Source organism: Frankia sp. CeD (assembly GCF_000732115.1).
GTDB classification, from domain to species: Bacteria; Actinomycetota; Actinomycetes; order Frankiales; family Frankiaceae; genus Frankia; species Frankia casuarinae.
This window is the reverse complement of the sequence record NZ_JPGU01000001.1, coordinates 217,254-274,924: the sequence shown is the minus strand read 5'-3', so window position 1 is coordinate 274,924 and position 57,671 is coordinate 217,254. Positions and strand designations below refer to the sequence as shown.

48 protein-coding genes, 1 other RNA gene and 2 pseudogenes (1 of these 51 only partly in view) are annotated in these 57,671 nt (G+C 69.7%); 32 read left to right on the top strand and 19 right to left on the bottom strand.

All coding sequences use genetic code 11. The features are described from left to right. The 3 genes in view from CED_RS01065 to CED_RS01055 are tightly spaced (each overlapping or abutting the next) and all read right to left on the bottom strand, a layout consistent with a single transcriptional unit that may run on beyond the window. Positions 1 to 1,402, bottom strand: the 5' portion of a protein-coding gene (locus CED_RS01065) for a DUF4350 domain-containing protein (protein ID WP_235186839.1). 161 nt of this gene lie to the left of the window's left edge; the window shows 1,402 of its 1,563 coding nt (coding positions 1–1,402); the start codon lies at positions 1,400 to 1,402; the stop codon falls past the left edge of the window. After that, positions 1,399 to 2,190 (bottom strand): DUF4129 domain-containing protein, encoded by a 792-nt coding sequence (locus CED_RS01060; protein WP_035908198.1) that lies wholly within the window; start codon positions 2,188 to 2,190, stop codon positions 1,399 to 1,401. Before CED_RS01060 ends, CED_RS01065 begins: the two co-directional genes overlap by 4 nt. Beyond that, complete coding sequence (locus CED_RS01055) at positions 2,187 to 3,104, bottom strand: hypothetical protein (RefSeq protein WP_235186838.1); 918 nt, start codon at positions 3,102 to 3,104, stop codon at positions 2,187 to 2,189. Before CED_RS01055 ends, CED_RS01060 begins: the two co-directional genes overlap by 4 nt. Before the next feature lie 356 nt (positions 3,105 to 3,460). Here CED_RS01055 and CED_RS01050 point away from each other — a divergent pair, with 356 nt between their 5' ends. The 3 genes from CED_RS01050 (at position 3,461) to CED_RS01040 (ending at position 6,274) form a co-directional block, all read left to right on the top strand. Beyond that, complete coding sequence (locus CED_RS01050) at positions 3,461 to 4,297, top strand: ComF family protein (RefSeq protein ID WP_011435216.1); 837 nt, start codon at positions 3,461 to 3,463, stop codon at positions 4,295 to 4,297. Positions 4,298 to 4,628: 331 nt separating this feature from the next. After that, on the top strand, positions 4,629 to 5,432 hold the full coding sequence (gene hpf, locus CED_RS01045) for a ribosome hibernation-promoting factor, HPF/YfiA family (RefSeq protein WP_035908195.1): 804 nt from the start codon (positions 4,629 to 4,631) through the stop codon (positions 5,430 to 5,432). A gap of 128 nt (positions 5,433 to 5,560) precedes the next feature. Next, positions 5,561 to 6,274 (top strand): response regulator transcription factor, encoded by a 714-nt coding sequence (locus tag CED_RS01040; protein WP_011435218.1) that lies wholly within the window; start codon positions 5,561 to 5,563, stop codon positions 6,272 to 6,274. 18 nt (positions 6,275 to 6,292) lie between these two features. Here the strand turns inward: CED_RS01040 and CED_RS01035 are convergent, their stop codons facing one another. Further along, entirely contained in the window at positions 6,293 to 6,850 is a 558-nt protein-coding gene (locus tag CED_RS01035) for a GNAT family N-acetyltransferase (RefSeq protein WP_035908194.1), read from the bottom strand. A gap of 301 nt (positions 6,851 to 7,151) precedes the next feature. Here CED_RS01035 and secA point away from each other — a divergent pair, with 301 nt between their 5' ends. After that, positions 7,152 to 10,136, top strand: coding sequence for a preprotein translocase subunit SecA (secA, locus tag CED_RS01030; RefSeq protein WP_035908193.1), 2,985 nt, complete (start codon positions 7,152 to 7,154; stop codon positions 10,134 to 10,136). Positions 10,137 to 10,161: 25 nt separating this feature from the next. Here the strand turns inward: secA and CED_RS25955 are convergent, their stop codons facing one another. Together CED_RS25955 and CED_RS01020 are read right to left on the bottom strand one after the other, a co-directional pair. Next, on the bottom strand, positions 10,162 to 10,554 hold the full coding sequence (locus tag CED_RS25955) for an Rv3235 family protein (RefSeq protein WP_369807761.1): 393 nt from the start codon (positions 10,552 to 10,554) through the stop codon (positions 10,162 to 10,164). A gap of 402 nt (positions 10,555 to 10,956) precedes the next feature. Further along, positions 10,957 to 12,291 carry a LysM peptidoglycan-binding domain-containing protein gene (locus tag CED_RS01020; protein ID WP_035908191.1) on the bottom strand — a complete coding sequence of 445 codons (1,335 nt, stop codon included), beginning with the start codon at positions 12,289 to 12,291 and terminating at the stop codon, positions 10,957 to 10,959. A gap of 158 nt (positions 12,292 to 12,449) precedes the next feature. Here CED_RS01020 and CED_RS01015 point away from each other — a divergent pair, with 158 nt between their 5' ends. Further along, the gene (locus tag CED_RS01015) at positions 12,450 to 13,019 is read left to right on the top strand and encodes a hypothetical protein (protein ID WP_035908190.1); all 570 of its coding nucleotides are present in this window, start codon (positions 12,450 to 12,452) and stop codon (positions 13,017 to 13,019) included. A gap of 20 nt (positions 13,020 to 13,039) precedes the next feature. Here the strand turns inward: CED_RS01015 and CED_RS01010 are convergent, their stop codons facing one another. Beyond that, positions 13,040 to 13,276 (bottom strand): helix-turn-helix domain-containing protein, encoded by a 237-nt coding sequence (locus tag CED_RS01010; RefSeq protein WP_011435224.1) that lies wholly within the window; start codon positions 13,274 to 13,276, stop codon positions 13,040 to 13,042. A 308-nt stretch (positions 13,277 to 13,584) separates the two neighbouring features. Between CED_RS01010 and CED_RS01005 the strand changes: the two genes are divergently transcribed. The 6 genes from CED_RS01005 (at position 13,585) to CED_RS00980 (ending at position 20,624) form a co-directional block, all read left to right on the top strand. Further along, the gene (locus CED_RS01005) at positions 13,585 to 14,358 is read left to right on the top strand and encodes an SAF domain-containing protein (protein WP_035908188.1); all 774 of its coding nucleotides are present in this window, start codon (positions 13,585 to 13,587) and stop codon (positions 14,356 to 14,358) included. Further along, positions 14,355 to 15,692 (top strand): chromosome partitioning protein, encoded by a 1,338-nt coding sequence (locus tag CED_RS01000; protein WP_011435226.1) that lies wholly within the window; start codon positions 14,355 to 14,357, stop codon positions 15,690 to 15,692. Before CED_RS01005 ends, CED_RS01000 begins: the two co-directional genes overlap by 4 nt. A gap of 501 nt (positions 15,693 to 16,193) precedes the next feature. Further along, positions 16,194 to 16,697: a transcriptional regulator gene (locus CED_RS00995; protein WP_011435227.1), complete on the top strand. Its 504-nt coding sequence runs from the start codon at positions 16,194 to 16,196 to the stop codon at positions 16,695 to 16,697. 231 nt (positions 16,698 to 16,928) lie between these two features. Further along, positions 16,929 to 17,984, top strand: coding sequence for a patatin-like phospholipase family protein (locus CED_RS00990; protein ID WP_035908187.1), 1,056 nt, complete (start codon positions 16,929 to 16,931; stop codon positions 17,982 to 17,984). A 155-nt stretch (positions 17,985 to 18,139) separates the two neighbouring features. Next, positions 18,140 to 18,634 carry a hypothetical protein gene (locus tag CED_RS00985; RefSeq protein WP_035908323.1) on the top strand — a complete coding sequence of 165 codons (495 nt, stop codon included), beginning with the start codon at positions 18,140 to 18,142 and terminating at the stop codon, positions 18,632 to 18,634. Positions 18,635 to 19,079: 445 nt separating this feature from the next. After that, positions 19,080 to 20,624 (top strand): hypothetical protein, encoded by a 1,545-nt coding sequence (locus CED_RS00980; protein ID WP_035908186.1) that lies wholly within the window; start codon positions 19,080 to 19,082, stop codon positions 20,622 to 20,624. A gap of 25 nt (positions 20,625 to 20,649) precedes the next feature. On the opposite strand, the gene CED_RS00975 is transcribed toward CED_RS00980, so the two are convergent. Beyond that, positions 20,650 to 22,191 (bottom strand): PAS domain-containing protein, encoded by a 1,542-nt coding sequence (locus CED_RS00975; protein WP_035908185.1) that lies wholly within the window; start codon positions 22,189 to 22,191, stop codon positions 20,650 to 20,652. Between the two features lie 593 nt (positions 22,192 to 22,784). On the opposite strand from CED_RS00975, the gene CED_RS00970 reads away from it, so the two are divergent. From CED_RS00970 to CED_RS00945, 6 genes are all read left to right on the top strand, one after another. Beyond that, entirely contained in the window at positions 22,785 to 24,092 is a 1,308-nt protein-coding gene (locus CED_RS00970) for a CpaF family protein (RefSeq protein WP_035908184.1), read from the top strand. Next, positions 24,092 to 24,982 (top strand): type II secretion system F family protein, encoded by an 891-nt coding sequence (locus CED_RS00965; protein WP_035908183.1) that lies wholly within the window; start codon positions 24,092 to 24,094, stop codon positions 24,980 to 24,982. Before CED_RS00970 ends, CED_RS00965 begins: the two co-directional genes overlap by 1 nt. Further along, positions 24,979 to 25,929, top strand: a complete 951-nt coding sequence (locus CED_RS00960) for a type II secretion system F family protein (RefSeq protein WP_011435234.1) — start codon at positions 24,979 to 24,981, stop codon at positions 25,927 to 25,929. The genes CED_RS00965 and CED_RS00960 overlap by 4 nt, the downstream gene beginning before the upstream one ends. An 84-nt stretch (positions 25,930 to 26,013) precedes the next feature. Beyond that, positions 26,014 to 26,241: a hypothetical protein gene (locus tag CED_RS00955; RefSeq protein WP_023839919.1), complete on the top strand. Its 228-nt coding sequence runs from the start codon at positions 26,014 to 26,016 to the stop codon at positions 26,239 to 26,241. After that, positions 26,231 to 26,746 carry a TadE/TadG family type IV pilus assembly protein gene (locus CED_RS00950; RefSeq protein WP_035908182.1) on the top strand — a complete coding sequence of 172 codons (516 nt, stop codon included), beginning with the start codon at positions 26,231 to 26,233 and terminating at the stop codon, positions 26,744 to 26,746. Before CED_RS00955 ends, CED_RS00950 begins: the two co-directional genes overlap by 11 nt. 176 nt (positions 26,747 to 26,922) lie before the next feature. After that, the gene (locus CED_RS00945) at positions 26,923 to 27,366 is read left to right on the top strand and encodes a hypothetical protein (protein WP_035730816.1); all 444 of its coding nucleotides are present in this window, start codon (positions 26,923 to 26,925) and stop codon (positions 27,364 to 27,366) included. Between the two features lie 267 nt (positions 27,367 to 27,633). On the opposite strand, the gene CED_RS00940 is transcribed toward CED_RS00945, so the two are convergent. From CED_RS00940 to CED_RS25950, 3 genes and pseudogenes are all read right to left on the bottom strand, one after another. Then, positions 27,634 to 31,116, bottom strand: a complete 3,483-nt coding sequence (locus CED_RS00940) for an aminoglycoside phosphotransferase family protein (RefSeq protein ID WP_035908181.1) — start codon at positions 31,114 to 31,116, stop codon at positions 27,634 to 27,636. Between the two features lie 200 nt (positions 31,117 to 31,316). After that, complete coding sequence (locus tag CED_RS00935) at positions 31,317 to 33,005, bottom strand: CocE/NonD family hydrolase (RefSeq protein WP_035908180.1); 1,689 nt, start codon at positions 33,003 to 33,005, stop codon at positions 31,317 to 31,319. Positions 33,006 to 33,256: 251 nt separating this feature from the next. Continuing rightward, a pseudogene (locus CED_RS25950) lies at positions 33,257 to 33,465 on the bottom strand (ABC transporter permease); the annotation flags it as partial. Between the two features lie 368 nt (positions 33,466 to 33,833). On the opposite strand from CED_RS25950, the gene CED_RS00930 reads away from it, so the two are divergent. Beyond that, positions 33,834 to 34,241, top strand: a complete 408-nt coding sequence (locus CED_RS00930; RefSeq protein ID WP_049761044.1) for a pilus assembly protein TadG-related protein — start codon at positions 33,834 to 33,836, stop codon at positions 34,239 to 34,241. Here the strand turns inward: CED_RS00930 and CED_RS00925 are convergent. Beyond that, entirely contained in the window at positions 34,183 to 35,301 is a 1,119-nt protein-coding gene (locus CED_RS00925) for a hypothetical protein (protein ID WP_035908178.1), read from the bottom strand. The two genes, CED_RS00930 and CED_RS00925, sit on opposite strands and share 59 nt — an antisense overlap. A gap of 765 nt (positions 35,302 to 36,066) precedes the next feature. Here CED_RS00925 and prfB point away from each other — a divergent pair. Together prfB and CED_RS00915 are read left to right on the top strand one after the other, a co-directional pair. Then, the gene (gene prfB / locus CED_RS00920; protein ID WP_035908318.1) at positions 36,067 to 37,167 is read left to right on the top strand and encodes a peptide chain release factor 2; all 1,101 of its coding nucleotides are present in this window, start codon (positions 36,067 to 36,069) and stop codon (positions 37,165 to 37,167) included. Positions 37,168 to 37,789: 622 nt separating this feature from the next. Then, positions 37,790 to 38,626: a polysaccharide deacetylase family protein gene (locus tag CED_RS00915; protein WP_035908177.1), complete on the top strand. Its 837-nt coding sequence runs from the start codon at positions 37,790 to 37,792 to the stop codon at positions 38,624 to 38,626. A 54-nt stretch (positions 38,627 to 38,680) separates the two neighbouring features. On the opposite strand, the gene CED_RS00910 is transcribed toward CED_RS00915, so the two are convergent. After that, entirely contained in the window at positions 38,681 to 39,832 is a 1,152-nt protein-coding gene (locus tag CED_RS00910) for a uroporphyrinogen-III synthase (protein WP_035908176.1), read from the bottom strand. 434 nt (positions 39,833 to 40,266) lie between these two features. On the opposite strand from CED_RS00910, the gene nirB reads away from it, so the two are divergent. The 3 genes from nirB to cobA all read left to right on the top strand — a co-directional run bounded on the left by nirB (position 40,267) and on the right by cobA (position 44,233). Then, positions 40,267 to 42,915: a nitrite reductase large subunit NirB gene (gene nirB / locus CED_RS00905; protein WP_035908317.1), complete on the top strand. Its 2,649-nt coding sequence runs from the start codon at positions 40,267 to 40,269 to the stop codon at positions 42,913 to 42,915. Positions 42,916 to 42,951: 36 nt separating this feature from the next. Further along, on the top strand, positions 42,952 to 43,296 hold the full coding sequence (nirD, locus tag CED_RS00900) for a nitrite reductase small subunit NirD (RefSeq protein ID WP_011435248.1): 345 nt from the start codon (positions 42,952 to 42,954) through the stop codon (positions 43,294 to 43,296). A 106-nt stretch (positions 43,297 to 43,402) separates the two neighbouring features. Continuing rightward, on the top strand, positions 43,403 to 44,233 hold the full coding sequence (cobA, locus tag CED_RS00895; RefSeq protein WP_035908175.1) for a uroporphyrinogen-III C-methyltransferase: 831 nt from the start codon (positions 43,403 to 43,405) through the stop codon (positions 44,231 to 44,233). Here the strand turns inward: cobA and CED_RS00890 are convergent. After that, positions 44,198 to 44,383, bottom strand: a complete 186-nt coding sequence (locus tag CED_RS00890) for a hypothetical protein (RefSeq protein WP_035908174.1) — start codon at positions 44,381 to 44,383, stop codon at positions 44,198 to 44,200. The two genes, cobA and CED_RS00890, sit on opposite strands and share 36 nt — an antisense overlap. A gap of 296 nt (positions 44,384 to 44,679) precedes the next feature. Here CED_RS00890 and ftsE point away from each other — a divergent pair, with 296 nt between their 5' ends. Both ftsE and ftsX read left to right on the top strand, forming a co-directional pair. After that, positions 44,680 to 45,426: a cell division ATP-binding protein FtsE gene (gene ftsE / locus CED_RS00885; RefSeq protein ID WP_035908172.1), complete on the top strand. Its 747-nt coding sequence runs from the start codon at positions 44,680 to 44,682 to the stop codon at positions 45,424 to 45,426. Next, a pseudogene (gene ftsX / locus CED_RS00880) lies at positions 45,426 to 46,297 on the top strand (permease-like cell division protein FtsX). Before ftsE ends, ftsX begins: the two are co-directional and overlap by 1 nt. Here ftsX and CED_RS21995 read toward each other — a convergent pair. After that, complete coding sequence (locus CED_RS21995; RefSeq protein WP_235186837.1) at positions 46,282 to 47,631, bottom strand: HNH endonuclease signature motif containing protein; 1,350 nt, start codon at positions 47,629 to 47,631, stop codon at positions 46,282 to 46,284. The pseudogene ftsX and the gene CED_RS21995 sit on opposite strands and share 16 nt — an antisense overlap. 603 nt (positions 47,632 to 48,234) lie before the next feature. On the opposite strand from CED_RS21995, the gene smpB reads away from it, so the two are divergent. The 3 genes from smpB to CED_RS00855 all read left to right on the top strand — a co-directional run bounded on the left by smpB (position 48,235) and on the right by CED_RS00855 (position 51,252). Further along, on the top strand, positions 48,235 to 48,714 hold the full coding sequence (gene smpB / locus CED_RS00870) for an SsrA-binding protein SmpB (RefSeq protein ID WP_035908169.1): 480 nt from the start codon (positions 48,235 to 48,237) through the stop codon (positions 48,712 to 48,714). A gap of 129 nt (positions 48,715 to 48,843) precedes the next feature. Next, complete coding sequence (locus CED_RS00860) at positions 48,844 to 50,277, top strand: hypothetical protein (protein ID WP_035908164.1); 1,434 nt, start codon at positions 48,844 to 48,846, stop codon at positions 50,275 to 50,277. 66 nt (positions 50,278 to 50,343) lie between these two features. After that, complete coding sequence (locus CED_RS00855) at positions 50,344 to 51,252, top strand: NAD(P)-dependent oxidoreductase (protein ID WP_011435256.1); 909 nt, start codon at positions 50,344 to 50,346, stop codon at positions 51,250 to 51,252. On the opposite strand, the gene CED_RS00850 is transcribed toward CED_RS00855, so the two are convergent. Further along, the gene (locus tag CED_RS00850; RefSeq protein WP_011435257.1) at positions 51,253 to 51,972 is read right to left on the bottom strand and encodes a YoaK family protein; all 720 of its coding nucleotides are present in this window, start codon (positions 51,970 to 51,972) and stop codon (positions 51,253 to 51,255) included. 95 nt (positions 51,973 to 52,067) lie between these two features. After that, positions 52,068 to 52,541: a VOC family protein gene (locus CED_RS00845; protein WP_035908163.1), complete on the bottom strand. Its 474-nt coding sequence runs from the start codon at positions 52,539 to 52,541 to the stop codon at positions 52,068 to 52,070. Positions 52,542 to 52,846: 305 nt separating this feature from the next. Between CED_RS00845 and ssrA the strand changes: the two genes are divergently transcribed. From ssrA to CED_RS00830, 4 genes are all read left to right on the top strand, one after another. After that, positions 52,847 to 53,220, top strand: a transfer-messenger RNA (tmRNA) gene (ssrA, locus tag CED_RS21805). Positions 53,221 to 53,423: 203 nt separating this feature from the next. Continuing rightward, the gene (locus CED_RS00840) at positions 53,424 to 54,398 is read left to right on the top strand and encodes a DUF4037 domain-containing protein (RefSeq protein WP_235186836.1); all 975 of its coding nucleotides are present in this window, start codon (positions 53,424 to 53,426) and stop codon (positions 54,396 to 54,398) included. 99 nt (positions 54,399 to 54,497) lie between these two features. Further along, a complete protein-coding gene (locus tag CED_RS00835) occupies positions 54,498 to 55,007 on the top strand; it encodes a helix-turn-helix transcriptional regulator (RefSeq protein WP_023841182.1) in 510 nt (169 codons plus the stop codon). Further along, positions 55,004 to 55,633, top strand: coding sequence for a nucleotidyl transferase AbiEii/AbiGii toxin family protein (locus CED_RS00830; protein WP_051868610.1), 630 nt, complete (start codon positions 55,004 to 55,006; stop codon positions 55,631 to 55,633). The genes CED_RS00835 and CED_RS00830 overlap by 4 nt, the downstream gene beginning before the upstream one ends. Here the strand turns inward: CED_RS00830 and CED_RS25945 are convergent. Continuing rightward, on the bottom strand, positions 55,612 to 56,082 hold the full coding sequence (locus tag CED_RS25945; protein ID WP_051868609.1) for an antirestriction protein ArdA: 471 nt from the start codon (positions 56,080 to 56,082) through the stop codon (positions 55,612 to 55,614). The two genes, CED_RS00830 and CED_RS25945, sit on opposite strands and share 22 nt — an antisense overlap. A 21-nt stretch (positions 56,083 to 56,103) precedes the next feature. Continuing rightward, on the bottom strand, positions 56,104 to 57,045 hold the full coding sequence (locus CED_RS00820; RefSeq protein WP_035908161.1) for a hypothetical protein: 942 nt from the start codon (positions 57,043 to 57,045) through the stop codon (positions 56,104 to 56,106). Positions 57,046 to 57,671: the final 626 nt, after the last annotated feature.

Below are 57,671 nucleotides of genomic sequence, written 5' to 3'. Positions count from 1 at the left end.
ACCGTCCGGCCCCGCCGGATGCCGCCCGCTGTCCGTTCTCGGCCGGGTAGCGGCCTGACTGGTACCAGTCCCTGGCCCGCCCGAGGTGACCGGGCGGTCCGGCGGTCTGCGGCGGCATGCCCGAACCGTACAGGAGCGATCCGATCTCCGAGGGTGACCGTCCCGTCTGCTCGCTGGCAGTGGTCACCAGAGCGACGGGATCGGGGCTCAGGGAACCGGCGGGGGTCCAGATCAGGGGCAGGCCCATCCGTTCGGCCAGCCGGACGCGCGTCCCGGCCCGCAGCGCGTCGGCGGTCCTGTCCCGGGCGTGTGCCGCCGCGTACAGTCGCCCGCGTCCCTCGACCGTCTCGGCCGCCCGGACGACCACCGGAAGGGGCTCCGGCACCGGCGGCCCGAGCCGCCGGCCACGCCACAGCGCCAGCAGCGCCAGGACGACGACGATGTGCAGAAAGGTCCACCAGAAGGCGGACGGCAGCAGATCCATCATGCTTTTCGTGCCGACCCCGCCGGCCCCACCCGCGTCGGGTGTGATCCAGGACAGTACGGGTTGCCGGGCGAGCAGGCCGAGGGCCAGCGCCGCGTTCCCCGTGCGGCCGAGGTGTTCGTTGGTGAGGANCCCCGCCGAGCCGAGCAGTACCAGCCGCCCGCCACCGGCGCGTGGTGAGCCCGATCGGGTGGGGGTCAGCACGGCGAGGCGTGCCTCGCCGTGCGGGTCGCCGTAGCACAACGAGACCGCCATGTCGCCGAGACCGGCTCCGTCGCCCTGGCGGGTGAAGGTCTCGTCGGCGCCGATCGAGGTTGTTCCGGCCGTGGTCGCCTCGGGCAGGAGGCACCGTGGATCACTCTGCTCGCCGCTGGGCGCGGAGCCTGCTGTGACCACCCCGACATTTAGGGCACCGAGCACCGTGGCGTCCGGCGCCACGAGGACGACGTCGGCGCCCTGCCAGACCCGTCCGAGCAGGGCGATCAGCTCGTCATGGGTGAGCCGTCCCGGATGGACGACGACCAGCGTCGCCCTACCGCCCGCCCCGGCTGGACCGACCCCGCCGCCCAGACCACCGGGGTTCGGCCCCTGCTGCCGGCCGCCGGAAGGGTTGTCCGTGGCGGAGACGATGATCCCGCGTGCCCGCAGGATCTCGGCTAGGGCCCGGGTTCCTCCGGGCTCGGCGGAGGCCACGTCCAGGTAGGCCTGGCCGTCGGGCCGCCCGGCCAGCGCCGAGACGACCACGTAACAGAGGACCAGGACGCCGAGGACGGCCACCACGAGGATCCCGCGGCGCACCGCTGGGGGCCTGGGACCGCTGCGCAACGCGCTCGGCGACCCCCGCCCGGACCGGCCGCCGGCCGTCCCGCCGCCACCGAGATGGTCGCCGGTGATCGCCGGGGCGCCGGGGATGGTCATGCCGGGACCGCGAGGGTGCCGGTGCCGCCGGTGCCGCCGGTGCCGTCTGTGCCGTCTGTGCCGTCTGTGCCGTCTGTGCCGCGACGCAGCTGGATCAGGGCGCGGTCGGCCTCGACCAGGACCCGGTAGCCGGCCGCGGACCCCGGGCGCCCGCCGTACCAGATCTCGCTGAAGACCTCGACCGCCGCGGCGAGCGCCGCGGCCGGCTCGAACGCCGTGCCGGGTCCATCGCCCGCCGCGCCCGTCGTCGCGCCCGGCCGGTCCGTTCCGCCCCGGGGTTGCCCGCCGTCGGGGGACGGCGCGATTCTCGCCACCTCCTCGACGAGTTCACCGGCCGTACGGCCGGGGCGCGGATCGAGCACGCCCTTCTCCTCCAGCATCCGCACGATGGCCCGTAGCCGGGACCGAACCGCCTCCGCATAGGCTCCGCCGGCGGCGTGGCCGTCAGCCTCGGCACGCAGCTGCGCCGCGGTTGACGAACTGGACAGGTCGTTATCCTCCCGCCTGGTACGCGCGCTGCGGCGCACCGGGCCGAGCCACCACCGCAGCGCCACCGCCACGACGACGAGTACGAGGACGAGCGCGAGGACCCCGAGACCACCCGACCCTCCGCCGAGGCCGTCTCCGCCGGGGAGCAGCCAGTGGACCAGATCCCCGATCCTGTCGTCGATCCACCGGACCGCCCGGCTCCACCAGCTGGGTTCGGAACTTCTGTAGAGGTGCCTGGAAAGTTCCCGCCGAGCCTCCTCCCGAGCTCCGTCCCGAGTGACAGGACCGCCGAGCGTCATCCGGAGGGCCGCAGGCCGGCGGTGCGGGCGCGGGCCGCCTCGGCGAGGGTCACGTCCAGACCCTCGCGTCTGATCCTGAGGTCGACGTAGAGCAGGACGACGGCTCCGGAGACGATCGGCGTGGAGATCGCGGTGGCGAGCAGACTGCCGATCGCCTGGACGATGTAGCCGGTGACGGTGAGATCACCCCTGATCGGGTCGCCGAACACCGACTCGGAGGAGGCCATCACGATGCTGGCGGCGATGGCGAAGATCGCACCGAGGAACCCCGCCACCAGCATGGCGAGCAGCAGAATACCGAACGTCCGCCACCATGATCCACGCACGATCGCGATCGACCGTCGCAGCGCGTCGCGCACGGTGCCGCCCTCGAGGACGTACGCGGGCGTGGCCAGCGCCAGGTAGACCCCGACGACGATCGCCCCGACCAGCAGCGCGATCAGCCCCAGTACCACCGACAGCGCCACGATGACCGTGAGGCCGAGCAGGCCGGGCAGCCGCGGCGCGACCCGTCGGACCGCGTCGANTGTGGTGATTCGGCTTCCCAGGATCGCCTCGCTCACCACGACGCTGAGCACCCCGGAAAGAAAGAGCCCGAGGATGAGATCGAGACCGAGCATCGCGACGGTGATGGCGGCCCTGGCGCCCGGCGACGCGTCCTCGCCGCTGATCGCGACGGTGGTGGACACCGTCTCCACCACCGCCGCGGCCGCCACCGTCACCCCGACGGTCGCGCCGGGATTCGTGCGGATCGTGGCGAACGTGCCGTCCAGGATCTCGCCCAGAGCGAGGGGGCGCAGCGGGATGATGCCCGGTTTCGGGACGGCNGGGCCCCACCGCCACTGTCCCCACGGGCCCTGCGGGGCGCCGGGCGGCGGGGTGCCGGGCGAGGCCCAACCGGGTCCGTCGGCCATCGGTGTGTCTCCACTCGTCGCGGTCGGTGTCGAGGTTCGGTGTCGAGGTTCGATGTGTCGAGGTAAGGATGCCGTGCTTGTGGTGGGCATGCCGCGGCCACTGTGAGGATTCTGTGCTCTCGGCCAGGATGGATGCTGGCGATGCCGGCGGAATTACGCGGTCTGGCCGGGATGTGCTGGCCGGGACGTGCCGGCCGGGACGTGCCGGCCAGGCCGGCCCCACCTCGGCTGCGGGGCCGGTGGCCGACCGCGTCGCCCGGGATTGTCCACAGCCGCTTCGCGACTGCCGGGGGCGGTATCCACAGATCACCACTCGGGGCTGGTCGGCCCGCGGCCCGCGGCTGATCCTTCCTGTCATGCCTCGAGCCACGTTGTCCCTGCTCACCAGGAATCTTGCGATTCTCGCTGATCTGATCATGCCGCTTGCCTGCGCCGGATGCGGCGACTGGGGGGCGTCGGCGTGCCCGGCGTGTGTCGCCGAGCTTCGTGGTCCCGTGTTCCTCGCCGCCGCGGGCTCCCTGGCCACCCCGTGGCGGCGAGGGCTGCCGCCGTGCCTGGCCGCCGCCCGCTACGCCGACCGGGTCCGGGCGCTCCTTCTCGCCTACAAGGAGCGTGGCCGGCGCGACCTGGCCGGTCCGCTGGGCGGTGCGCTCGCCCGCGCGGTAGCGCGGGCGGTGTCGTCGGGCGCGGTGGGTGCCACCGACGTGCATCCCGGTCGCTGTCCTCGCGGGCGCGGTGTGGTGCTGGTCCCGGTGCCTTCGAACCGCGCCGCGCGGCGTCGGCGTGGTTTCGACCACCTCGAGCTGCTGTGTTCCGTGGCGGCCGCGGTCCTGCGCCGACGCGGGCACCGGGTCGGAATCGCTCCCGTGCTGCGGCCGGTGCGGCACACGGCGGACCAGGCCGGGCTGGGGGCGGCGGCACGGTTCGTCAACCTCACGGGCGCCTTCGGCCTGGTCGGTCCTGCCCGCACGGCCCGGCTGGTGCGGGCCGCCGACGATCTCTCGGACGGACCTCCCGCGGACCCGCGCATCGTCGTGGTCGACGACGTACTGACGACGGGNGCCACGGCGGGTGAGGCGGTACGGGCCCTACGAGCCGGCGCCCTGCGGGCGAGCGCCGTCGCGGTGGTGGCCGCTTCGGGCCCGACGCGCGGACGGGACCGCTTGCTCGCAATGACGGGGCCGTCGGGGTGAAACTACCAGTACGCACCGCCTGACCAGGCAGTCGGCGCAACGGCCGAGTGGCCCGACGGAGCGGGAGTGACCGCTTGTCGGTCGCAGTGCACTCGTCGTGCGGATACCGGGCCGGCGGACGGAGTAGCGCCGCCGCTGAAGGGAAGGGAGCCGAATGCGGGCAGCCAGCCGCAGAACNTTGGGAAGGTGCGACAACCGTAGATAGGGCGCCCGGGGGATCGTCTCGGCCCCGCGGAGACGGTTCCCTCCGGAAGTTCCGAGACACCGGCGCACGGTCGGCAGCCTTGGCGAGGGCCGTGGGCGTCGGACAGGCGAACAGGAGGTGGATCGCGTGGACATCGTGGTCAAGGGCAGGCACACCGCGGTTCCGGAACGGTTCCGCAATCATGTCCAGGCCAAGCTCGCCAAGTTGGAACGGCTGAATTCCAACATCATCCGGGTGGATGTCGAGCTGTCGAAGGAACGCAACCCCCGGCTGTCCGACGTCTGCGACCGGGTCGAGCTGACCGTGTACTCACGGGGTCCGGTGATCCGGGCCGAGGCCGCCGCGGCCGACTGCTACGCCGCCCTCGACCTGGCCGCCGGCAAACTGGCCGAGCGGCTGCGCCGGGCCGCCGACCGGCGGGTCCGCCACCACGCCAACCACGCTGGAGCCAAGCCGACCGGGATCACCTCGGTTCCGCTCGGCAGTCTCATGCCGTTGGAGGGCACGAAGCCGGCGGCTGCCCTACCGACCGGTGCCGAGGAGGCCGGTGCCGCCGGAAGGAGCGGCAGCGGCGGATCCAGGCCGGTCGTCGCCGCCCCGGCCGACGAATCCACCGCCAGGATCGGTGCGGGCGAGCAGAGCGAGCAGGCTCCGCTGATCGTCCGGGAGAAGACCCACGAGGCGGAGCCGATGTCGCTGGAGGAGGCCCTGTCCAACATGGAACTGGTGGGGCATGATTTCTATCTCTTCCTCGACGTCGATCTTGGCCTCCCCAGCGTCGTCTACCGGCGGGNCGGNTACGACTACGGTGTCATCCGGTTGTCCGGTTCGGCGGCGGCCGGCAGGTCGGGGCCGGCGGGCGCCGATCAGCGGGACGAGCGGCCGTCGCCAACCCGAGGCGCCTTCGTGAGCTCGGCCGCCGCCGTTTAGACGATCTGAAGGCCGCGTCCGCCGGCCGACGTGCGACCATTTGCCTCGGGTGTCGGAGTACACGGCGCACCGCCCCGCGTGGAGGCACGCGGGGCGGTGCGCCGCGGGCAGTGGTCCAGGGAGGTCAGATGACGGTGGAGGAGCAGCGCTCTGAGGAGATGCTGCCGACGCCATCGGAGGCGAACCCCATCCGGGTGCTGATCGTTGACGACCATGCGCTGTTCCGGCGTGGGCTGGAGATGGTGCTGGGGCAGGAGGTTGACATCGAGGTCGTCGGGGAGGCCGCGGACGGTGCCGAGGCGGTGACCATGGCTAAGGAGATGGCGCCGGACATCGTGCTCATGGATGTGCGGATGCCGCGCCGTGGCGGGATCGACGCCACGAGCGCCATCAAGGAGGCTGTCCCGAGCGCCAAGATCGTCATGCTGACCATCAGCGACGAGGAGGCCGACCTCTATGACGCGATTAAGGCGGGGGCCATGGGCTACCTGCTGAAGGAGATCTCTATCGACGAGGTCGCCGCGGACATCCGCGCCGTGTACGGGGGGCAGAGCCTCATCAGCCCGTCCATGGCGTCGAAGCTGCTCAGCGAGTTCGCAGCCATGATTAAGAACAAGGATGACCGTCCGCAGCTCCCTACCCCCCGGCTGACCGACCGGGAGATGGAGGTGCTGCGGCTCGTCGCCAAGGGCATGAACAACCGTGACATCGCCAAGCAGCTCTACATCAGTGAGAACACGGTCAAGAACCACATCCGCAACATCCTGGAGAAGCTCCAGCTGCACTCCAGGATGGAGGCGGTCGTGTACGCGGTCCGGGAGAAGCTGCTCGAGATCACCTGAGGCCCGGTCGGGGGGGCGTCACCGCGGCGCGGGATCGTCCGGTAGGAGCGATCCCACCCAGCAGTCCCTCCGGTTACCGTCGCCCAGCAGCAGGGCCCGGCGCAGGGTNCCCNCCACGGTGAAGCCGNCCTTCTCGNCCNCGCGGCGAGACGCGNGGTTNCCCNCCGCGGCCCGCCACTCGATCCGGGCCAGCCCCAGAGCTCCGAAACCCCAGCGGGTCAGCGCGGCAACGGCCTGGGAGGTCACTGCCCGCCCGCGCGCCGGCGCCGCGCACCAGTAACCAATCTTCGCGTCGCCGTCGCCGGAGAGATCCGTCAGTCCGACNGAGGCAAGGAGTTGCTCGGTCGTGGCATCCACCACCGCGAACAGCGCCCCGGTCCCGCTGGCCCAGCTCTGCGGCGACTGGCGTGAGACAAAGTCCACCGCGTGTTGGTACAGATACGGCGTCGGGACTCTCGTCCACCGGCTTATCTCCGGGTCCTGGCAGGCCAGGTGTACGGCGTCGGCGTCCCGGGGGTGCCAGGGGCGCAGATGCAGACGGCCCGCCGTGATCTCCGCCGGTTCGAGAGGTGCCATGCTCCAACCTTGCACCGGCCGCCACCGTTGCCGCCGATCCAGGGCACCCATCCGCGCTCCCGGTCGTTGGACAGTGCGGCGTGGCATGGGCGGACCATGCACGCCGTGTTGTCATCCCGTTCTGGTCGTTCCCGTCCGTACGACCCCTGGCCTCGCTCGCCGGCACCCCTTCCCGTCGCCCGCTCCTCACCGGTCCCAGCCGGAGGAACCGCGCGCGGATGGATGTTGTAGGCGGCTGTCGAAGGGCTAGCATCGTGGGGTCGGTGACCTCGCCGACGCGCCTGCCGGAGGAGTTTCGCCCGTGGTACTAGACAAGATCTTGCGTGCCGGCGAGGGCCGGATCCTGCGCAAGCTCAAGGCGATCGCCGAGCAGGTGAACCTGATCGAGGACGACTTCACCGGCCTGTCCGACGGTGAACTGCGAGGCATGACCGACGAGTTCNGCCAGCGGCTCGCGGACGGGAAGGAGACCCTCGACGACCTGCTGCCCGAGGCCTTCGCCGCCGTGCGCGAGGCGGCGCGGCGCACGCTGGGCCAGCGGCATTTCGATGTGCAGATCATGGGGGGCGCGGCCCTTCATCTCGGCAACATCGCCGAGATGAAGACCGGTGAGGGCAAGACGCTGGTCTCGACCCTGCCGACCTACCTCAACGCGCTGGCCGGTAAGGGTGTGCACGTCATCACCGTCAACGACTACCTCGCCCAGCGCGACGCCGAGAACATGGGCCGGGTCCATCGTTTCCTCGGCCTCACCGTGGGGGTGATCCATCCGCAGATGCCGCCGCCGGTCCGGCGGGCCCAGTACGCCTGCGACATCACCTACGGCACCAACAACGAGTTCGGGTTCGACTACCTCCGTGACAACATGGCCTGGAGTTCGGAGGAGCTCGTCCAGCGTGGCCACAACTTCGCGGTCGTCGACGAGGTGGACTCCATCCTCATCGACGAGGCCCGCACGCCGTTGATCATCAGCGGTCCAGCGGATCATCCGACCAGGTGGTACACGGAGTTTGCCCGGATCGCCCCGCTGCTCGAACGCGATGTCGATTACGAGGTCGAAGAGGGCAAGCGGACGGTGGCCATCACCGAGTCCGGGGTTGAGAAGGTCGAGGACCAGCTCGGCATCGAGAACCTCTANGAATCGGTGAATACCCCGCTCGTGGGCTACCTGAACAATTCGCTGAAGGCCAAGGAGCTCTACAAGCGGGACAAGGACTACATCGTTACCGACGGTGAGGTTCTCATCGTCGACGAGTTCACCGGCCGCGTGCTCCACGGTCGTCGCTACAGCGAGGGAATGCACCAGGCGATCGAGGCCAAGGAAAAGGTCGAGATCAAGCAGGAGAACCAGACCCTCGCGACGATCACGCTGCAGAACTACTTCCGGCTCTACGACAAGCTCTCCGGCATGNCCGGTACCGCCATGACCGAGGCGGCCGAGTTCCACCAGATCTACTCGCTCGGGGTCGTCCCCATCCCGACGAACAAGCCGATGGTCCGGCTCGACCAGCCGGACGTCGTCTACAAGACCGAGATCGCGAAGTTCGACGCCGTGGTGGAGGACATCGCCGAGCGGCACGAGAAGGGCCAACCGGTCCTGGTCGGCACCACCAGCGTCGAGAAGTCCGAGTACCTCTCGAAGCAGCTTCGCAAGCGTGGTGTGCCGCACGAGGTGCTCAACGCCAAGCACCACGAGCGGGAGGCGGCCATCATCGCCGAGGCGGGCCGCAAGGGCGCCGTCACGGTGGCGACGAACATGGCCGGTCGTGGTACGGACATCATGCTCGGCGGTAACCCGGAGTTCATTGCCCAGGCCGAGCTGCGCCAGCGCGGCCTCTCGCCGATCGAGACCCCCGAGGACTATGAGGTGGCCTGGCAGGAGGCCCTGGAGAAGGCCAGGCAGTCGGTGAAGGCCGAGCACGAGGAGGTCGTCGACGCCGGCGGCCTGTACGTGCTCGGCACCGAGCGGCACGAGTCCCGGCGCATCGACAACCAGCTGCGTGGCCGGGCCGGCCGGCAGGGCGACCGCGGTGAGTCGCGCTTCTACCTCTCCCTCGGTGACGATCTCATGCGGTTGTTCAACGCGGCCGCGGTCGAGGGCATCATGGATCGGCTGAACATCCCCGAGGACGTCCCGATCGAATCGAAGATCGTGACTCGGGCGATCCGGTCGGCCCAGACCCAGGTCGAGGGGCAGAACTTCGAGATCCGCAAGAACGTCCTCAAGTACGACGAGGTCATGAACAAGCAGCGCACCGTGATCTATGAGGAGCGCCGCAAGGTTCTCGGCGGTGCCGATCTCCACGAGCAGGTGCGTCACTTCGTTGACGACACCGTCGAGGGATACGTGCGCGGCGCCACCGCCGACGGGTACCCGGAGGAGTGGGATCTCGACACNCTCTGGACGGCGCTCGGGCAGCTCTACCCGGTCGGTGTGGTGGCACCCGATGTCGATGATCGAGACGGGCTCACTGCCGATCACCTGCTCGAGGACATCCAGGTCGACGCGCAGGAGGCGTACGACCGGCGGGAACTCGACCTCGGCGACGGCCCCGACAGCGAACCGATCATGCGGGAGCTGGAGCGACGGGTCGTCCTCGCGGTCTTGGACCGCAAGTGGCGCGAGCACCTCTACGAGATGGACTACCTGCAGGAGGGCATCGGGCTGCGGGCGATGGGACAGCGGGACCCGCTGGTCGAGTACCAGCGTGAGGGTTTCGACATGTTCCAGACGATGATGGAGGGCATCAAGGAGGAGTCCGTCCGGCTGCTGTTCAACGTCGAGGTCCAGGTTGCGGGGCAGGAGGAGGCCGCCACGTCGGTGGGCGTCGAGCCGGCCGTGTCCGCTGCTCCCGCACCGCCGGCCGCAGCCGCGACCCTGCCCGCTCCGGCGGTGCCGACGATTCCGGACGGCGCCGGTCCCGTCGCGGACGCGCAGCCCGTTCGCCCCGCGGCGGCCCGTCAGACTCCGCCACCCCCTTCACCGGTTCCGTCCGCACCGCTGCCGGTCTTCGTCAAGGGGCTCGAGCCGCGGCGGCCGACCGGTGGCCTGCGCTACACCGCGCCGTCGGTCGACGGTGGATCCGGGCCGGTCACGACGGTGGATGGCAGGTCGGGACTGGGCCGCCCGGCTGGAGACGGTGCGCTCAGCGCCGCCCGCGGCGAGGCCGGCACGGCGCAGCCCGGTGCGGGCACGCGTCCCGCTCGCAATGCGCCCTGCCCGTGTGGGTCGGGCCGCAAGTACAAGCGCTGCCACGGCGACCCGGCGCGCCGCAACACCGAGTGATCCATCTCCGGGACCGGTGGCCGCACTAACCCNCCTGCAGGGTCGTCNCCCGCCAGCGTCCGCTGGACGACTCCATGCGCAGCGCGAGTGCGGCCNCCCGGGCACCTCGGCTGATGACCGCCGAGACCTCGGCGACTCCGGGGCGCGGTTCGCTGACCCGTACGCTGCGGACCTGACCCCGCCTGCGATCCGTGGTCTGGGCGACGATGCGTTCGAGATCGTTCTGCAGGNGGGGCGTCGTCCATCCGGCGAGATGCGAGGCCGGGCGCNCCCCNCCGAGCGTCTCGACGATCGCTCTGACGATGACCACCGCCGTTTCCCGGGGCGGTGGGTTCGTCCGGCTCCCGGCGGGGTGTCCCGGCCGCGGACCGGCTACCGGATCGAGACCCGGCACCGCGTGTGACGCCGCTGATCCCATGCCTGTGCCCGTGACCGTGCGCTCGGGCATGGCGAGGTGCCGAGGAGTCCGATCGACCGTCGTGCCACCGGGCTCGGTCTGGCCGTCCGCACCGCCACGGCCGCGTGGCGGCCCGCCGGGTCCCGACGGGCCGCCACGGCGGCGTCCGCCGCCTCCCGGGGCGGTCACGGGCCGGCCTGGACGATCGGCGGTGGTGCGTCCGGCCGGCCGCACCCGGGGNCGGGGNGGCCTTGTCGACGAGCCGGTCGGGGCGCCGGCCGACGAGGAGCCGGCCTCGTCGTCATAGGGCGGTTCGTGGGGGGTGATGGGAAGGCGGCGCATTCCGGGGGCCGGAACTGGACGCCGGGGCAGGGTCAGGGCGTAGGTGGCGGTCACGGCAGGCTCCGGAAGTGGTGGGCGGGGTCAGGGCCCGGGGGGNGGTTTCAGGCGTTGGCCGGGGAAGATCAGATTCGGGTCGTGGCCGATCAGGTCGGAGTTGGCGGCCCACCACCGTGGCCACTCGGCCGCGATCTGCTCCTGCGTCGCGTTCGGGCCGAGATGACGGGCCGCGATGGACCAGAGACTGTCGCCGCGGAGGACGACGATTTCCGCCGCCTCGACGCCGGGAGAGGTCCGGTCGGTACCCGGGAGGCTCATGGGCCTGCCCGTTCCACGAGGGGCCGGCGGCACGATCGGATCCCGGGCCGGTACCGATGCGATCGGAGCCGCCGGTCCGGACGATGTCGGGTTGGACGATGTCGGGTTGGACGATGTCGGTCCGGACGATGTCGGGTTGAACGATGTCGGGTTGAACGGTGTCGGAGTGATGGCCGCGCCGGGCGCGGCCGGGCTGCTCGGGGAGGTGGTGGCGGGTCGGTCCAGGTCCGGCCAGCCGGCTGTGGTCGTGCGAGCCGTGGTGAGCCGAGTGAGGGCGCCGGGGTCAGGGGCGGTGTGCACCGGGTTTCCGCCGGCGGCGGAAACCGGGGCTGGGGGCGGCGTTGGCGAGCCGGCCGCCGAGGTGGTCTCGTGCAGGTCCACGACGGGGATCGCCTCACCGAGACCGGGAACCGAGATCGTTGGGGTGGGGCTGGTCGCCGGGACGGCACCGGCACCGGGTTCGGGAGAGGACGTGGAGCCGGCAGGGGAGACGGGGCCGGCAGGGGAGACGGGGCCGGCAGGGGAGACGGGGCCGGTGGAGGAGACGGGGGGTGTCGCGGGGGCGTGACCGGCGGGGGTGCCGGCCGGGGGGCGATCGAGGNCGGGGNAGCCGGCTATCGGGNTCGGGGGATGGCCGACGGTGGTGGGCCGGTCCAGATCGGGCAGTGCGGCGGTGGCGCCCGCACTGACACCGGTCCCCGCAGGTCCGGTGGCCGCGGAGGCCGGGACCGCGGCGATGATCGGCGCCACCCCGGTGACGAGTGTCACTCCGAGGCTGATCTCGAGCATCCGCCGGATCGTGCGGGGAACGATCCGGCGGGCCAGCGCCGCGCTGAGCCGGCCGACTCCGCCGGGGATAGCCGACAGCGCGCCGAGCAGAACCCCCAGGCACAGCCAGAGCAGGCACACCCAGGCGACGCCCCCGATGATCGTGGCCAGCGCCTGCTCGGGCGCGGCGGCGAACCATTCCGGGGCGGCCTCGACGCTCTCCGGCAGGTCGGCCAGCCGGGGGCCGAAAACGATCAATATGATCGCCGTGATTGCGGCCGCGGTCGCGCCGGCGAACCGCGCCAGCGTCTGTCGAGCCGCCCTCGCGATCATTGTGGGTGCTCCTGTCCGCCGGATGCTGTCGAACTCGTTCGTTTGCCTATGTTTGCTTGTGTAAACCCCTGAAATCTCGCTGTCAACCCTGCTTGTGTAGGGAGTGAGGGGCAACTGGGGGAAGTGGGCGAAATCTACCTTTATGGGAAGGGGTATCGATGCGATGGGAGGATCTGTTCGCCGACCTGGAGCTGCAGTGGGAGGCGAACGAGGCCGCCGAGCTCTCCGCCGAGCTCGCGGACCGCAGCCGACGGGAGGCTGCCTACCTGCGGTTGATCGATCGGATGCGACCCGTCGTCGGACACCCGACACGTTGCCGGGTGGTGGGTGGTCAGCGCGCTCCCGAGATCCTGCACGGCACCCTGGCGGCCCTCGGGATGGACTGGTTGCTCATCACCGAGCCCGGCGCGACGGAGGTTCTGGTACCGGTGCGGTCGCTGCTGGCCGTGGAGAACCTGCCGGTGGTCTCGGCCCAGCCGGGTCATGAGGGTCCGCTGGCGGCCAAGCTGGATCTGCGGTACGTCCTGCGCGGGCTCGTCCGGGACCGCTCGGCGTGCACGCTCATGCTGGTGGACGNGGTGACCCTGCACGGGACGCCGGTGCGGGTCGGCTCGGACTTCCTGGAGGTGGCCGAACACGCCGTCGGCGAGTTCGCCCGGCGCGGCCAGATCCGCTCCGGCTGGACCATCCCCCTCGACGCGATCGCCTACGTTCGTCGGATCCACTGACCTCGCCGCGCCTACTGTGCCTAGTCCTCGGGCGGAGCCTCGTTACGGCTCATCGGATTGGCTGCGACGAAGGCCCGGGTCTGTTCATAGGCGCGCTGGATGTACGCCTCCAGCTCGGTGCGCTCCACCCGCCACTGGCCCCTCCCCCCGATCTTGATGGCGGGGAGCTCGCCCGAGCGGACAAGCGCGTAGGTCTGACTGGAGGAGATGTTGAGGATGTCCGCCACATCGCTGAGTTGAAGGAAGCGGTCGTTCATCAAAGTCCTCCTTCTGAGGGCGGATGTCTCTCCTCATGTGTGTATCAGAGATACCACCGCTCATCGCGTCCGGATGCGTGTGCTTGTGGATAAGTGCACGCGGATACCGCCAAAAGCCCGTGCTCGCAGGTACTGGACTGGTCCGCCACCCGCGCCTGCATGGCCCAGATGTCGACGGATCCCGTTCGGTCCGCAGCCGATTCCTCGCTGGTTTGGCTGGGCTCAGGGCCGACGACCGCGTACGCTCTGCGACCGGAAGGTGCGAACATGTACCAATGGTCCGGCTAGGAGAAGAGGGAGGTCTCCCGGTGACCGAGCTCGCCGCGGCACCGGCCCGCCCGGAGGCGTCCCCGCCACCGACATCACCCCCGGCCCGTCGGTTGACCCGCCGACGGTGGCGCGACTCCCGGCTGCTCGTCGGGGTGTTGCTCGTGCTCGTCTCGGTGGTCGTCGGGGCGCGGCTGTTCGCCAGCGCGGACGCGACCCGCCAGTGGGTGGTCGCCAAGGTGGACCTGCCGGCCGGGCACATCATCGTTGCCGGGGATCTCGCCACGGTATCGGCCAGGCTCGACGAGAAGACCTCGGGTCATTACTACCCGGGAAGCCGTCTCGACGACCTGATCGGCGCCACCCTGGCGCGGCCGGTGGACACCGGCGAGCTGGTGAGCGGACCCGACTTCGCCGGCCAGAACACCCAGCCGACGCGGCTGGTGCCGATCATTGTGAAGGCCGGGCGGCTGCCGACCCTCGGACCGGGTGACCATGTGGACGTCTTCGTGTTCCAGAGCGGCGCCGCAGCGCCGAGCACTACCGGGGGCGATCAGCAGGCCGGCCGGAGCACACCGGCCGCGCCCGCGGGTGCGGGGGCCGAGGCGCTGGTCCTGCACGACGTCGAGTTCGTCAGCCTCGAGAAGCTGACCAGCGGGGACCGTTCGCTGACGCTGCGCGTGCCGGTGGACAACGCCATCCAGGCCGTCGCGGCCTCGCAGAGCGAGCGGGTCGACGTCGTGAAGCTTGAGCGCGACTCCCGCGGTGAGGTCGGCTCGACGGGACCGACCACTGTGCCGGGGTACGGCCGGTGAGCCTGCCGATCCTCACCGCTGTCACCGATGCGATGGTCGAGGCCGGCCTGGTCTCGGCCTTCGATCGTCGCGACCTCGGGGTTACGGTGGTGCGCCGCTGCGTCGACCTGCCGGACCTGCTGGCCGCGGCGACCACCGGCGCGGCCCGGGCCGCCCTGCTGTCCGCGGACCTGCGCCGGCTCGACCGGGATGCGCTGACCCGCCTGGCCATGGCGGGCATCGCGGTGGTCGGGCTGACCGCCCCCGGCGACGAGGACGGCGACCGGCGGCTGCGGCAACTCGGCGTGGCCGCGGTCATCCCCTCGGACGCCACCGCGGAGGTCATCGCGGGAGCGGTCGTCGAGGCATCCCGGGCGCTGGCGACGAACGCGGCCGCGCCGGCGACCTGGGCGTCCGGTTCGTACAGCGAACCACTCGTCGGGTTCGGGCCGCTCGCCCCGGCCATCGACGTCACCGACGGTGTGGGGCCGATCGAACCGGGCGACGGCCGGGTGGGCCGGGTGATTGCGGTATGGGGTCCGGCCGGCGCGCCGGGACGCACCACGATCGCGCTGTGCCTGGCCGCCGAACTCGCCGGGCTGGGGACCTCCACCCTGCTGGTGGACGCCGACTCCTACGGCGGCGCGGTCGGGCAGCTCGTCGGCCTGCTCGAGGAGGCCCCCGGTCTGGCCGCGGCGGCCCGGTCGGCCAACCAGGGGCTGCTGGACGTGCCCCGGCTCGCCGTACTGTGCCGGGATCTGGGCGGCGGCCTGCGAGTGCTGCCCGGCATCTCCCGCCCCTCGCGGTGGCCCGAGCTACGCCCGGCATCCGTTGAGACCGTGCTGTCGATGGCCCGGCGTCTGGCGTCCTTCGTCGTCGTGGACTGCGGGTTCTGCCTGGAGACGGACGAGGAACTGTCGTTCGACACCTCCGCGCCCCGGCGTAACGGAGCGACGCTAGCCGTGCTGGGCGCGGCCGACGTCGTGCTGGCGGTGGCGTCCGCCGAACCGGTCGGTCTGGTCCGGTTCGTGCGGGGACTGTCCGACCTGCGGGAGACCGTCCCCGCCGTCGACCCGCTTGTCGTGGTGAACCGGCTGCGCGCCTCGGTTGTGGGCGCGGACCCGGCCCGCGAGGTCAGTCGGGCGATTCTGCGCCACACCGGGACCGAGCCGGTGGCCCTGGTGCCCTACGACCTCGCCGGGCTGGACGCCGCCCAGGTGGCCGGACAGCTCCTGCGTGACATCGCTCCGACCTCCCCGGCCCGGCTGGCGATCAGGGAGCTGGCTGGCCGGCTGCTTGGCCGCCCGGCGGCTCCCCGCCGTCGGCGGGGNAGCCTGCGGCGCCAGGCCCGGTGATCTTGGTGGGCGGGTGGGCCGTCCCGACGTACGAGCCAGAGCCGCATCCCCTGCTGGGCCTGCCGCTGGGCCTGCTGCCGTTCGGCTGATCGCTCGCGCGGTGTCGGCAACTCACGGTTACGCCCTTGGCGTAACCGTGACATAAAGTATTCGCACCATCATCCCGGCGTAGTGGGAGCGGTTACGGCGAGCAATTTAGGGGCATCGCTATGTGGAGGGACTTCGGTCAAGTCGTGAGAGGGATCTTGCTGATAGCTTTCGATCTTATAAGATTTACTACATAGAGTAACTTTCTTAATTCATAGAGTCTGAGATGCGAGAGAAGTCGCACAAGAAAGTCGCGCAACGTAGCATCGTATATGTATCTGTGAGCGGTCTCTTTCNGCAACGTTACGTTAGTGGGAGCATGCCTCGCCAGCGCCACACGAGTCGTACCTTGATCTCCTATGGGCGCGACGAGAGGTACGTGATGCTCGTTCGAGACGGCTGGGGGTGTGTCGGGTGAGCCGAGAGTACGCGAAGGCCGTGGGCGCCCGGTTGCGGGCGATTCGGATACAGCAGGGTCTGTCGCTGCAGGGAGTGGAGCAGAAGTCGCGGGGGCGGTGGAAGACCGCTGCCGTTGGTTCCTATGAGCGCGGTGACCGCATGATCAGCGTGCATCAGCTCTCCGAACTCGCGGGATTCTACGGAGTCCCGGTCTCGGCGCTGTTGCCCAACGAGGATCAGCTGCCGCCGCGGGAGCGTCGCCCACGTACGGTGCTCAACCTGGAGAAGCTGAGCGAGGCTCCGCCGGACTCCTCTGCTCTCGTTCGTCGGTGGGTCGCCCAGATCCAGCGCCAACGGGACGACTACGCCGGCCGCGTGCTGTCCATCCGGGATGGCGACGTGCGTGCGCTCGCCCTGCTCCACGACACGACCCCCCAGGAGTTCGCCGAGCGGCTGCGGACCTGGGGAGTGCTGGAGACCAGTTTCCCCGAAGAGAGTAGCGAGGAGCCGCCGGAGTAGTCCGGTGGACTGCCCGGGCGCTTCGAGCGCCGAGAGCAGCAAGGTACGGTCAACGCGGACCGTGGACTGCTACTGGCCCATCCCCGGCCGTCCCGACGCGGCGGGCACGCCGTTCGTGGGCGGCCCGGCCCAGGTGCGACCGGGCGGCCCACATGGCAGCGAGCATGCCGGGCGGCGGGCATCCCAGCGCGATGCGTCTCCCTTCCCGGTCGCCGCGCCGGGAGGTGGACTATGACCAGGAAACGGGCCCCACGCAGAGGTCTGGTCCTGGGGGCCGGTGGAGTGCTCGGCTCCGCCTGGATGATCGGCGCGATGCGGGCGGTCGAGACCGCGACCGGCCGCGACCTGAGCGGAGCCGACCTGGTGGTCGGCACGTCCGCCGGCTCGGTGGTCGCGGCCCTGCTCGGTCTGGGGATCGGCATCGACGTGATGGCCAATTCCGAGCGGGGGATCTACGAGGCGGGTGATCCCGTTCTTGACTACCGCGACCTCGGTGCCTCCCTACCCCCGCGCCCCCGGATGCGCATGGGCTCACCGAGGCTGCTGACGGCCAGCGCCCGGCACCCCCGGCGGTCCTCGCCGATGGTCACGCTGGCGGCGATGCTTCCACAGGGCCGTGGGAAGATCTCCGCGGTCGGCGATCTGGTGACCGCGGCGATGGACCGCAAGGGCCTCGATCCGACCGAATGGCCGACCAGGCCCGCGCTGCGGGTGGTGGCCATGAACTTCGACACCGGTGAGCGCGTGCTGTTCGGCGTGGCCGATGCGCCTCGGGCGACCTTGTCCGAGGCGGTGATGGCGTCGTGTGCCATTCCCGGCTGGTACGCCCCGGTCGCGGTGGACGGCCAGCGGTTCGTCGACGGCGGAACCCGATCGCCCGCATCAGTCGATCTTCTTGCCGACGCGGGCCTCGCGGAGATCCTGGTGCTCGCCCCGGCCTGCTCGTTCCAACTCGACCGACCCCGTGGCACGGTGGCCCGGGTCGAACGCCAGGTCCGCCGGGCCGCCACCCGCCGGCTGATGCGGGAGGTCGAGATGGTGGAGGCGGCGGGCACCCGGGTGACGGTGCTCTGCCCAGGTCCGGAGGACCTCGAGGTCATCGGCGGAAACGTGATGGATCTGACCCGGCGGGCCCAGGTGTTCGAGACGGCGCTGCGTACGACGGGCGAGGCCCTGCATGTCGCCGCCCGTTCCGCCCGTTCCGGCGTGGCCGGGGCCACCGACGACGGGGCCACCGACGACGCCGAGGCGAGGGGGGGCCGGCTCGGGCTCGGCCTGGCTGGCTGACCGGGTTCTCGTGGCTGACTGGGTTCTCGTGGCTGACTGGGTTCTCGTGGCTGACTGGGTTCTCGTGGCTGACTGGGTTCTCGTGGCTGACTGGGTTCTCGTGGCTGACCGGGTCCTCGTGGCCGGCTCGCCCCGGTTGGTTGCACACTGAGCGGGTGCGCATCTATCTCCCGTCCACGCTGGCCGTCGCCCGATCGGTCTGGGAATCCGCGCGCATCCCCCCAGGCACCGGATTCGCGGTCACCCCCGCGACGCGTGAGTGGTACGCCCAGTCGGAGTCCGAGGAGGAGTTGGAGTACGCGGCGCTGCACGACGCCGGCCGGGCGAGCCTGCGACTGCTGGACGCCGACCCGTCCGCGCCGCGCCGGCGCGTGGTCTTCGTGGCCGATGTCGCGGACGGCGAGGTGCGGGTACGCGACGATCTTGAGCGGGGTGCCGTCGAGGTGGACTTCCCGGTGCCGTGGTCGGCCGCGCAGGCCATCCATGTCGACGACGGAGACGACGAGGAGGTCGTCGCGGCGGTCGCGGCGGCGGCGAAGTGCATCGTCGAGGCCGATCTCGGTGGGGNTGACGCCGCCTTCACCGTGGACAGCGTCGAGGGCTTCGAACTGCTGTGGTTCGCGCCTCAGGAGCTTCCCGATCTTCTCTGACCCCGGCGGAGACGCGGATGTTGAGTGCGCGGGGGTGACCCCCGCGCGGTGGAGGTCACCCCCGCACGGGGGAGGAGACCACGCACGTTGACGGCTCGTTGGGGCATGCTGTCTGGACTGGTGACCAGCTGGCGTGAAATGTTCCCGACGGGCGGCCCTCGTGGTTGTCTTTCCAGGCTCCTCCCTGGGGTGCTGTTCGTCGTCTGACGTCCGTGAACGGTGATTTCCCACCCAGGGAGATCGACGTGGCCAACGGTTGAACCTCCCCGGGTGCGGCCGATGTCGGGCGTTGCGAATAATGCTGGGGAGCCTTGCGGCGGCGACCGGGTCACCACCTGGATGGCGCCGAGGGGGCTCCACTTTCCACAACCTTCGTACCGAGATGTCACCCCCGCTGGCAGGTGTGATCTCGACCGACCCACCGCGGTAAGGAGGCTGGCAGCCCATGCTGTACCTCGCCGGGCAGATCCTGGCGTACGTGCTGGTGGCGATGCTCATTGGTGCGGCGCTGGCATGGGTCNTCCTGATCGCGCCGCTGCGCCGGCAGGCCCGCAACGCCGACGCCGACGCCGCGCGAAATCGGGCGGGATCGGGGGAGACACCGGCCGGCACCGGACCGGACCTCGACGAATCCCGCCCCGGCGCGGTCCCGTCGGCCGATCGGGCGGCAGCCGCGAACGACGTGAACCGGGTAAACGCCGGGCCGGCGGGCACCGGCGACGCCGACACGGGTGTCCCCGATTCGGGCGCCCGCGGCACGGGCACAGGGCAGGCCGCCGAGCTGATCGCCCGGTTGCGCCGGCAGCGTGACGACGTCGCCCTGGAGAAGGCGGATCTAACTGCCCGGCTCGCTGTCGCCGAACAGCGTGCCGCGGAGTCCGAACGGCGAATCGCCGAGGCGGAGCGCCATGCTGTGATCGCAGGCGCCCGGGTCGAGGAGATCGAAACGGCGCTGCGGGCCCGGGCGTACGCCGTGACACCCGGCGCGGCCCAGGCCCTCCCGGCCGGTTCGGGTGCCGCCGGTTCGGGTGCCGCCGGTTCGGGTGCCGCCGGCCCGGTGCCGGCGGGCTCTCCGGGGGCGGGCGGTGATCCCGTCGGCCCCTCGGCTGCGCAGCTCGCCCATGAGGCCGAGCTGCTGCGCAGACAGCTCGTCGAGGCCGAGGGCCGGGCGGCCAAGTTCTCCTCCCGGCTGGCCATGGCCCGTACGGAGGCGGAGGACGCGCAACGCCAGGTGGCCACCATGACCACCCGGCTGGATCGGCACCAGGCCGAATGGGCGGCCGAACGGCTCAGTCTGCTGGGGCGGATCGCGAAATCCGAGGCGCTTCTGGGCCAGGCCTCCTCCGACGAGGAAGCCGGTGCCGAGCATCCCGAGGCCGCCCCCACTGCCGAGGCCGCCCCCACTGCCGAGGCCGCCGAGGCGGTCGGGGTTGCTGCCGCGGGCGGCGTGGTCCCGTCGAACCTCGCGGTCACCCCGAACGACGCGGGGCCGTCGAAGAGCGCGCTGCCCGCGCACGGCCTGGCCCTGTCGCCCGAGCCGAACGTCTCGGGGGCGACGGTCCAGGCGAGCGGCGTTGCCACGAAGAACCGGCCACCGGCCCTGGGCGGACCGCCGTCGAGTGGTCAGGGGAGTGGCGGCGGCGTGAAGAGCACCGGTGGCAGGAGCACCGGTGGAACGAACGGGGCCAGCGGCCAGCCGGGCACGGGTAGCCGGGTCGTGCTGGAACCCGCGCCGCGGTGGAACGGTCTCCTCGATCCCGTGCGGTCGGGCGGCGACAACCTCAAGGAGATTGTCGGCGTGGGCCCGGTGATCGAGGCCCGGCTGCGGGCGTTGGGCATCACAACCTTCAGCCAGCTGGCCGAAATGGGTGATACCGACGTCGAGCGGCTCGCTCACCGGCTGGATGGCTTCGGTGACCGCATCGTCTCCGACGATTGGGTCGGCCAGGCCCAGGATCTGCAGGCCCGGCACTACGGCGGCGTCTACTGACCGGACCGCCCTCCACCCCGCTCGGTCACAGTCCGGAGATGAGTCCCTCGATCTCAGCCTCCAGGATCCGGCGGTCGGTGACGTCGCAGTAGAGCCAGACATGGCCGCGGTAGCCGTCGGCCGCGGTCAGCGGGATGTGGCTACGCTCGAACACCCGTCCGTCGGCGAACATCACCGTCTCCCGGCGTAGCGTCCGCCGTCGGCGGAGCAGGATGTCCAGGCGCGTCGCGAATCCGGATGGATCGTCCACCAGTCCGGGCCGGGGACGCAGCTGCAGCCGGCAGTCCGTTCCGACCAGGTCGACGGGCAGGTCCGCCAGATCGAACAGATCGCAGTACACCTGGTTCACCGCCACCACACGCCCGTCCCGGTCGGCGATGAGCACGGCGGTCGTCAGTTCGGCGAGCAGGGTCGTCAGCCAGCGTTCCCGGTCCCGGCATGCCTCCTCGATCCGTCGGGCCTCGGAGAACAGGCAGCCACAGGTGTGGTTCGAGCCCCTGGCGCGTCCGAAGGGACGCAGGTCGTCGTTCTCGCTGCGATGCAGGGCCACGGCCGCGCGCCACTCCGCTCCAGGCGGGAGCGTCCCGCGGGGAAACCCGACCGTGGGCCGATCCTCGGTGGATTCACGGGATGTCGCCCGGCCTGGCGTCGGTTCGCCGGGAACCGGCCGGCGGGGAAGCGGAACAGACCATTCCCAGCCCCGATCGCCCCGATCGGACTGGTCCGGCAGATCACAGGGGTCCGGTCCGTCGAACGGGTCCGGTCCGTCNAACGGGTCCGGTCCGTCGAACACGCCGAACCTGTCGAGATCGCCCGCGGGCACCCCATCGGCGGCGAGGGCCTGGAGGCCGAGGAGATCATGACCGAGCAGGTGTCCGTCGAGGAGGTCGGGATCGAGAGCTGCGAGTTCGAAAGCCGCCTCGCGACGGTGAAGGCGGTCGAGTTCGGCCTGCTCGTCGTCAAGGTGTTCGAGATCGGCCGCTTCGTGAGGCGCCGGTTCGCGGGAGGCGACGTCGGGTTCGGCTCGTTCCCGGACAGCGACGTCGTCGGTATCGGGCTGGTCCGCGGACGATGGGCCGATCGGGGAGCGACGCCCCTGGACCCGCGGCGAGGACACTGGCACACCCTTCATCGGCACACCCGTCACCGGCCCGGCGGCGTTCTCGAACGCACTGGCCGACGGCACGGTGAGGGTGCCGACGATCCGTCGTCTACCGTCCCCTGCCGAGGTCACCACCGTCTGCATGACCGCGTCGCAGGGTGGTTCGCCCGGTCGGATCAACCGGACCTGGATCGAAAACCCGTCGCCGTGCGTGACGAGGTGCCGCCATCGGCTGCCGACGTTCGCTACGTCGCCGGGATGGACAATGCGTTGCCATCCCCGTCCGACCGCCTCGTCGCGGGTAACGCCGGTCAACTCGGACCACAGCCGGTTCACAAAGAGATACCGGCCTGCCGTATCGGTGGCGAATACCGCGACCGGGCAGTTTTCGACAATCCGCCAGAACATTTTCCAAGCGGTCGTGTCGAACATGTCTGACGATCGGGGATCCCGGGCGCCACTCATCGTGATGCCCCTTTCCCCCCCGGGGGATCGTGCCGGGGATGCGTCGGGGGCAACGCCGCCCTGGTGGCCGAATGAGGTTCTCGCGAGCGGCTGACGACCGCGCTGGTTGTTGGCTGACCGGACACGGAAGGGACCCCCGAGGCAGGCGTTGGTGGGACGCTGGATGAGACCGGCGGGGNGGGGGGGNTCCGCCTGTCGACCCAGCGATGCGATATCGACTACAGGGNTGTTCGGGTTAGGGACCGCCGAAAGGCTATCGCCTCGGCGTCGTTTCGAGGGAGAAATCGCGCGGGCGTTTCCGGGGCGGTTGGTGCACCGTCGGTGCAGTCGATATGCGCGCAGAGCGAGGATGAATGTCCGGTCCGCGGCCGCTTTTTGACTGCGGAGAGTAGCAGTCTTGGTGGTCAAGGTGGGACCCTGTACGGGCTGTGGCCTACCTGAGTCCTACCCGCTCCACACCCTCGGTGGGGGTTGTGCGAACGTTGTTGCGTCTGCCCCCGACGTCGGGGGTTGCTTACCAGTGACCTTCTTTCTACGCTTCGTGGCAATTGTTGGGGCGGGAAGAGACGAAAGTCGGAGGAGCAGCGGTTTTCGTGGCGGTGGCACGCGGCAGTTGGCTGGACGCGACATCGTTCGTGGAGGACGAGGTCAGAGAGCTTGTCCGGCGGCGTTCTCTCGATCCCGTGCGGGACCCGGCGCAGGTGCGTCAGCTCGTTCACGAGGTGCTCGCCGACTATGAGGAACGGGCTCTCGTCAGCGACCTTCCCCCGGTCGTCGACCGGGACGTCACCGCCCGGCTGGTCTATGACGCGGTTGCCGGGTTCGGGCCGCTGCAACGCCACCTCGACGACCCGACTGTGGAGGAGGTCTGGATCAACGAGCCGGGCCGGGTATTCGTCGCCCGGGCCGGTCGCAGCGAGCTGACGACGACCATTCTGACCGCCGATCAGGTCCAGGACCTCGTCGAGCGGATGCTGAAGTCCTCGGGCCGGCGGGTGGACCTCTCGACCCCGTTCGTCGACGCCATGCTTCCGGATGGTTCCCGGCTGCACGTGGTCATCCCCGATGTCACCCGGGTGCACTGGTCGATCAACATCCGTAAGTTTGTGCTGTCCGCGTCGAGCCTGGACGAACTGGTCGGTCTTGGGACGATCACGCTGGCAGCGGCCGCCTTTCTGGACGCCGCGGTCGTCGCCGGCCTCAACATCATCGTTGCGGGCGGCACCCAGGCCGGCAAGACGACCATGCTCAACTGTCTCGGCTCGGCCATCCCGGCCCGGGAACGGGTGATCAGCTGCGAGGAGGTGTTCGAGCTGAAGCTGCGGGCCGCCGACTGGGTGGCGATGCAGACCCGGCAGGCCAACCTGGAGGGCAGCGGGGAAATCCGGCTGCGCCGGCTGGTCAAGGAGGCCCTGCGGATGCGCCCGGACCGGCTCCTGGTCGGCGAGGTTCGCCAAGAGGAGGCGCTCGACCTGCTGATCGCGCTCAACTCCGGGCTGCCCGGTATGTGCAGCCTGCACGCGAACTCGGCTCGCGAGGCCGTGACGAAGCTGTGCACCCTGCCCCTGCTCGCCGGCGAGAACGTCAGCCATGCCTTCGTGGTGCCCACCGTCGCCGCCAGCGTGGACCTCGTCGTCCATCTGGAGAAGGACGTCTCGGGCCGGCGCCGCGTCACCGAGGTCGTCGCGCTGCCCGGCCGGACGGAGGGGGATGTCATCGAGATTNCCCAGATCTNCCGCNCGCGCGCGGACGGACTGGNCCGCGCCGACGGCTTCCCGCCACATCCCGAACGGTTCGCCCGCGCCGGCTACGACCTGCCCGCCCTGCTGGCCCAGAGCGACCATGATTACCATCATCATCGGCCCGGCGGGGGCTGGCCCGAGATCGCCGCGGAGCGCTGATGGGCATCTTCCTCGGCCTGCTGTTCGGTCTGGGTCTGTTCCTTATCGTCACCAGCGGCCGGCCGCGGTTCCCGGCCTGGTCGGCGACGGCGCGCTGGGAACGGTCGACGAGCGACCTGCTCGCCCAGGCGGGCATCCGCGGCGTGACCCCGCGCCAGTTCGTCATGATTAGCCTGGGTCTGGGCCTGTTGGTCGGCCTGGTCGTCCTGGCATTCACCGAGACCGTGTCGCTGGCCGGCGCCTTCGTCGTGTTTGCGAGTCTGCTGCCCCGAGCTCTCGTGGTCCGTCGGCGGCATGCCCGCAGGCATGATCTGCGGGAGCTGTGGCCGGACGTCGTCGACAACCTGTCCAGCGCGGTGCGGGCCGGGATGTCGCTGCCNGAGGGCCTGGCCGCGGTGGGGGTGCGGGGGCCGGTGCAGCTGCGACCGGCCTTCACCCGGTTCGGCGAGGACTACAGCGCCACCGGGTCGTTCTCGGCCTGCCTGGACCGCCTCGCCGACGAGCTCGCCGATCCGGTGGCCGACCGCATCATCGAGTCGCTGCGGATGGCCCGGGAGGTCGGCGGGACCGACCTCGGCCGGCTGTTGCGCACGCTGTCCACCTTCCTGCGGGAGGACGCCCGCACCCGCGCCGAGCTTGAGACGCGGCAGAGTTGGACGGTGAACGCCGCCCGACTCGCGCTCGCCGCCCCCTGGATCGTGCTGCTCCTGCTGGCCNCCCGGGGGCAGAACGTGCGGGCCTACGACAGCCCGACCGGGGTCCTGGTGCTCGTGGTGGGCGGCGCCGTGTCGGCCCTCGCCTACCTGCTCATGAAGCGGATCGGCCGGTTGCCGGAGGAGGGCCGGGTGCTGCGCGGGGGAGCGGCAGCCGGCCGGGGGGCGGGATTGTGACCACGGTCGCCAGCGGTGCGCTGATCGGGTTCCTCGTCGGGCTGGGCCTGGTCATCATCGTTTACCGCTCCCCCCGGGCCCGGCGCATCCACCTCGCTGACCGAATCGATCCCTACCTGCGGGACACCCCCACACCCTCGAGGCTGCTCGACGACCGGCCGCGGGGGGTGCCGCGGCCGGGCCTCGCCGCGGTCGAGGCGCTCGCGCGCCCGTTACTCGCGGACGCCGCCGGTCGACTCGACCGTTTCCTGGGGGGCCGGGCCGCCCTGCAACGCCGGCTGACCCAGGCCGGCGGACGGACCAGCATCGAGGAGTTCCGCGTCCAGCAGGTCATCTGCGCGGCCAGCGGGGCGCTGATCGGCGCCTTCCTGCTGGCGCTGCGCGCGCTGCTCGGCGTCGGCCCGCCGGCCCTGGTCAGTGTCGCCTTGATCGTCGCTGGCACGGCCGGTGGGGTGGTGGCCCGGGACTACTGGCTGTCGCGGGCGATCTCCGAACGCGAGGACCGGATGCTGCTGGAGTTCCCGACGATCGCGGAGCTGCTGGCGCTCGCGGTGACCGCGGGGGAGTCGGCCATCGGGGCGCTGGAGCGGGTCAGCCGGTTGACCCACGGCGAGCTTGGGCGCGAGCTGCGGCTTGCGCTGGCCGACGCCCGCGCCGGGGCCACCCTCGTGCAGGCGTTGGAGGGCATCGCGGCGCGTACGGCGTTGGCGCCCCTAGTGCGGTTCGTCGACGGGATGGCGGTCGCGATCGAACGGGGGACGCCGCTGGCGGACATCCTGCGCGCGCAGGCCGTCGACGCGCGTGAGGCGGGCAAGCGGCAGCTGCTGGAGGCCGGTGGCCGCAAGGAGATCGCGATGATGATCCCGGTCGTGTTCCTCGTCCTGCCGACGACCGTGATTTTTGCCTTCTACCCGGCCCTGGTGAGTTTCACCGTGATCGCGCAGTGAGTGTCCGGGGGCGCGCAGGTGGCCGCCCGCGGGGTGGACGCGTCCGTCCGGCGAGGTCGGATCAGCCAGCCTGAAGGAGGAGACATGGGACGAACAGGGCAGGCCGTGAAAGCGAGATGGCGGGCCTGGCGGTCAGCCGTCGCATCGGGCAGCCGCCATGATCGCGACCGGGGGGACGTCCCCGGCTGGGTCATGATAACCGTCATGACGGCGGCGCTGGTGGTCGCGATCGCCACCCTGGCGACGCCCGCCCTGCAGAACCTGTTCACCTCGGCCATCAACTCGGTGTCGGGTATCGGCGGTGGCGGCTGAGCTCGCGGCCGCCGCGGGGCCGGACGGGATCGACGGCGGCCCCAGGGGAACCGGGCACCGACCGGACGCGGTCGAGGACGGCGTCGAGGACGCCTCGGACGCCTCGGACGCCTCGGACGCGGCTGACGCGGCTGACGGCGGATCGGCCGTCGTCGAGTTCATCCTGGTGNGGACGTTGTTGCTCTTCCTGATCCTGGGGATCATCCAGGTCGGCCTGGTGCTGCACATCCGCAACACGCTCGCGGCGGACGCCGCGGAGGGAGCCAGGCACGCGGCCAACCTCGGCGTACCGGCGAGCGAGGGCGGTCCCTACGCCCAGGCCCTCATCGCGCGGACCATCCCGGGACGGTCCGACGCCGTCTGCACCGGGGCGCAGGTCGATGGGCCGGGTGGCACGCCGCTCGCGGAGGTCACCTGCCGGGTTGCCGTGCCGCTCGTCCTGGTCCCACTGGGCGACGGCATCACGATCACGGTGAAGGGCCATGCGCTCAAGGAACTGCCGTGACGAGGGGTGGCGTGGCGGGAGATCGGGTCGCGCGGGCGATCCTGCACTCCCTGCCGCGGGCGATCATGATGATCAGGACAGGTTGTGTGGCTTTCGTGCGCCGCGTCGGTCGCATAGGCCGCGTTGTCGGGCCCGGACAGGAAGGCCGGGCGACCAGGGCCGACGACGGTNCGGCGATGATCGAATTCGTTGGATTGTCCGTCGTGCTGCTCATCCCGTTCGTCTACCTGTTCCTGTGCGTCTTCGCGGTGCAGCGCGCGGCGTTCGGGGTGACCCAGGCCGCCCGGGAGGCCGGGCGGGCGTTCGCCACCGCGGACAGTGAGACGCAGGGCATGGACCGGGCGCGGCTCGCCGCGCAGCTCGCCCTCGCCGACCAGGGCGTCCCCGGCGCGCCACAGGTCCGGTTCGCTCCCGAGGGCGCCGACTGTGGTGCGGGGGATCCCGGAGACGGCGCGGCAACCCTGGAGCCGGGCGCGTCGTTCGTCGTCTGTGTCCGTACGGTCGTGGCGCTGCCGGGAACCGGCGCCTTGTTCTCCGGCATTACCGATGTCACGGTTAACGGCCAGTTCACCGTAGTGATTGATCAGTTCCGCGCCGACAGGCGGGAAACCCAGCCCTAGCAGGGGTTTCGTACGTTCACGGGGTTACGCGGGATTGCAAGGTTTTACGGGGTCCGGTGGACTTTTTGGCGGCGAAGGACTTGTCCGGCTCGGGGAGCAACTCGGCTCGGCGCGCCAGGTCGGCGAATTTGGGGGAGCAGAGTCCGGTCTGCGGTCCCTGAAGCGTGACTGGCTCCCCAAAACTCGGCCGCCACGCGATGTACACCACGTCCGTGGACTCCACTGATGTCGATCCGCGCGGACACCTGGCCGTTCTTGCTGGGCTGGCTATCGGCGTCTGCCGGCCCACTGCTGTATGAGGGCTGCGGCGGCCTCGTGGTCGATGGTAACTCGGTTGCTGAGTACGGCGTGCGCGGCGGCGAGTTTCCTGACGAGCTTGTCGATGAATGCATGTGTGTCATCGCGGCTGAGGTTTCCTTCGGTGATGATTTTTGTGTAGCGGACGGTGTCGACGATGGCGGACTTCACCCGTTCGTGGGAGAGGTAGGTGTCGAGGTCTGACTGCCATCCCTCGGTGGCCGGACCGTTGACAACGGAGGTCCACCCATGGACGAGTGCGGCTGACTCGTCGGGCTGGTAGCTCATCTTGTGCAGGTGGACCGCAAGATCATAAACCGGATCGCCCCACAGGGCGAGTTCCCAGTCGAGGAAGTAGGCTTGGCCATCCGAGATGATGATGTTCTTGCGGTGGATGTCGGTATGGAGAAGGCGGAAAGGCCGCGGGTGCAGCGTCGTCCATCGACTGTTGATCTCGGTGAGCGCGTCGATGGGGATGCCGAACTCGGCGTACAGATCGCCGAAGTCGGGAAGGAACCGGGAATGCACGCCTGCGGTGACAGCGGACAGGCGGCGGGCGAAGTCGGCGGTCCGCCCGTCCGCCGGCCAGCCTGGCGGCGATTGCGGCAGGCGTTCGCGCGGGACGAGGCCGAGCTGCCCGAAGAGTTCCACGACGTCGCCGATGACGTGGTCGGGGACACGGGTGCCGCGTGGTGCGGTGTTGTCGAGGAGCTGACCGGGAAGGAATTCCACGATCTGATAGCGGGGCTGCATGCGGGCGTAGAGCAGACGGGGCGCGTGGGTCACGGTCCCGCGGATGGCGCGCAGCACGTCCCCTTCCGGCCAGATCATCAGGTCCATGATGTCGCTGCCCGGAATCGGGATACGAACAATCACGTCTCCGGCCGGCGTGTCCATCCGGATGTTGTGATTGTAGAAACCCGACGCGGCATCGGGGCGCCCGACCGCCTGCCGGTACAGTTCGTCGGGCCGCCACGTGTGCCCGTTGAGCAGGTCGGCGACGAAGTCCTCGACGCGGGCGTCAAGATCGGTAAGCGTGCCGAACGGCTGGATTCCTGCCCGTGCCCGGCTCGCGGCGGCGGTCACCTGCCCGTCATCGATGCCGAGGATGGACAGTGCGTGCGCCGAGCAGAGGATGATTGTCGGGTAGACGTCGGCTGCTTCCAGCTCGCGGACGCTCCACTGGAGCGAGGAAACCGCTTCGTCGAGCTGACCCCGGCGAGCATGGACCAGGGCGCGGTAGAACTCGGCGCGGGCTCGACCGGAGCGATACCCGACCCCATCGAGGGCGGCGCACGCGGACCGTAGGGAGGTCTCGGCCTCGTCGAGCTGACCGCATCGGAGCTGCCCGATGGCGAGAGCGGTATACGCCTTGCCGAGCTCGTGATGGGCGCCGATCTCGCGTTGGATCTCGATCGCCTGGCCTGCCTCGACGATGGCCTCGGCAGGGTGGGTATAGGCGAGGAGTTCGGCCCGGTTGGTCTGGATGTTGGCCAACCCGAGAACGCTATCGGCTGCGGCGTAGTGGGCGGCGGCCTCGTCGAGATAGCGGGCGGCGGCGTCGAACTCGAACGCGAACCGGTGGGCGAGGTGACGCATCCGGGCCACGTCTCCGTGAAACTCGGTGTCCTGCCCCGGAGCGGACGCACTCAGGTCGGTGGCGAGTGCTTCCGCGTCTCGGAACCGGCCCTGGGCCATGTGAAGGTCGGCGGCCCACAGGCCCGCGGTCAGCCGGGATGCCCCCGTGGCGTGGTCCCAGACCTGGGTGTAGGCGTCGAGCGCGGCCCGGGTCTCACCGGCGATGCGTCGACCATGTCCGGCGGCCACGGCGAGCCGCGCGCCGACCATTGTGTCGATGGCCAGAGCGGTGACCGGTTCGGGAACCAGCGCCGTGACCGTGGCCGCGTCGCCGAGGCGAATCGCCGCCTCAGCCTGCAGGCACCGCAGCGCTTCGGGCAGGTTGTCGTGGTCGGGTTGGTCGTTGAGCCGGGCGCGCAGGTCCTCGGTGATGCCTTGGGCTGCGCTGTGTCCCCCACGGCGAACCGCGTGGTCGGCATAGCCGAGGATGCTCTCGCCGCTGATCTGCCGACCCCGCAGGGCGTGATACGCGGCCTCCCGCAGGGCGCGGGCGGCATGAGCGCCGCTGTCCTGGCCGGTCGCCTGGTCGNCCCGGTTCTCCCACAGTCCCTGTAGCAGGGCGTGGATGTCGGTGGTAGTGCCCGGAGAAAGCCGTTCCCGCAGGGCTGCGGCCATGAGCTGATGAAACCGCAGCGCGGTGTTCGCCGGGTATACGAATGAATATGCGGTGAGGGATTCCCAGGCGATGCGATGTCCCGGGAGATGGAACGTGGCCGTCAGCATCCGAAAAATATCATAGTCGAAGATTCGCGCCGGGCTCAGGACCTCCAGTGATCGAATCTCTTCCGGGGCGACATGCTGAAGAAAGCGCGCCAAGATCTCCTGCTGGGACACGAGGGCACCGCTGACCCGCCCACCGGTCTGCAGGTGCGTGTCCACCGCCAGGTTCAGATAGAATGGGAGACCTGCGCTGGCGTCCGCAATTGTCTGGCGCTGGAACGGATCGGTGATCCCACCGGTGTCGAGGAGTTCCAGCCGGGCTTCCATGGGCAGGCCGCCGATGTCGCATATCTCGATGAGGCCGTCCCAGTCGGGATCCGTCAGTTCCCACCGCAACGGNTCCCGGCTGGCGATGACCACCAGGCCGCGGTCGAGCTGTGCCACGAGATCACGTAGCCAGGCATCCGCGAGTTGCGCCCGTCCGGTGCGTACCGGGCTCGGCACCAGTGCCTCGTGGCTGTCAAGGATGATCACATACTGTCTGTCCTGGCTGGCAGCCCGAAGGTCTTCAGCGAACAGAAACGTGACGGCGTCGGCGAGCTCACTGTTCGGCAGGTCGTCGAGTGTCGCCAGGGTGGGATCGCGCCGCACCCGCAGGCGGCGGCGTATGTCGCAGCCGCCACGCTCCAACAGCTTGATAAGGCCGCGGGCCGTACCGAAAATCGGAATTCCGGTCATCGTGTCGGCGATATCCGCGAGAATGGAACTCTCGTCGACGAATGCCAGTTCCGAACGGTTCAACCGCAGATGTGGGTGTAGCCGCTGCCACAGCACTGCGTAGGCGATGTCGAAGCGATCGAAGTGTACCCCTTGCGACCCCAGTTCGTTGCGTAGCACCGCCAGCGCGTCTTCCTGCTGGCGCAACGAGTGCACCTGCAGATCGAGTGATGCCGTTCGATACCGGGTTGCCGCCCGGTCCTTCAACTCGCGCAGTAGTCGTGACTTACCTATACCGCCCACGCCGATGGCGTTGAAGACCCGTGGACCGTCACCTAGATGGGTCAGCTCTTCGGCGAAAGCCGCCAGCACCGGTTCGCGGTCCACGAAACGCCGCTGCAGTGCGGCGACCCGATGAAACCGTGGCGCAGGCGCCATGTAAACCTCCGACCATCACAGACCGCGATACCGTCGAGGACGATGCAATCATAGTCGAGCTTGACGACGCACGATGGACCAGCACATCGTGCTGCGGNGCGATCCGATCCTTCCGACCCGCACCCGGGGGGCGAGCCCGGGTGCGGGACCGCGACCACGGTTCCGCACCCGGGTAGGCGTGCGCCGTGGGATCCGGTCGGCTAGTCGTTCTCGAGCGGAATCTCGTCGAGCGGGATGTTCAGGTAGGACGAGGAGCCGTCGGTGGACGAGATCTCGATTTTGCTGTTGGTGACGGTGGCGTCGCCGAAGAACCTGTCCTTGGTGTCCACGACCAGCTGTATCTGGTGGCCCGGCGTGATGCGGNAGTCGGCCGGCTGTAGGTGGATGTCGATCGTTTGCGTCTCTCCCTCGCGGTCGTTGAGCAGGGTGAAGGGCGCGCTGGTGATGATTTTTGCCTTACCGGTACCCGGGTCGACGTCGAACAGGTGCGCCACGAGCGTCGCGCTCTTCGCGGACGGGGTGACCGTGAGATGCGCCGAGACGGTTCCGGTGATCTGACTCGGTGCGGTGAGCGGTTCGGTCGACCACACCGCGGCGTCCTCGCGGGAGATCTCCGAGGTCTCGTACACGATCGGAGCCCCCAGTCTTTCGAGGACGCCGGTCTTTACCAGGGCCGGGGCTATCAGTGCTGGGGTGTCCGTGCCGGCCCGGAAGGTGTGGCTCCACCCGGAGTTGGGCTGAGGCGTCAGTGAGCCGTCCGATGTCCCCGGCAGCGGCGCGTTCAGGTAGTAGCGTCGCGGCGGCAGCGTGTACGAGTCCCAGTCGGCGAGCTTCTTGATCGTGAACAGGTTGTGCATGTACTCGGTGTGCACGTCGCCGTCGTTCTCCACGCCGTTCTCCTCGTCGGCAACGAAGCGGTCCAGCCAGCGGAAGGTCGTCGCTGTCGGACGACTGATGCCGCCGAGAAATCCCTTGATCTCGTCGCCGCCGTGATCTCCGATCAGTACCAGGAGACGTTTGGGACCGATCAATGCGTTGAAGAACTCCACCACCGCGGGTACCGAGAAGATGGTCTCGTGCCAGTAGGTGCCGAGGAAGATGGGGACCCTCCTGGCGTTGAGCTCGTTCAGATAGGTAACCGGTGAACGGACCGCGCTGAACTCCAGCAGCCGTTCGATATTCCGATTCGCCCGGAAGTCGTCGAAGATTTCCCTGACTTCGGCGGAGAGGTTCTCCTCGCCGAACAGCTTGGCGAGCTCCTCGAACGCCAGCAGGTGTCGTGTCTCGTTCTCGTACAGCGATCGGCCCAGATCGGCCCAGGCGCTCTGCGCGCACACGGCCCGCACCCGGTCGTCATGCGCCGCGATGATCAGGCTCTGGCCGGCGCCGTAGGACGACCCCGCGAACCCGATCCGATCCTGATCCGCGCGGTCGGGATAGGTGTTCAGTACCCAGTCGATCACGGCCGAGCCGTCCGCCCGGTCCCGCGGACCGGCGACGTCTATCTTCCCTGTGGAGTCGGCGATCCCACGCTCGCTGTACGCGACCGCCAGATATCCCTTGAGCGCGAAGTTCAGGAGCATCCCCGGATACGACTTCCATCCCGTCGGCGCCAGCGGAGCCGGCATGATGACAACCGGGTGCGGCCCCGGCTTGAGGGGGACCAGCACGCCGGCGTCGAGTTGGACGTCGGCATCGGCTCCGGGGATCCTGGTCGCCGTGAAGGTCCCCGCCCCCCGCAGTTCCCCGAACTTTGCCACGGTCGCCGGCGGGAGATTCTTGAAGTCGCCGCTCTCGAGATTCTCGAGAGCGGCGATCTCCGCGTCGAGCAGTGTTCTGTCATTGGGCGCGAAATCGAACACGTTCGTGGTCTTGGCAGCCGTGGTCACTTGGATGATCCCCTTCTGGGTATGGGAAAAGGAGCCTGCCGGCGAACCTGGCCGACGGACGCGCGATCGTCCGCGGCCGTGACGAGGTGAGATCCGGATATCGGATCCGTGGTGCGGAAGTCTCCCGGTGCACGGGTTCGGAGCCTAGAGGTGTACGCGATCGTCAGGGGTGAGGTGAGTACTTTGTCCGCGCGCCGTACGGCAAGATGGTTTTGACCCGCACGCGGCTGCTGGTTACGAGCGAAGCCCTGCAGCCAGGACAGCGAGAGTACGAACAGCGCCAGCACGCCCACAGCGGCGAGCCACCGCCCGAGGCCCGCGGGCGAGCGGAAGCCGATGGCGAAGGCCACGCCGAACACCAGCGCCGTCGAGACGAGATTGCGAGCACGCTCGCCACGACGTGTCCCACGATCAGTGCGCCGCCGTTGACGTCCATCGAGCGGAACCGGTCGATGACTCCGGTAGTAAGGCGGATCAGTGCCGCATGACCGTATTCTCCCGCAATGGGGCTGCTATTCTTCCACAATAGGGTTGCTAATAGGGTTGCTGGGGCAGTGGGTTTCCGGCCTCGCCTGTTCGGCCTTCCGGCAGGAGCGTCAGCAAGGAGAACGCGTGCCCGTGACCAAACATGTGCCTGTGACCAGCGGCGGGACGGGGTCGGCCGGAGCAACGGGGTCGGCCGGAGTAACGGGGTCGACCGGAGTAACGGGGGCGACCGGAGTAACGGGGTCGACCGGAACACCGGACGGAGTCGTCCGCCCGGACGGAGTCGTCCGCCCGGACGGAGTCGTCCGCCCGGACGGGACCAACCGCGCGGACGGCGGGACCATTCTCGTGCTGACGTTGGGGTATCTCATGGTCGCGGCGATGCTGGTGGTCGTTGTGACCGACGTGTCCGCCGTCTACCTCGCTCGTCGGTCGGTGGCCTCGGCCGCCGACGGCGCCGCGCTGGCCGCTGCCCAGCGCATCGACGAGAACGCGATCTACACCACCACCGACGCCTTCGAGCGCCTGCCCCTCGCCGACATCGCCACGACCGTCGATCAGTACCAGCGCCGGGCCGATCCGAGTGGCCGCACGATCCTCACCTCCACCCTCGTCGACGCGACGACGGTGGAGGTGGAGGGCACGCGTGTGGTCGACCTTCCGGTCGTCGGCTCCCTCGGGGTGGGTCCGGTCACGGTACGTGCCGGAGCGCAGGCACAGTCGGTGGTCCGCCAGCCCGCTGCACCATGACGCCGGCCGGCGCCGGAACGCCGAACCGCGCCGGTTGCGTGCGCGTCACCCGTTGGCTTTCCTCCGACCCCTGATGCAACCAGGTCGAGGTGGCGTCCATGAGATCGTCGAGACCGTGGCCGGTGCGGCGCTCGGCCAGATCCGACACGTCCCGGACCAGCCGGGCCACCCATTCGGCCGGCCGCCCGGCGGACAGCGCCACCGCCTGAGCGGCGTGCTGGGCTGCCTCGTCGCGATCCGGGACCTCCCGGGCCAGCGCGGCCCGGGCCTGCGCCATCCGCACCGAGACCACCATGCCCGTCTGGCCGCTGCCGGTGATCAACGTCGAGGCGCGTTCCAGGTGAGGCGTGGCCTCGTCGGCCGCGCCGACGGTGGTCAGGGCCTCGGCGCAGGCCAAGGCCAGATCCGCCGGGGAGTAAGTGTCGAGCGAGAAACCCGGCGAGCCGTGGGCGGTGTCGTCGAGCCGTTCCATCGTCTGCCAGGCTCNGGCGACGGCGTCCCGGACGCCTGCCCGGTCGCCGGTCGCCGCACAGGCGCTGGTGACGACCTTCCCGGCGATGAGGGCCCGGGTGGAGCTGTGCCCCGCGATCCGCGCCGCCGCCCCGGCGATCTGCAAGGACACCGCCGGGCTGTGTGGGCGGACCACCCGGGCGCGCAGGGCCAGGGCGCGGGCGGCGAGTGGCCCGTCCCCGGCCGCCCGGGCGAGCGCCGCGGCCCGGTCGGCCCGCGCAGCGGCGTCGGAGTGTTTGCCGCGGTCGTAGGCGGTGGCAGCAGCCACCGTCGTGACCGCCGCGTGCAGCCGCATCCACTCCAGCGCCGGCCGGCCGCGCAGCCGGTGCTCCCGGGGCACGGTCTGTGTCGTGCGCTCCAGCGAGACCAGGGCGGACGTGGTAGTGATCAGATCAGACGTCTCGTAGGCCCTGACCGTCGCGGTCAGGGCTGCCATGCAGGCTTCGTGCAGGCCGGACGCGTCGCCGCGCAGACTCACGGAGCCCACCGCCGCGAGGCCGGTGGCAACCAGGACAGAGCGTCGGTCTGCGACCTCCGGGACCTCCGACACGATGGGACCCTCCGTGCTCCTGCGGGAATGATCGCGGCCTTCCGCTGGCACGCGACGGGGCGGTGAGTCGCCGCCGCTAACGGCGTGATCCGATCGCTCGGACGACGGATCCGGTTATTCACGGCGGCCTTCCTCCTCTTCCCGTGGTAGTGGTCGGTTTCCCGTGGTAGGGGTCGGTCCTTGAGTCTTCGTCCCGTCCCGGCGACATCGACCGGTGCACACGCGCGCACCGGTCGATGCGTCCGAGCTCTCCGCATCCGGGCTCTCCATGGCCGACACCCATATGGTCGCGGGGCCGCACTGTCCCGACGAAACCCGGCGTTCACGTATTCGTGCGCGAAGCGCCGCCTTCGAAGGTATCGTTTGGGGGCCGCGGACGCGTCGAGTTGTGCGCACTCGGCGATGTGGTACGTGTCTCTTCAGGGATTGGTATCGGTTGTTGTCGGAGGTTGTTGTCGGACGGCTGAACCGCCTGACCGCCCGGGGCCGCCGTAACGATTGTCCGCAGTGCGGGCGTCGGTTGGCCGAAATGCTCGTGGCATCCCGCGAATGTTTCATCCTCGTGTCGTCGAGCCATTGCATGTTTCGCCACGATGATGTTTCCCGGTCGAGGCGTCGTCGGGATGCCGTCGGGATGCCGTCGGGAGGTCGCGGGGATGCCGTCGGGGCTCGGCGCGACGCCGATGCGAACTCGGCCGGCTCCCGTCCGGGCGGACAAGATCCGTTGTGGCGGTGGCCCCNGGCGCCGCCGGNAAGGNGAANAGCATGGCCGTCGACCTGTCCGAGGAGATCAAACAGCTGGATGCCACGTTGACCGGCATCGAGACGGTTCTCGACGTGGAGGGGTTGCGCCGTCGCGCCGAGGATCTGGAGCGTCAGGCCGCGGACCCCGACCTCTGGTCCGATCAGGACCGGGCCCAGGCTGTCACCCGCCGGTTGTCGTCGACGCGCGGGGACATCGCCAGGGTGGAGGGGCTGCGTCGCCGTCTTGACGACATCGCCGCCGCCGCGGACCTCGGCGATGAGGATCTGCTCGCCGAGGCCGCAGCCGATCTTCCCAGGCTGTCCAGTGACATCGCCGGTCTCGAGGTTCGGACCCTGCTGTCCGGCGAGTACGACGAGCGGGACGCGATCGTGCAGCTCTCGGCCGGGGCCGGCGGGGTGGACGCGGCCGACTGGACGGCGATGTTGCTTCGGATGTACCTGCGGTGGGCCGAGCGGCACGGCTACGCCACGGAGGTCTTCGACACCTCCGAGGCCGAGGAGGCGGGTCTGAAGTCGGCAACTTTCCAGGTCAAGGCGCCCTATGCGTACGGGACGCTGCGCAGTGAGCACGGGGTGCACCGGCTCGTCCGGATTTCGCCGTTCGACAACCAGAACCGGCGGCAGACCTCCTTCGCCGGGGNCGAGGTCACCCCGGTCGTCGAGCTGTCCGACCACGTCGACATCGACGACAAGGATCTGCGTATCGATATTTTCCGTTCGTCCGGTCCGGGTGGGCAGGGGGTCAACACCACCGACTCCGCGGTCCGCATCACGCATCTGCCCACGGGCATCGTGGNGACGTGTCAGAACGAGCGCAGCCAGCTCCAGAACAAGGCCGCCGCGATGATCGTGTTGCAGGCGAAGCTCCTGGAGCGGCGGCGGGCCGAGGAGGCGGCGGAGAAACAGCGCATCACCGGCGGGCCACAGGACGTCTCCTTCGGATCGCAGATCCGTAACTATGTCCTCCACCCGTACCAGATGGTGAAGGATCTGCGTACCGACACCGAGACCTCGAACACCAGCGGTGTTCTCGACGGCGAGCTCGATGATTTCATCGACGCGGAGATCCGGTGGCGGCGGTCGGTTGAGAACCAGGCGTGAGAGGGTTCTTCGGAGCTTTTGTCGACGCCTGGGATGTGTCTGGTTCCGGACTGAGCGGGCAAGCCTCGCCGCACCGTCCGGGCGCTCGTGGCCCGGCGAGACGATGAGCGCCCGGCGCCCGGCGCCCGGCGCTCCGGTTCCGGAGGTTCGGAGTTCCGGAGGTTCGGAGTTCCGGGGGTTCGGGGGTCTGGAGATCCCCCGTTTCCGGGACGGCATCCGAATGTCGCCTGCCTCTCGGGGAACGGACGGTGAAAAGACAAAGATCCGGCCGTGGTGGGAACGTCGGTGTGACGTAGGCCCGGCCGGCGGCTCGGCCCGGCCCGGCGTCGGGGAAGGACTCCACCGGATCTCCTGACGCCATTGGCATGCCGGGTATACACGTGTAGAGTTCCGGGTAGTTCGCGGACCGTTCGATTTTTTAGTTTCGGTGTCTTGATCTGGTCCGCCTACTGCTTCACCCGATGGGATGTACGCCCGTGTCACCTGGTCGTTCACAATTGCGAACCGCTGTCGCGGAGGGAGTGCGGTCTGTGTCCCTGCACACGAATGCACGCATGTATATGTGTGGAAATAACGGTGCAAATCCGGGCAAGATGGCCAGTCTCGCCGGTACGGGAACGCCGTGACCTCCCTGGCGCCTGCGGCGTCCGGCGCCGCAGGCGGCGTGTTCGAGGGTGCGCCCACGATGCCCCTGCCCGTCCTTATGTACCACGGCGTCGGTGATTCGGTGAGTGCGGACTTCCGACGCTGGGAGGTCCCTCCCGGTGCCTTCGCCGAGCAGCTCGAGGCCCTCGTCGAAAGCGGCTACCACCTCACCGGTCTCACTGACGCGCTGGCACATCCCACCCGCCGCCAGGTGGTGATTACCTTTGAGAACGGCTTCGAGGACTTCGTCACCACCGCGGTGCCCGCTCTGCGGGCGATCGGGGCCAGCGCTACCCTGTATGTGCCGACCGCCTTCGTCGGCCGGCGCGCCACCTGGCTGGATGGCTACACCGAGCGCAACCTCCCCCTGTTGGACTGGTCCGACCTCGCCGCGCTCGCCGGGGAGGGCATCGAGCTTGGCTCGCACGGTCACCGTCATCTGGAGCTCGACGTGGTGCCGACCGCTCTGGCGCGGTACGACGTCACCGCCAGCCGGCGGCTGATCGAGGAGAGAACCGGCCGGCGTCCGGACAGCTTCTGCTACCCCTTCGGTTATCACTGTGCGGCGGTGCGCCATGTCGTCGCGGCCGCCGGGTTCGAATCAGCCTGTGAGGTCGGANACCGCATTCATCAACCGACGTTGTCCCGGTTCGCCATCAGCCGATTGATCGTCAATCGGGCCGCTGGGGCGGCCGACATCCTTCGGCTCGTTTCCCAGGGGCATCGCGACGCCCTGCTCAGCGTCCGGCGAGGACTGCAGTCGGGGTGGCGGACATATCGAGCGGCGCGCTGGCGGCTCGGCCGAGGCGCCTGACGACGGGGGCGCGGGAAACTGGAGTCCGGGGCCCGGCGGTTACCGCGTGCTCTCTCACACGACCGCGAGCCGATAGCCCCGCTTGATGACGGTCTCGACCGCGCAGCCGGCCGGTCCCAGCGCGGTGCGTAACCGGGCGACGGTCATCTCGACCGCGNGTTCGTCGGTCAGCCCGGCCGTGCCCGTCCGGCGCAGCAGCTCGGCTCGGGACAGCACCCGGCCGGGACGCTCGGTCAGCGCGTCGAGGACTGCCGCGGTCCTGGGTGCGAGCATCACCGGCTCGCCGTTGACGATCACTGCCCCGCCCTGGACCCGCAGCACGTGCCCCGCGGCCTCGACGGTCCGCACCCGGCGACGCGGGAGCTCGTCGGACAGCGTGCGCACGAGTGCTCCGAGCCGGAACCGGTCCGGGGTCACCGTCGCCACGCCCTGCCGTTCGAGGGGGGCGGCACAGACCGGACCCACGCACGCGGGCAGTACCTCGCCACGCAGCGCGGTCAGCAGTTCGTCGAACTGTCCCATCTCCCGGGCGATCCGTAGCAGGCTCACCACGGCGGGCGCGCTGGTGAAGGTGNNNNCGGAGACCCCGCCGGTGACGATGAGCTCGACCATCCGGCGGACCGGCCGCAGATCGTCCGGTGGTTCCCACCGGTACACCGGTATCTCGACGACCTCGGCACCCGCCGCGCGCAGTCCCTCGACCATGTCTGGCAATGGCTCGCCGTGTAGCTGCACCGCGATGCGCAGCCCGGCCAGGTTCTCCGTGAGCAGATGGGCGACGAGCTCGGCGCCGGANTCCGAGCGGGGCGACCAGCACTCGGTCAGCCCCGCGGCCCGGACGGCGCCGGTGACCTTCGGCCCGCGGGTGAACAGCCGGGCGCCGTCCAGCCGGTCGCGCAGCCGCTCGCCGAGCCCCCAGCCCTCGGCGGCCTCCACCCAGCCGCGGAAGCCGATTGCCGTCGTGGCGATCACCGCGTCCAGCGGCCGGGTGAGGCACTCCCGGGTCGCGGCGAGCAGCAGGCTGTCGTCGGCAAGCGGCACTATGCGCAGGGCCGGGGCATGGACCACCCGGGCTCCGCGCCGTTCGAGGAGGTTCGCGAGCTCGTCGCGGCGACGCGCGGCCGTGACCCCGACGGTGAAGCCGAGCAGCGGTGGCAGCGCGGCGCTGACGGCCGGCTCCCTCGATGTCGCCGACGCCGGGAACATCCCGGGTGCGCTGGTGGTTTCGGGCGGGCTGGTGGTTTCGGGCGGGCTGGTGGTTTCGGGTGTTCCGGCGGTCCCGGGCGCGCCGGACCGGTCGCCAGCGTCGGGCCGCCCGGGACTACGGATTGTCACAAGGCTACCTCCTGGGCTGGGGTCCCGCGCCGATCCCCCGGTCACCGCAGGATCGGCCACGGCCATGTCCACGCGCTTGCCGGTGTGCAACGCCGGTGTTAACCGGCACCGTTGCGTATTCACGACGTCCGCATCGAGCGTTCGTCGGGCATCTCACATCCCGTCGTGTCGTGGAGTGCATGCCTTGTAGCCGGACCGACCTGACTTCGAGTCAGCGTTGACATCCTGGGTTCGTACGGTTCTGGCCGTAGCGGGTGCCCGTTCGGACCGGCACCCATCGGTTCGGACGTGCGGGTGGTGCGCGGATGTCTTCTCGATCACTGGTGGTCGTCGGCCACGGCATGGTGGGGCATCGGTTGTTGGCGGCGCTGCGGGACCGCGACGTCGAGGGGCGATGGGATGTCACGGTCCTCGCGGAGGAACCTCGGCCCGCCTATGACCGGGTGGGCCTCTCGGCGTACTTCACCGGGGCCACCGCGGAGGACCTCAGCCTCGTCGAGGACGGATTCCTTGAGCACCCCCGGCTGCGAGTGCGTCTCGGTGAACCGGTCGTCGCCGTCGATCGGGCCGCCCGGACGGTGACCACCGGTGCCGGCCGCACCTACCGGTACGACGCGCTGGTGCTTGCGACCGGTTCCTACCCGTTCGTCCCACCGGTACCCGGCCGGGAGGCCACCGGCTGCCACGTCTACCGCACGATCGAGGACCTGGATGCGATCTCCGCCTCGGCGCGCGGCAGCCGGACCGGGACCGGTGTGGTCGTCGGTGGCGGCCTGCTCGGCCTGGAGGCGGCGAACGCGCTGCGTAGCCTGGGGTTGGCCACCCACGTCGTCGAGTTCGCGCCCCGGCTGATGCCGGCCCAGGTCGACGAGGCCGGCGGGCAGACACTGCGAGCCCACATCACCGGGCTCGGGATCGGCGTCCACACCGACACGGCCACCGAGCGGATCGAGGCCGATGCCGACGGGCGGGTCGCCCGAATGGTCTTCGCCCGTCACCCCGAGGGGCTGGCCGGCCTCGACACCGACGTCGTCGTGTTCTCGGCGGGGNTCCGCCCNCGGGNCGCTCTGGCCCNCGAGNGCGGNCTCGACGTCGGGGATCGCGGTGGCATCGTCGTCGACGAGGGCTGCCGCACCAGCGACGAGCACATCTATGCCGTCGGCGAGTGCGCCCTGGCGGCCGGACGGGTGTACGGGCTGGTCGCGCCCGGATACGCGATGGCCGAGGTCGTCGCGGACCGTCTGCTTGGCGGCGACGCGACCTTCACCGGCGCCGACATGTCGACCAAGCTCAAGTTGCTCGGCGTCGATGTCGCGAGCTTCGGGGACGCCTTCGGGACGACTCCCGGTGCGCTGCCTATCACGTTCGCCGACCCGGTGGCCAAGGTCTACAAGAAGCTGGTGCTCTCCGACGACGCGCGTAGCGTCCTCGGTGGCATCCTTGTCGGCGACGCGGGGGAGTACGGAACGCTGCGGGCCATGGTCGGCTCCGCCGGGGTCGTGCCGGACGATCCCGCGCGGCTCATCCTGCCGGCCGGCGACGTCGCCGGGGCCGGCGGCTCCGGGGNCGGGGTGGCGCTCTCCGCCGGGGCGCAGATCTGCTCGTGCAACAACGTCACCCACGGTCAGATCTGCGCCGCGATCAGCGCGAATGGCCTTACCGACGTCGCTGGGATCAAGGGGTGCACCAACGCGGGCACGAGCTGTGGCAGCTGCGTGCCGATGCTCAGGACGATCCTCGGCCAGCAGCTCGCCGCCGCGGGCCTCGAAGTGTCGAAGGCGCTGTGCGAGCACTTCGACGTCAGCCGGGCCGAACTGTTCGAGATCGTCCGGGTGCGGGGGATCACGACGTTCTCGCAGCTGATCGCCGAGCACGGTCGGGGCCGGGGCTGCGAGGTCTGCCGGCCGGTGGTGGCCTCGATTCTTGCCTCCCTCTACAACGGGTACGTCCTAGTCGGCGAGCAGGCCGCCTTGCAGGACACCAACGACCACCTGCTCGCGAACATGCAGAAGGACGGCACGTACTCGGTCGTCCCCCGGCTGCCCGGCGGCGAGGTCACGCCCGAGACGCTCATCCTGATTGGCGAGGTGGCCCGGGACTTCAACCTCTATACGAAGATCACCGGCGGGCAGCGCANCGACCTCTTCGGCGCCCGGGCCGAGCAGCTGCCGAAGATCTGGAAGCGGCTGACCGACGCCGGACTCGAGTCCGGACACGCCTACGGCAAGGCGTTGCGGACGGTGAAGTCCTGCGTCGGGGAGACCTGGTGCCGCTACGGCGTACAGGACTCCACCACGTTGGCCGTCGACCTGGAGCTACGCTACCGCGGCCTGCGATCCCCTCACAAGATCAAAATGGCGGTCTCCGGCTGTGCCCGGGAATGCGCGGAGGCGCGGTCCAAGGACGTCGGGGTGATCGCCACCGAGCAGGGCTGGAACCTGTACCTGGGCGGCAACGGCGGTCATCGGCCCCGGCACGCGGNGCTGTTCGCCTCCGACCTCGACACCGAGACGCTCGTCCGCTACATCGACCGTTTTCTGATGTTCTATGTGCGCACCGCCGATCGCCTCCAGCGCACCGCGCCGTGGGTGGAGAGCCTCGACGGCGGCCTTGGGCATGTCCGCGAGGTCATCGTCGACGACTCGCTGGGCATCTGCGCCGAGCTTGACACGGCCATGGCTTACCACGTCGCGACCTATCAGGACGAGTGGAAGACGACGCTGGCCGATCCGGTCGCACTGCGCCGGTTCGCCTCGTTCGTCAACGCCCCCGAGGGGGCCGACCCCGACGTCATCCACGTCCTCGAACGCGGCCAGCCCCGGCCGGCCCGCCCGGCCGAGCGGGCGGCCCTCATCGCCGGTGCCACGCTACCCGTGGTGGCTGACCGTTTCCTTGCCTATCCAGGCTCCTTGCCTATCCAGAGGGACGAAACGGACACAAAAGCCTCTGGATAGGCAAGTAGGCGCATAACGGACGATTTGGAGGCCGCCATGATCTGGACCGACATCTGTGCCCTGGACGATCTGACTCCCGATCGCGGCGTGGCCGCGCTCGTCAACGGCGCCCAAGTGGCCATCTTCCGGCTGAGCGACGGTCCCGTGCTCGCCGTCGGCAACGCCGACCCGATCGGCCTGGCCAACGTGCTCTCCCGGGGTCTCGTCGGCTCCCGCGGAGACCGGGCCGTGGTCTTCTCGCCGTTGCACAAGCAGGCGTTCGACCTGGCGACGGGGGAGTGCCTCGATGCCGAGGGGGTGCGCATCCCCGTCTACCCGGTGCAGGTGCAGGACGGTCGGGTGCTGGTCGGCCCCGTCGCGGCGGCCCGGCCGGTCAGCTGAGGCGATCAGTCGGGCGATCAGCCGAAACGGTCGGCTACGGTGATCGGCCCCGAACGGGCTGGTCAGGCCGCACACTGGGAGAAAGCCGACGCGGGAGGGGACGAAGATGACCGGTGCGCAGACAGCCCCGGGCGGATGGGTGGCCCTTGTCGGTGGCGGTCCCGGGCGGGCGGATCTGATCACCGTACGCGGTCTACGGCTGCTCCAAGCTGCGGATGTCGTGGTGGTCGACCGGCTGGCTCCCCGTGAACTGCTGGACGAGGTGCGACCCGGTACCGAGATCATCGATGCGGGCAAGGCGCCGCACGGTCACAACCTGACCCAGGACGAGATCAACGCGGTGGTCGTCGATCGGGGACTGCGCGGGTTCGGTGTCGTCCGGCTCAAGGGCGGCGATCCGTTCGTCTTCGGTCGTGGCGGCGAGGAGGCTCTGGCCTGCGCCGCGGCCGGCCTGCCCTGCGAGATCGTCCCCGGGGTGACGAGCGCCGTCGCGGTCCCCGCGCTCGCCGGGATCCCGGTGACCCACCGGGGCATCACCCAGGACGTGGCCGTCGTCAGCGGCCACATCGATCCTTCGCATCCCGGTTCCACTGCCGACTGGGACGCGCTCGCTACCGGTCCGGGCACGGTCGTCGTGCTGATGGGCGTCGGGGCACTCTTTGAGATCAGTCACGAGCTGGTGAAGCGGGGCCGCCGGCCGGAGACTCCGACCGCGGTGATCCACGCTGGCGGGACAGCCGATGAGACGNTTATCATCGGGCCCCTGGTGGATATCGCCCAGCTCGCGGCCGAAGCCGCGATCAGTTCTCCCGCGGTCATCGTAATCGGAGATGTGGTTACGCTACGTGATCGACTTGCAGGCGTGATAGGTACCGTCGGGGCGGTCCCAGCGTGGCCGGGCTCAGGAGACGTGACGGGCGGCGAGGACCGCCAGTAGCATCACGATTGCGATCAGTGCGACNATCACCTGCGGTGACATCTGGAAGAAGTTCTGGCGCAGATACTCGCGCGAGGCGCGGCAGGTGGGACACCGGCCTTCGACCACTAGTCCGGCGCAGCGCGCGCAGACGAGATCCTCGCTGCCCATGGCGCCTCCTTCCCACCCGTGACGGATGCNATGATCGGGCGATCGTCGCACTTCCCCGGGATGGGGGACAACACCCGGACGTTCCGGATGGAGCACGACCGCTGGCGACGCGCACGATCGACTTCCACGTTACGCCCGCGCACGGTGGCGTGCCGCTCCGTCAAAGGTCGATCGGGCGGGCGGCGACCCGTCCGGGCTGTTCCCGGAGATTCCGGTCGGGCGTAACCTGCGGTCCCCGACCTTCGTCACGCCCTACCATACGGCTACTGAAAGTCATAGGCGTGCGGGAAGGCGCAATGATTGTTTTGAGTTCCGTGAGCAAGCGGTACCCGAACGGCGACCAGCCGGCGCTGGTCGATGTCACCGCGGAGATCGGTGTCGGTGAGTTCGTCTTCCTCGTGGGTCCGTCCGGATCGGGTAAGACCACATTGCTGCGATTGCTGCTGCGGGAGGAACGAGCGACGTCCGGCCGGGTGCTGGTGGCTGGCCGTGACGTCGCGCGGATCCCGGACCGCAGGGTGCCCCAGTTGCGCCGGCTGGTCGGCTGTGTCTTCCAAGACTTTCGCCTGCTACCGAATCGGACCGTAACGGCGAACATCGCGTTCGCCCTTGACGTGGTCGGCCGTCCTCGGCATGTCGTGCGCAGCGTCGTGCCGGAGGCACTCGACCTGGTCGGCCTCGCGGAGAAGGCGGACCGGTATCCCGACGAACTCTCCGGAGGCGAACAGCAGCGGGTCGCGATCGCCCGGGCGTTCGTTGGCCGTCCACGGATCCTGCTGGCCGACGAGCCGACCGGCAACCTCGATCCGAACACCAGCATCGAGATCGTGAACCTGCTCGACACTGTTCATCAGGCCGGCACCACCGTCGTGATGGCCACCCACAACGCGTCGCTCGTCAACGCGATGCGCCGCCGGGTGCTCGAGCTGAGCGACGGCGCGCTGATCCGGGACGAGGCTCGCGGACGTTACAACCAGGATGATCTGGCGGTGCCGATGATTCCCCGGCCCCGGCCCAGGGTGCCGGCCGACCGGGTCCGCTGATGCGACCGGGTCTGCTGGCGTCGCTGCTGTGGACGGGCCTGCGCCGCAACCTGGCGATGACCTGTGCCATGATCATAACTGTCACGATCTGCCTGGCGTTGCTGGGGTCGGGCCTGCTCCTGCGGGCGCAGGTGCACACCATCGACGACTTCCTGCTCGACCAGATCGAGGTCGTCGTTGATCTCTCCGATGGCATCACCCCGGGCGAGCGGTCTGCCCTCGATGCCGAGATCGCGGCGGATCCACTGGTCGCCGACGTGCGGTACGAAAGCAAACAGCAGGTGTACGACCGTTTCCGCCGGGACTTCCGTGGATCGCCCGACGTCCTCGCCGGTGTCGGACCCGACGACCTGCCCGCGGCGCTACGACTCACGCTTACCGATCCGCGAGCGGCCCGCGACATCGTCGTCACCTACACCGGCCTCGACGGGGTGGAAGCTGTTCGCGACCAGCGCGGCCTGCTTGACCCGTTGTACCGGTTCCTCGACGCCTTCACAGCGGGCGCTTTCGCCCTCGCCGGCGTGCAGGCCCTGGCGTCCTTCGCCCTCATCTACACGATGATCCGGATCTCGGCGCACGCCCGGCGACGGGAGACTTCGATCATGAAGATGGTCGGTGCTTCCAATGGAACAATCCGGGCTCCGTTCGTCTTGGAGATCGCGGCGGTGGGGCTGGTTGGCGGGCTGCTCGCCACGGGCGTGCTTGCGTTGGCCAAGATCTACCTGGTGGACGGCCGGTTCGCGAAGCAGACGATGTTCCCCCTGTTCGGTTGGTCGGCGGTCTGGGAGACCGCGGCCGTCGTGCTGGGGTCGGTGTGCTCGCCGCCGCCGTGATGGCTTCGGTGGCGCTCCGCCGTCATCTGCGGGTCTGAGGCGTCATCCGTCGCTCGGCCCCGGTTCGCTTCGATTCGAACTGGACATCATCCTCGATGAATACTTCCTTGAGATAATCTTCGGGTGACACCTCATATTGGCGTCCCTCCGGGCTCGTCCAGGTGAAATGTCCAGGCCTGGGCTGGCACACGGACCATCCCTTCTGCGTGGATTGATCGGGAGATGATGTGCCCGGCCGCCCCGGTCTTCTCGTAGCTCCTTGCTTGGCGTCACGCCTAGGCCGCTTTTCACCCGAGTGTTTCANCCGGTGATGCCTCCGGCATTTTGGCCCGAGGTTCCGCTCGCTCGTCTGGCCACCTCGACGATGCGGCCTGGTATGATCAAGGTCGCAGTGAATGGAAGGCTGCTCGCATCCCGGAAAGACACATGTAGGGTTTCGAGTTCGGACATGACGAGCCAGGGCGGCCGAGGGAAAGCGACGCCGGCTGACCTCCAGAACTCGTCCTTCCGGCGGATCCATCAGTATCCGCCGCCATGTGCATCGGGGGTTCTCGGCCATCTCGCGAACGAGTCCGGCCGGTATCGGGCCATAACCGGGAAGTTCCGCCGGCCGTTCCGACATACCCAGCAGACAGGAAGCCGACACGACCACCTGCATCTCGATACTGACACGGTCACGATCCCGCCCCATCAGCAGGTCGTAGAAAACGTCGGCCCGACGCTGCTCGAGCCCGCGACCGTCCTGCGCACCGCCCGCTCTCCTCGCCAGAAGGTCCACTCGTCGAAACGCCGCGAGCATGCGGTCCGCCGGAAGCGAGGCCGAGATGCGGCCCATACCATCCGGCTCGGCCCGCACTGTCACCCGACGCGCCTTCGTCGCCCTGCGGCGACGCTGTTCCGCGCCCTGAGGGTCTACCAGCACCACACGCCGTCGAACGGCGGCCGCGAACGCTGCGTGGCTCGGCCGCCCACCCCGGCGCAGAACCGTCTCCGCCACGTCCGCGGCCTGGTCGTCCGACAGGTTGGCCGTCAGTCGTTCCAGCACGGTCAGCCGCTGGGAATCTAGCTCACCATGTTCCAGAGCAGTCAGCGCTGCCGGCATGCGGCGGACGACGCCGACCGCGAAACCCAACTGTTTGTTTCCCGCCGCTGATGACATTCTCAGCTCGGCGGCCAGTTCGTCTCCCGCGAACTCGTGAAATCCCCTAGCAACCCCGCTCTCATCCTCTTCCGTGGGCGGCCGTAGCTGCGCGAACCTCGCTCTCACGAGCAGCCGTGCCGCCTCCCAGCGCGCGATCTCTCGACCGATCTCCACATCTGCCCGGAGACATCCGTCCGCGTCGAGTTCAGCTACACGACGACCATAAACCATCGATGAGTCNAGATGACGGGAAAGAGAACCACGGTCGTCGACTCCGGTGTCGCGGGGGCCCAGAGCCTCTGCTTCCTCGCGCGGCCTGGACNTGCCTGAACTGGACTCGCCCGGACTGGACTGTGAGCCGGGCCGAAGCGATGAACCGGGTCTGGTCACTGGATGCATCATGCCGCCTGTCATGGGCGCGTAGAGGGAGCGGTTGGATCTGCCGGCAGGAATCGCCGCCGATCCGCCTGAACACTCTGGTCATCGAACGTGTGTTCGAGTATAGTACTCGCTGGCACCGTTCATCAAGTCCATCGTCATCAAGTCCGTCGTCTCGACGGCCGAGCAAGCTCGACAGCCGAGCAAGGAGGTGGAAGGTGCTGAACGCCCAGGTCGCGCCGCCGCGGCGGCTCCTCCGCGGGGCGCGCTGACGGCGCTCGTCGCCCTACGGAGCGCTCGGCGACGTCACCCGGGCCACGCTGGCGACCGACGATGGCGCTCACATGATCGATACCATGGGTGTCCTCGCGGTGGAGCCGGCGTGTCACCGACGCGGGAGGCAGGACGTAGGTTCGGAGAAGATTTCGCGAACGGTGTGGGAAGAGGGACAGGACAGTGCCGAGGGAGACGGGGCGCAGACTGATCGCGCAGAACAAGCGCGCCCGGCATGACTACGACATCCTCGACACCTACGAGGCTGGGCTGGTGCTCCGTGGCACCGAGGTGAAGGCGCTGCGGGCCGGGCGGGCCTCGCTCGTCGACGGGTTCGCCCAGATCAACGATGGTGAGATCTGGCTGCACAACGTGCACANNNNCNNNTACACNGAGGGGNCCNGGACGANCCNCGCNCCCCGCCGCAAGCGCAAGATGCTGCTGCACCGGGCGGAGATCGAAAAGCTGGTCGGTAAGACCCAGGAGGGTGGGCTCACGCTGGTCCCGCTCTCGCNCTACTGGAAGGACGGGCGGGCGAAGATCGAAATTGCGCTGGCGCGTGGCCGCAAGTCCTACGACAAACGGCACGCGATCGCGGAGCGGGACGCGGCCCGGGAGATCGGCCGGGCGATGGGCCGCCGAGCCAAGGGGCGCTACCTCTGATAGCCAGCCGTCCATGACACCGTCCGTGGTGCCGCCGATGTTCCTGTCGACGTTTCTGTCGATGTTCCCGTCGTCGTTATCTCGTCGTCGTGCCGCGGATTCGCCGGTTCCGGCAGCATCCGGGTCGCCGTGACCGCCTCCGACGGCGACCGGCTGGCGCAGTTCGAGGCCCTGCTGAGCGCCCAGGGTAAGGCGGTGCTGGCGGCGGCGGTCGCGGCATTTGCCGAGGATGAGCGTGCCGGTGGAGGCGCGGCCCGGGAACTGGCTGTCGGTGCCCGCCTGCGCGCCGAGGGCGTGTCCCCCGCGCTCCTCGCCGCCGCGTTCACTCAGGCGGAGCTGAGGCGGCGCGCGATGGTCAAGTTTGCTCGGGCCGATCGGATGTTCTTCACCCGAGCCGGGTTGGAACAAGCGTCCTCGCAGGCGGCGGCCGAGCATCGGGCCGCGCGGTTCGCCGGTCTGTGCCGGCTCGTCGACCTGTGCACGGGGATCGGCGGGGACGCGTTGGCCCTCGCGCGGGGCCGGGAGATCATGCTCGTCGACCGGGATCCGGTTCATCTGCGGATGGCCGCGCTCAACGTCGCCGTCCACGCGGTCGAGGGCACGACGGTGCTGCCCACGACGGTGCTGCCCACGACCGCGCCGCCCACGGGATCGACCGTGCCGACGGGATGCCTCGAGACGCGCCTGTCCGACGTGCGGGAGGTGGACCTCTCCGGATGCGACGCCGTGTTCGTCGATCCGGCCCGGCGTGCCGGCGACCGTCGGTTGGTGTCGCGGGCGAGCGAGCCGCCGCTGGCCTGGTGCTTCGGGCTTGCCGNCAAGGTTGCGGCCGTCGCGGTGAAGGCCGCGCCAGGGCTGGCGACGGAGCTGGTTCCCCCCGGCTGGGAGATCGAGTTTGTGGCCGACGGACGGGATCTCAAGGAGGCCGTACTGTTTTCACCGGCCCTCGCGACCGCCTCGCGTCGCGCCACTGTGCTGCCCGGGCCGGGCGGCTCGGCGTCCCTGCGGGCCAGGGGAGCGCCGGTGAGCCTCACCGGGACCCCGGATCCAGTCGTCCCGGCGGATACAGGTCGGGCGGGTCGGGTGGGTCGGGTGGGTCGGGTCGGCGAGCTAGCCGGTCGGGTAGCGGCTCCGGGCCGGTTCCTCCACGATCCGAGCCCGGCGGTCACTCGGGCGGGCCTGATCGGCGAGCTCGGGCGGCGCCTCGGAGCCTGGCAGATTGATCCGATGATCGCCTTCCTGACCTCCGACGAGGCAGTGACGACCCCCTTCGCCCGCCTGCTGTGCATCGAGGCCGAGCTGCCCTTCGACGTGCGCCGGATCGCGGACCTGTTGCGGTCTCGTGAGATCGGGTCGCTGGACGTCCGGCGACGCGGTCTCGCCGGCGACGTCGAGGAGATCCGTCGCCGGTTGCTACCCCGCCGTCGTGATCTGATTCCCGGTGGACCGGCCGTCACCGTGGTGATGACGAGGCTGCGTGGAGCTCCCTGGGCCTTCGTCTGCACCCCGGTATCGGATGTCGGGGGTATCGGATGTCGGGGCGGTGGCGACCGACTCTCATGACCGACCGACTCTCATGACCGACCGATCCCGGTGGACGCCATCGGGGGCGAAACAGGAGTGACGTTCATGCGTGTTGCCTTCGTCGGACTGGGCACGATGGGATTTCCCATGGCCGGTCACCTGGTTCGGGCCGGGTTCTCCACCACCGCGTTCAATCGCACGGCCGCGACCGCGGCACGCTGGGCCGAGGAACATTCCGGCCGGATCGCGCCGTCGCCCGCCGCCGCGGCGACCGAGGTCGACGTCGTCTGCCTCTGCGTCGGTGCCGATGACGACGTCCGCGAGGTCGTCCTCGGTGCCGACGGGGTGCTGGGGGCGCTTCGGCCTGGTGCGATCATCGTCGATCACACGACGACCTCCGCGGAACTTGCGGAGGAGATCGCGGCGCGCACCGCCGAGGTCGGCGTCGGTTTCGTCGATGCCCCGGTCTCCGGCGGGGAGGCGGGTGCCATGGCCGGCCGGCTGAGCATCATGTGCGGTGGGGATCCTGAGACGATCGAGCGGGCCAGGCCGGTGCTCGCCGCCTACGGCGCGACCATCACGAGGATCGGGCCGGTCGGTAGCGGACAACTCACCAAGATGGTCAATCAGATTCTGGTGGCGGGAGCCGTCGAAGGGGCGGCCGAGGCCATCAACTTTGCTATTGCCGCCGGTCTGGACACCGATCTGGTGCTTTCCGCCGTGGCCGGCGGCGCCGCCAACTCGTGGTACCTGGCGAATCGTGGTCAGACCATGGTGCGCGACGAGTTCGATTTCGGGTTTGCGGTCGACTGGATGCGCAAGGATCTGCGGATCTGCCTTGCCGAGGCGGGCCGGCGTGGTATCCCGCTGCCGATGATCGAGCTGGCTGAGCGGGATCTCGCAGCTGCCCAGGCGGACGGCGAGGGCGGTCTCGACACGACGGTCGTCATCCGGCAGCGGCGCCGTGCGACCAGGCCGGGCGGCGCGGGTGGCGAAGTCTCTCCGGCTTCCTGATCATGGCGCCGCAACGGTGCCGGTCACGGTGGCGATCAGGCAGCCGGCGACGGTACCGGTCGCCAGGACGAGCGGGACGATCCGGCCGAGATGGAGCAGGCACAGGCCCCCGATCAGGGCTCCGGCGAACATGGCGACGGGGCCGGCGAACCGCCGCGTCCGCCGCGCCCCACCGCGGCCCGTTCCTCCGCCGAGCCGGGAGTCGATGATGATCCCGGTCAACGTGCTGGTCAGCACATTCGTCGGGATGTCCGGAACGGCCATCCGCCGAGCCGTCGCGTGCTGCAGGCCCATCGCGAGGGCCAGCGGGAGGATGACGGCATAGGGCCGGGCCCCGGGGATCTCGGGGATCTCGGGTTCCGTACCGAGTCCCTGGGTGACCAGCGTGGCGATCAGCGCGCCGGCCATCAGCCCGGTCTGCGCGGCCATCGCGATGATCAACCACGAGAAGCGGCGACCGCCGATTATGGTCACCGTGCCGATCCGTCCGGCGATGACGGCTCCGGCCAGGAAGCCAGCCAGGGCCAGCGCCGACAGGTCGGCGGACAGGCCCGGGGCCCCGGCCAGCGCAAAGGCCAGCAGGACGACGTTTCCGGTCATGTTGGCCACGAACACCCGGCCGAGTCCGAGAAAACTGACCGCGTCGACGAGACCGCTGAGGATCGCCAACGCCACCAGCAGAGTCGGCAGCCGCCGACGCTGGTCGGGGGACGGTCGCATGGGCACAGTTTCACCGAGCGACGGCCCGTGCGGCGGAAGGCGGGAACTCCCGGCGCCTCTGATTTCGGCGGCTCTGATCTGATCTTCTGATCTGATCAGAGCCGCAACGGACGGACCGGAGCCGCGGCGAGCGCGGGAGTGCTCCGCCAGTCGACCCCGGGAACGTCGATGTAGAGCTCGATCTCGTTGCCATCCGGGTCGAGGATGTACAAGCTGTGGGTGACCGTGTGATCCGACGCGCCGACGACGGTCACATCCGCGTCGTGCAGANGGGCGAGCACCGCGCGCAGCTCGTCGTCGCTGTCGCCAACCTTCAGCCCGAAGTGGTACAATCCCACCCGCCGGCCCTGGGGTATGGCCGCCGCGTCCTCGCCGACCTCGATGAGGAGCAGCTCGTGGTNGGTGCGTCCGGAGGAGAACGCGGCGGCCGGGGCCCGCAGTGGGTTGCCGTCCGCGCCCGCCGGGTCGGGAAAGATCTGCCGCCAGCCGAGTACGTCCCGGTAGAAGGCGCTGGAACGCTCGATGTCCCGGACGTAGAGGACGAGATGTCCCAGTTCCTTGATCTCCACGGTGATCTCCCGAGGCGCTGGTCGTCTGGTAGCCGTTATCCATACAACAACTCCGTACAACGACGTTGCCCGCGACGGCATGCCCACGGGGCCGGGCCGCTGTGACGCGCGGCCGCCACGCCCGCCACAGCCGCCACATCGGAAACCCGTTGGTACGCGGGGTGCCCGACGTGGGAACATGGAGCCGGCGTCCGAGCGTTGGACGCAGTGACGCGCGCGATGGGTCGGGTTGGCAGGAGCGTCTGTTGGCTGGTGCCGGCGTCTGCGTCTGCGGTACACTGAAACGTCGTAACTGATCAGAACTTGGGGGTGACCGGCTTCGACTCCGGACGTCGAGGCAGGGGAAGCGGGCCGAGGATGAGCGGTTATCTCGTTAACGATCCGTTCAGAACAACAGCTGCCAACAAGACGCAGCCCACTACCCCCACTTACGCGCTCGCCGCTTAAGAGGGACTAGGTAGTCGTCAGTCTGGGAGAGCCTCCGGCCCAGAATCTGACGTCGCTAGGAGGATCACCGGCTGACCTGGTCGCGGGGTCGGTCGGGACATCAAACAGCGACTGAGCCTATGTNGGCTTGCCTGCGTGTCCGACGAGGCTGAGAAACAAGTAGCAGGATGCGCCCGGAGAAGCCCTGTGTCGGGGCCGGAGGACGCGGGTTCGATTCCCGCCACCTCCACAAGCCGGCCCGTCGTGGTTGCCGACCTTTGGTCAGCCTCCCGGCGGGCCGCGATGTTTTCCGGGAGGGACCCCCGGACCCCCGTGCGACCGGCATGGATCTGGTGGGCGGCTGTTCGGTGGTGTCCGGGTGGGCCAAGGCCGGGGCCTCCTGGGGCGAGCCTCCGGGAACCCCGCGGGCGCGATCTGTTGGCGGTTCGGCCGCTGGTGCCGGGTGTGCCTCATGCCGCGGCGTTGCTCGGTGAGGGTTCCGAGGTGCTCGGTTTCGATGACGAGGTCTCCCCGGACCACGATTTCGGCCCTCGTGTGCAGTTGTTCGTCCCGCCGGGCTTTGACACCGAGCCGGTCAACGTCACGCTGGAGAGGCTGCCGGCTCGGTTCGAGGGTTTCCCGGTCATCTATCCGGACAGCGACCGACATGACGGCCGGCCGCACCACCAGGTGGAGGTGACGACCACGCGAGCGTTCTTCGTCGATCGACTCGGTGTCGACCCCGCCGACGGGATGGGTCTGGCGGACTGGCTGTTGGCGCCGACGCAGATCCTGGCGAGTCTCACGGGCGGCGTGGTTCTGCATGACCCGCTCGCTCTTCTTACCGCGCGGCGCCGGGCGCTGGCCTGGTATCCCGATGATGTCTGGCGCTATGTCCTGGCGGCCGGCTGGCTGCGGGTCAGCCAGGAGGAGCCGTTCGTCGGCCGCGCCGGCGGCCGGGACGACGATCTTGGCTCGCGCGTGCTTGCGGCCCGGGTGGCCCGTGACCTTGCCCGGATCGGGTTTCTGCTCGAATGCCGGTGGGCCCCGTACAACAAGTGGCTGATGACCGCGTTCGCGCAGCTGGCCCTCGGCGGCCAGGTCGGTCGGTACCTTCACCGTGCGCTGCGCGCGATGCGGTGGCGGGAGCGTGAGGCGGCGCTGTGTGCCGCGGCCAGTCACCTCGCCGACGTCACGAACCGGCTGGGTCTGGCTGAGCCTGTCGACCCTGCGCCGCGCCGCTTTCACACCCGGGACATCCAGATACTCGGCGCTGACCGCCTCACCCGTGCGTTGACCGATGCGATCAGCGATCCGCAGCTGCGAGCCCTCCTCACCGGTTTCGGACATCGACCTGACGGCCTACTCGGCCATCTCCCGGGCGCGTCGGGCCGCCTGGCGGCGTGGCTTATGACGGTCCACGCCGAATGAGCCGGCGGACGGACCGAAAGACGGGTAGCGTATCTCATCGGATACGTTTGGTGTCGTGATGGAGAGGACCGTAGCGGAGGGGGTCGCAGTGGAGGGGGCATGGCGGATTCGCTGACAGGCCGACTGATCGAATCCGCGCGGCTGGAGGCGGGCCTGTCCGGGGCTGAGCTCGCGCGGCGGGCGGGCACGTCACGGCCGACGTTGGCGGCCTATGAGCACGGGGTGAAGTCACCGACGTTGGAGACCGCGACGCGTCTGCTGGCGGCGGCGGGCTTCCGGCTCGACGCGGTGCCGGTGCCCTCGTTCGAGGTCGTGGTGGACGGGCGGGGGCGACCGTTCACCGTGCCGGATCGGCTGCCTCGGCTCCCGATACGGCAGGCGTTGGCACGGGTGCGCCTGCCTGTCCATCTGAACTGGTCCAACCCCGACCGGACCTACGACCTCGCCGACCGCCGACAGCGCCACAGGCTGTACGAGATCGTCCTGCGAGAGGGGACGGCGGATGACATCCTCGCCTACGTCGACGGGGCACTGCTCGCCGACGCCTGGCCGGAGCTCGTCCTTCCCGCCCCGATCCGGCGCGCCTGGGAACGGGCTGCCTTCAGATGATCACATCGTTGCAGCGGGCGGTTGCGCGGATCTTCTTCGGGCTGCCCGAGAGCGCGGGCTTCGCGGTCGCGGGCGGCGCCGCGCTCATCGTGCGTGATCTCGTCGACCGCGAAACCCGCGACGTCGATCTGTTCACCGCCCTCCCGCCCACGGCATCGATCCCCGACACGGCGGCGGCGTTCGAACGCGCAGCGGCTTCGCAGGGCTGGGCCGTTCGGCGGGTCCAGCTCACGGACAGCTTCGCCAGACTTGTCGTCGAGACAGATGGTGAGGNATTGATCGTGGATCTTGGCGTCGACAGCCCGCCGGACGAACCACCCACCCTCACCGAACTCGGCCCGACACTCAGCGCCCACGACCTGGCGGCCCGCAAGACCCTCGCTCTGTTCGGCCGAGCCGAGGCGCGTGATTTCACCGACGTGTACGACCTGGTGAACGTCTTCGCCAAGGAGGAGCTCGTCCACCTCGCCCAGGCCCAGGATGGCGGCTTCGACCTGCGGGTGTTCGCCGACATGATCGGAACCATCGGCCGGTTCACCGACGACGACCTGGGGCTGCCCGGCCCGGCCGCCGACCGGCTACGCCACTTCTTCTCCGCCTGGCGTCAGGAAATCACCGGCGGCTGAGTGACGACCGGTCCCCATCCGGATTCCAGCTCGACCGTGCCCATGATCGCGGTCACCAGACGGACCGCGGTGTCCGGACCCACCAGAGCCACGGAACACATGTTCGGCTCGGTGGATGATGTTGTCGGTCGGAGACTCACTGGGCATCGTCCCTGGTCAGGAGCCGCTTGGCGACTGGGCGGACAGTGATTTCGGGACCCTGCACCAAGATTGAACGGTGGCGGGGTCAAACGGTCGTAGCGACGGCCCTCGCCCAGCGTGGACGTGACCTCCTCATCGAAGCCCTCGTAGTCGTGGATGGCCCATTCCTCGGCCGCCTCGCCGTGCCGCCGGGCTNGTGAGGTCGCCAGGATGCGGGCAACGGCGCCCTCCAGGTCTTCGACATCATGATCAGCGGCAATCCAGCGGCCGTGTAGCTCGCCGTTGGTGTAGTCGGCGAGGCTGGCCACGTAGACGCGGGGTCCGTCACCTTAGGCGTCGTCCCCGTCAGCTTGCTCAGCCAGGGGCACGATCTCGCCGTCCCGCCAGACGCCTGGTTGCGCCGGCTGGTAGCCGCCGTCTCCGACGACGGGGCACAGCGGTCCGCCGTCCTGGTGCGTCCAGGTGGACTCGTCAAGTCCGACCGAGTGTTCGATGATCTGCTCTTCGCACTCCGGGCAGGCGTAGCCGACCCGTTCGCACCGGTCGTCCTGCTCGTGTCGTTCGAGCTGGACAAGAGCGTCTTCGTAGCGTCGGTACTCCCGGAGGACGGCCTCCCACCGCTGGTCGAGGGCTTCACCGTCCTCCGTCTCCCAGACGTACCGAAAGCCCTGCTCGTCCTGGGAGATGATCGTGCCGCCGCCGGTGCCGTGGTCGACGATCAGGCCGAACCAGCCCAGCTCCTCGGCGCGGCCGATCTCCTCGTCCGGCGGTTCGCCGAACAGTTCGTTCAGTCGGTCTGGATGCAGGAAATGATCTTTCCTGGACGTCTCGTCGGCTTCGGCCAGTTCGGGGGCGACGGCGATCCCGCCGAGCATCCGCGTGCGCTCCCGCGTGGCCTCGATGCGGTCAAGGAGAGCGGCGTGCTCGGCCCAGCCGCTCACCGGACCCTTGTCGGGCCTGGCCTGGCAGTAGGTTCGCAGCGCTTCGACCCACGAGGCGACTTCCGGCGTCTGGGATTCGAGGTCTTCGTACAACTCGTGGTAGACGGTGTCCTCGATAATGTTGCCGGTGCTGGCCAGGCTGTAGAGGGCGCTGACCTGACCACCGTGCAGCTGTCCGGCGATGTAGCGCGCGGTGCGGTCGTCGATGGGCCGCTTCTCCTGGGCGGCGGCCTCGATGCCTCGGCTGATCAGGCGCTCGTCGTATGACTGCTCGGCGGGTGGGGCGCCTTCCTGGTTGATGATCCTTTCGTGTGATGGTGCGTGTTCCATGGGTGTGGTTCCTGTTTAGTTGACCTTGCTGGTGCAGCAGAAAGCCCGGCCGCCACGAGGGCAGCCGGGCTTCCGCGGCCGGGTCAGGTTGCTGTTGGTGAGGTGCCGCCTCGTCGTACGCCCCGCTCGCGCAGCAGGACCTTCACGGAGGTCGGGCCGATCGAGAACTTCTCCGCGAGCGCTTGGGCGGTCGTGCCCGCCCGGTAGAGATCGATCNGGGACTCGATGTCAGCGGGGGAGAGCCGCTCTGTGACCTTGCGCACGGTGGGACGACGCCCGCGGCCGGTGTTGCCCGGCAAGCCGGGCTGAGGGCCTTCGTCGACTTCGTCTAGGACGGTGCAGAGGGTCCGAAGATCGCGGAGGTACCCACAAGAGGGGTTGGAGTATCTCCGGAGGAGGTCCACAAGCTGGCCCGTCGTGGTTGCCGACCTTTGGTCGGCTTCCCGGCGGGCCGCGATGTTTTCCGGGGGGCGACCCCCCGAGCCCCCCGTCCGGCCGGCGTGGAGCTGGCCCGGGGTGGTCAGGTGGTGTAGCCGGGGCGTGGGTCTCCTGGGTGAGCCTCCGGGACCTTGCGGGCGCGATCCGGTGGCAGGGCGGTGGGATCATGGCGTCATCGGCGGTGGNGG

Bases quoted from the DNA above. Each gene is read 5' to 3' on its own strand.
- CED_RS01060 (WP_035908198.1), bottom strand. From the start codon at position 2,190: ATGACGCTCGGCGGTCCTGTCACTCGGGACGGAGCTCGGGAGGAGGCT.
- CED_RS01040 (WP_011435218.1), top strand. From the start codon at position 5,561: ATGACGGTGGAGGAGCAGCGCTCTGAGGAGATGCTGCCGACGCCATCG.
- CED_RS01010 (WP_011435224.1), bottom strand. From the start codon at position 13,276: ATGAACGACCGCTTCCTTCAACTCAGCGATGTGGCGGACATCCTCAAC.
- CED_RS00990 (WP_035908187.1), top strand. From the start codon at position 16,929: ATGACCAGGAAACGGGCCCCACGCAGAGGTCTGGTCCTGGGGGCCGGT.
- CED_RS00955 (WP_023839919.1), top strand. From the start codon at position 26,014: ATGGGACGAACAGGGCAGGCCGTGAAAGCGAGATGGCGGGCCTGGCGG.
- CED_RS00945 (WP_035730816.1), top strand. From the start codon at position 26,923: ATGATCGAATTCGTTGGATTGTCCGTCGTGCTGCTCATCCCGTTCGTC.
- nirD (WP_011435248.1), top strand. From the start codon at position 42,952: ATGATCTGGACCGACATCTGTGCCCTGGACGATCTGACTCCCGATCGC.
- ftsE (WP_035908172.1), top strand. From the start codon at position 44,680: ATGATTGTTTTGAGTTCCGTGAGCAAGCGGTACCCGAACGGCGACCAG.
- CED_RS00855 (WP_011435256.1), top strand. From the start codon at position 50,344: ATGCGTGTTGCCTTCGTCGGACTGGGCACGATGGGATTTCCCATGGCC.
- CED_RS00850 (WP_011435257.1), bottom strand. From the start codon at position 51,972: ATGCGACCGTCCCCCGACCAGCGTCGGCGGCTGCCGACTCTGCTGGTG.
- CED_RS00835 (WP_023841182.1), top strand. From the start codon at position 54,498: ATGGCGGATTCGCTGACAGGCCGACTGATCGAATCCGCGCGGCTGGAG.
- CED_RS00820 (WP_035908161.1), bottom strand. From the start codon at position 57,045: ATGGAACACGCACCATCACACGAAAGGATCATCAACCAGGAAGGCGCC.